Genomic DNA, 56,071 nt, shown 5'->3' on the forward strand with positions numbered 1-56,071 from the left:
AGGACGGGGCGCTCGTCACCGCGGGAGGCCGCGTGCTGACGGTGTGCGCGCGAGGAGAGGATCTGGCGCGGGCGCGTGAGCGGGCCTACGCCGCCATCTCGGGTCTCCGCTTCGAGGGCATGCACTTCCGCCGCGACATCGGCGCGCGAGGGCTGCGCGCTTCGCCGTGAAGCTGCTCGCGCGCTACCTGCTGAAGGAGCTGATCGTCCCCCTGGTGGTGTGGGTGGCGTTCCTGTTCCTGCTGCTGTTCGTCATGCAGTTCCTGCGCGGCACGGAGGTGCTGCTGGGCTCGGCGGTGACGCTCGTGGACATCGGGCGGCTCATCCTCTACCTGGCGCCGCACTTCCTGGTGATGGCGCTGCCCATCGCGTTCCTGCTGGCCATCCTGCTCGGGCTGGGGCGGCTGAACGAGGACCGCGAGCTCACCGCGCTCCAGGCGCTGGGCGTCAGCCCCACGCAGCTGCTGGCCGGGCCGCTCGCCATTGGCGTGTTTCTGGGCGGGCTCATGCTGCTGCTGTCCTTCACCGGCGAGCCCTGGGGGCTCACGGCCGTGAGGGACCTGGTCAACGACGTCATCAAGAAGAACGTGGCCGGCGATGTGAAGTCCGGCGTCTTCTACGAGGACCTGAGCGATCTGACGCTCTACGCGGAGCGCGTGTCCGGGCGGGGCGAGCGGTGGACGCACGTGCTGCTGCATGACGACCGCGAGCCCTCCTCGCCGCTGCTCGTGCTGGCCCAGACGGGGAGGATGAGCACCAGCGGAGGGGAGGAGGCGCTGCGCCTGGTGCTGCGCGATGGCGAGGTGCACCGCGCCAACCGCTCCACGTCGGACTACAGCCTCCTGCGCTTCGAGGAGGGAGAGATCTCCGTGGGCCTGGGCGGCTCGATGAACCGCAAGAACCGCTTCCGCTCTCCGAAGGAGGAGATGACGCCCGGCGAGCTGCTGCAGGTGGCGGAGGAGGCGGAGAAGAGCGGAGGCGATCCCCGTCCGTTCCTCATGGCGCTGCACAGCCGGATGGGCAACGCGGTGGCGCCGCTGTCCTTCGCGCTGCTCGGGACGCCGCTGGCGCTCGGGCGGCGGCAGTCGGGGCGCGCGTGGGGCTACCTGCTCACGCTGGGCGGCTACGTGCTCTTCTACCTGCTGAGCCGGGCGTTCGAGAACCTGGGCAACCAGGGCAAGCTGCCGGTGCTGGTGGCGGGACAGCTGGCCAACGTCATCTTCATCGCGCTGGGCGTGTTCGCGATGTGGCGCGTGAGCCGCTCGGGGACGACGCGGTGAGGAAGACCCTCTTCTTCTACGTGACGCGCGCGTACCTGCGCTCCGTGGTGGGCCTCTTCGCCGCGATCCTGACGGTGTTCCTGGTGGTGGACTTCGTGGACCGGGCGCGGGCCTACACGGGCGAGGGCTGGGTCCTGGCCGTGCTGGAGCTGTACGGGAACAAGGCGCTGGTGGCCGCCCAGCAGCTCGGGCCGGCGGCGCTGCTGCTGGCCGCGGGTGTCACGGTCTCCATGCTCCGCAAGCGGGGAGAGGTGACGGCGCTGCGCGCGCTGACGTTCGGGCCCGCGGCGCTCTATGTGCCCATCGGCCTGAGCGCGGTGGCCATCTGCGTGGGGCTCATGGCCTTCGATGAGCGGGTGGTGGTGAAGGCCAGCCGCCGGGTGGACGAGATCACCACGCAGCGCTTCAACCGCTGGGGGGACTGGCGCCTCTATTACACGCCCAAGCAGTGGTTCCGGCGCGGCGAGCACGTCTTCTTCCTCCGGGACGGCAGCGCGGAGGAGGGGTTCCGGGACGTGGCCATCCTCACGCTCACGCCCGAGTTCAAGCTCTCGCGCCGGCTGGATGCGGAGGGCATGTATCCCGTGGCCGGGACGCGCTGGCGGCTCACCGGGGTGGTGGAGCGCTCGTTCTCTCCGGACGGCCGCACCCAGGTGGAGGCCAGGGAGGCGGCGGAGTACGACCTGGGCGTTCCCACGAACTCGTTCCGCATCCGCCCCGGTCGCCCCGAGCAGATGCGCGTCGCGGAGCTTCGGGAGCAGATCGTCGCTCGCGCCGAGGTGGGGCTGGCCTCGCGCCAGTACGAGCTGGCGCTGCACAACCGGTTCGCCTATCCGGTGGCGGGCTTCCCCGCCGCGCTGCTGGCGGTGGGGCTGGCGCTGCGGCCGAACCGCAAGGGTCACCTGACGGTGGCCATCGTGGAAGGGCTGCTCATCACCGTGGCGATGTGGGGCTTGATGGTGGTGTCCCGGACGCTGGTGATGACGGAGCGGCTGGCGCCCTTCGTGGCGGCCTGGCTGCCGTCGATCATCCTGAGCATGGCCGCGGCACTGCTCTGGCTGCGCCGCGAGGGCCTGCTGTACATGCCCCGGTGGCGGGGTTGAACGGCTTCCGGTGGCTCTCGGGAGGGAGCCCTCCTGACAGGGCTCCCTCGGTTCGGGCGTGGAGCGAGGCTCCGGCTCACTGCGGGCGGCTGTTCTGCTGCTGGGTCGCCGCCGGATTCTGCACCTTGCCGGGGAGCTGGGCAGGCAGCTTGCCTTTCACCGTGTCCGGCACATTGGGCAGCCGGTTCATGGGCAGGTTCAGCGCCGAGCTGTGGTACTCGCGCAGCCTCACGGCCAGCTGGTACAGGTTGTCCTCTCCCGTGGGGCTGCTGTCGGCCACCGGGACGTTGACGTTGCCCGAGCAGCTCTGGTCCGACGCCTTCCCGCAGGGCAGGTGGACCGTGACGGTGACGTCAGCCAGGGGATCGGTGCCCGATGGAGGCGTCTCGGTGGGGCTGGGGATGATCTTCTTGGTGGTCAGGTCCACCGTCACCACTCGCACCGGCCTGGCCTCCTTGCCGATCCAGACGAACTTGACGTAGCGGATGGTCTGCACCGCCGACGTATCCGTGGATGAGCCCGAGCCGGCACCCTGGGCCAGCGCGGGGACAGCGGTGATCAGCATGCTGGCCGTCATGGCCAGCAACAGGGTCCTCATCTTCATGTCGTGCTTCTCCTTGTTGGGTCCTCACTGAAACAGGAGGACGTACTCCACCCAGGAAGTGCCCTGGCGCTCGAGCCAGGCCAGCCGCTCATCGCGCAGCACCACTGCCGGGGTCTCTCCCGCGCGGATCCGCGCGAGAACCTGATCGAAGAAGGCGTTCGCCTCCCGGTTGGGGATCTGCTCCGTGGTGGCGAGGACGCTCCGCGCGCCCGCCTGGATGAAGGCCGCGGGCAGGCCGAAGGACTCGTGCTGGTACGGCGCCGTCTGCGCCGAGTAGCACGCCGCCAGCAGCACCACGGGGTGCCCGGCGAGTCGCACGTCCTGCAGGTCCCTCGCCGTCAGCGTGAACCCGCCGTCGTCACCCTTCGAGAGCACCAGGAACGAGCCGTCCGACACTCCGAGATCGATGAGCCCGTGGGTGTGGATGGCGATCTCCGTGGCGCTCGCCATGGCCTCCCGGACCCGAGCGGGCGTCGCCGCGGAGCCTCTCAGCAGCTCCGTGTTGCTGGAGGTGCCCACCTCCAGCGGGACTTCGAGCCGGGGGAGGTTGCGGCGCAGCTCCGTGGGGATCTCGATGTCGGAGACGATCAGGCGCCGCTCGGGACGCGGAGGCGCCGCCGGGGAGCCCGGGCCCACCCGGTAGGCCCACGCCAGCTTCGCGGGCAGCAGGCCCGGCTGTCCCTGGATGGGCGGGCGGGCCAGGACGTCCACGCTCTCGCAGGCGCTCAGCGCCGTCACCATCGGCTCGGGCACCAGCCCCTTCACCGTGCTGAAGGGCTGCTTGCGGCTGACGTCGTAGTGCCCGCTCGTCCTTCCCTGCGCGTCGCGCGCGACGATCAGGGTGCGCTCGTCCTCGACCGTGAGCCCCAGGGCGCAGCGGGAGGGCGTTGGTAGCTGCTGCTCGTTGGCGAAGAGCGCCAGCGCCTCGTCGTACTCGCCGTGCTTGCCCGCGTCGAAGAGCAGCGAGGTGTAGCTGTAGGCGCGAGCCTTCCGGCCGTCCGTGTCCGTGTGGGGCAGGGGCTCCGCCAGGGCCAGCGAGCGCCGCAGCAGGCTCTGGCCGAGCGTGCGGCTGCGCTCGAGCTCGAAGCGTCCCTCGATGTGCATGGCGAGCGCGGCCTTGCCCGGGCCCAGGGGGTTCTCCGCGCGCGTGGCCTCCAGCGCCAGGCGGAGGATCTCCTCGTCCTTCGGCTGGGGGCGCAGGCGGGCCAGGTCCGCCACCGCGAAGGCCCGCGCCAGGGAGGGCGGCGGCTGGGTGCACCCGGCCAGCTTGTCCACCTGCTTCCGGGCGCCGTCGAAGTCGAGCAGCTTCTGGTGGGCCATGGCTAGCAGCGAGTAGACGGGCTCCTGCTCGAAGCACTTCGCCGGCTGTACCCTCGCCAGGGACTCCTCCAGGTAGCCGTGCGTCAGCGCGAGCCGGTCCTCCATGTGGGCCGCGATCTGGCCCAGCAGCTGGAGCATCGCCAGCTCCTTGCCCCAGGCCCGGCCCCGCACGTTGAGCTGGAGCGCGGCCAGTCCGTGGCGCCGCGCATCCTGCAGCCGGTGGAGGATGTCGTAGACCGTGGAGAGCCGCTGCTCCACCTGCGCGCAGCGGAAGTCGAAGCGGAAGGTGCCCTGGCAGCGCTGGCTCGCGCTCAGCAACCGGGCCTCGGCGCGCGCGTACTCGCCTCGGGCCATCTCCGCGGCGGCCCCTTGCTCCTCGGCGAGCAGCTCGAACCAGGGGTCTCCCGTCGCCAGCGCCAGCTTGCGGTACTCGTCTACGGACGCCAGCAGAGTCGGGCTGAAGAGGAGCGCGCCCAGCAGGATGTCCTGCTCCTGGGACTGGCGGAGCCGATCGAGGAAGCCCGCGCGCTCCGAGACGGGCAGGGTCCCCAGCGCCAGCTGGCCATACGTCTCCGCCAGGGGCCGGCGGCGCGTGAAGTCCCGCCTGGCGACGGAGCTCACGTACGCGACCAGGTGCGTGCCGGAGTCGATCTTGTCCAGCTGCTCGGCCACCCCGAGCAGTCCCATCACGCGCTCCGCCGTGGGGGCCGCGCGGACGGCGTCATAGAGGTAGAGGCGCGACAGGCCCGGTACCTCGGAGATGTGCCGGGGCGTCAGCGGTGTGCCGTCCGCCACCATCTTCCGGCCCGCCTGCAGCACGCCCTCCCAGGACTCCTTCCGGATCCGCACCTGCTCGCGCAGCGCGGACGCGAGCCGCGTGGCCTCCTGGGCCCAGCCGGGCTCCTTCCGGGCCGCCACCTGCTCGAAGGCCTCGGCGGCTTGTAGCTCCAGCCCCAGCTCTCGCAGGGCGAGCCCCCGGTTCCACTGCGCCTGGGTGTGGCCTGGCTGGTTCTGGAGGGCGCGATCCGCCAACGCGAGCGCATCCTCGGCCCGGCCCTCCGCCAGCGCAATCGCGGCCATGTCGCTGTCCACGTCCGGTCCCGCGGGCATCCGGGCGAGGAACTCCGCCGCGCGCTTGCCGTCTCCACGGACCAGCCACGCCGCCGCGATGCCTTGGAAGTCCTGCTGCCGCTCCAGGGCCGCGAGGTCCGCCAGGGACGGAGAGGCACCGGCCGAGCCTCCCGAGCGCGGGACATCGTAGGGCCGGTGCCGATCCGCGCGCGCGTCGCTCAAGCGCGCCTCGAGGCCTCGCGTGGGCGCCTGGGCGAGCCACACCTCCGCCGGGACGCTCCGGGGCCGGCTGACGTAGACGACGGCGACCAGCGAGGCGGCGAGCGCCAGTCCTCCACCGATCATGAAGGGGCTCGCGCGCCGCCACCCGGAGGCCGGGCGTGGGCGCGATAATGGGACGACCTCCGCTTCCTTCGGGGTCCCCAGGAGCCGGTCCGCCCGCAGCTCCATCTGCACGGCGTTGCTCAGTCCGACCTGGCAGCGCTCGCAGGAGAGCAGGTGCTCCTGGAAGCTCGCCGCCTCCTCCGGGCTCAGCTCTCCGTCCGCGAAGCGGGAGAGGTTCTCGCAGGGCGCGCTCATTGCCAGCCAGCCTCCTGCTCCTTGCCTTCGCCGGAGACCAGCGGCGTGAGCAGCTGCTTGAGCCTGCCTCGGGCCTGGTACAGCCACGTCGCCACGGTGCCCATGGGCACTCCGAGCTGGCGCGAGATGGCCTGGTACTTGTGCCCCTGGGCGTGGAGCACGTAGGCCGAGCGGTGCTTCTCGTCCAGCCGGTTGATGGCCTCCTGGAAGGCCGCGTCGGGCACGCGCTCCCAGGCCTCCCGCGCCGCGCCCTCGAGCGACGTCTCCTGCTCCTGTACCGCGCCGAGCGTCTGCTGCGCCCGTGCCTCGGTCTTCCGCCGCCGGCAGTGGTCGAGGAAGCGGTTCGTCAGCGTCGCACCCAGCCAGGCCTCTCGGGCTTCCACCCCTTTGTCCTCCAGCCGCTCGAAGTGGACCAGGGCGCGCTCGAGCGTCTCCTGCACCAGGTCCTCCGGATCCATGCCGCTGGTCCCGCAGAGCCTCCGCGCGATCTTCAGCAGCGCGGGCCGGTGCGCCTGGATGAGCGCTTCGGTGCGCCGCCGCTTCTCGTGCATGCTGTGCAGCGTGCTCTCGCTCAAGGAGGCCCCGGTCCCCCAGCGAGCATCTATCAAGTCGTCATTGCGAGGCGAGATCATCCGCATGCCGGCACGCCCGAGTGCGTGAGGAGGGTGGTTGCTACAGGCCGTCTGGAAGACGGGGAGCGGCGGATTTCTTTTGGGCGGGGATTTTTCGAGCCGTTTTTCGGCCCAGGGCCACGTTGACGCACACGCCGGGTCCTGGCGGTGCCGGCTGGACAGGAGCCCTTGCCTCTGGAAGAGGGGAGACGTGCGTCGCGCCGTCACCATCGTCCTGGCCGTGTGGGCCGTCGGGCTCGTCCTCGCGGAGGGCCTCCTGCAGATCTCCGCCGGAGCGGCCATGCTGCTGGCGCTGGTGCTCGCCGTGCGCAAGGCGCTGCGCCTCGAGCCCGATGTCCGGGCCTACGTGCGTGCCGCCCTGGCGCTGATGGCGTGGCAGCTCGTCTCTCCCGCGGTGGCGCTCGTGACGGGCGCGGCGGAGCGCTGGCCTCGCGGGGCTCGCTATGGGCAGGCGCTCGACACGGTGGCCACGGCGGCGGTGGCTTCGATCGGGACGGTGGGTGTGCCGTGGCTGCTGCTCGGTGGACTGGTGGCGGGCGGGTGGTTGCTCTCCTCGGCGCTGGGGCTATTCCAGCACTTCGTGCTCTGGGAGTGGGAGCCGCCGGCCTTCCTCAAGCTGAACCTGTCCCGGCTGCAGGAGAACTTCGGCACGGAGGAGAAGCCGCGCTACGCCGCCGGAGGCTTCCTGTTCCACCGGCTGCGCTTCTCTCATGGCGCCATCGCCGTCCTGGGGCCGGCGCTCGCCGTGCTGGCGCGGGGCAGGGTGGCGTGGCGCAGGGTGCTGGCCGGGGCGGTGGTGTGCGCGCTGCTGCTCGCGCCGTATGCGGCGTTTGCTCGCGCCGCGCTGCTGACCGGGTTCGCCGTGTGCGTGCTGGCGCTGCTGCTACTGAGCCGAGGCACGCCTCGCAAGGTGGGCCTCGCCGTCGCGGCGGCGCTGGTGGTGCTGGTGGCGGTGACGCCCGCCTGGCACGAGCGTCTGGGCAAGGCCGCGGAGAACCTCTTCGGCGGGGAGCGGTCGCTGGCGATGTCCGTGGGCTGGCGGCTCGTGAAGGCGCACCCGCTGGTGGGGGTGGGCTTCGGCAACCACAAGCCCGCCGCGCTCGCGACGCAGGCCGAGACGGGCATCACGGAGTTGCTGGCCACGGACGCGCACAACCTCTGGCTCACGACGTGGGCCGAGACGGGGCTGGTGGGGCTGGTGTTGCTGGCGACGGCCCACCTGCTGCTCGCCCGAGCGCTGGTGCGCAGGCACCGCGCGGGCTCCTTGCTGGCCACGGGCGCGCTGCTCTCCTTCGTGGGGTTCCACATCCTCTCGCTGGTGCACTACCTGCCGTTCCACCCCAGCGTGCACCTGTCCTTCTCGTTCATCTGGGGCCTGGGCCTGTGCCGGGGGAGTGAAGGGCTCGGCCTCCCTCGGGACGAGGGACAGCGCCGCCCGGACACGCCCTGACGGTGCGTCACCTGCCGGACCGGGGCTTCTCCAGCACCCGCCGGTAGACGGCGAGGGTGCGCCTGGCGCAGTCGTCCCAGGTGTAGCGCGAGGCTCGCTCCCGGCCCTTCTCCACCAGGCTCTTGCGCAGCCGGTCGTCTCTCAGGAGGCGGAGCACGGCCTCGGCCCAGGCCTGCGGATCCTCCGGAGGCACCAGGAGCGCCGCCTCGCCCGTGACTTCCGGAAGCGCCGAGACGTTCGAGGCCACCACCGGACACCCCGCCGCCATCGCCTCCAGGGCCGGCAGCCCGAAGCCCTCGTAGCGCGAGGGCAGCAGCAGCGCCTCCGCCGCGCCATAGAAGAGGGGCATCTCCTCCTCGGGCAGCTCCGCCAGCTCCACGGTGGAGTCGGGGAACCCCAGCTCCTTCGCCGCGCCCTTTCCCGCCAGCAGGACGATGGGCATGGACAGCCGCGGCGCGAGCTTCGCCAGCAGCCCCAGGTTCTTGTGCGCCTTGGGGTTGCCGACCGCCGCGAGGTAGCGCTCGGGCAGGCGGTGTCGCTGGATGAAGTCCCGGGCCTCGGAGGGCGCCGGAGGCTGGTAGCGCTCATCCACTCCCGGCGCGATGACCTGGAGCCGGTAGGGCGTCAGGCCCAGGTGTCTGGCCAGCTCGTCGCGAGAGAACTCGGACACGGTCAGCAGCGCCGAGGCGCGCTTCCCCCGAGGGCCGACGATGAGCCGATAGTAGAGCGAGTGGATGGGGCTGTAGTTCTCCGGCAGCGCCAGGTGGTTGGCATCGTGGAGCGTGGCCACGAGCCTTCCGTTCCACAGCCCCGGCAGCGAGAACGACGTGGCATGGAAGATGTCCGGGGCGAGCTCCAGGAGATCCGCCAGGAGCATGGGCTGCTCCAGGACGGGCGCCAGGAAGCCCGCGCGAGCACAGCGCAGCGGGATGGACGGCGTGAGCGCACCCAGGTCCCGGGGAAGGCCCTCGGGAGCCACGAGCCCCATGAAGGTCAGGTCCGGCGCGAGCGCGGGCAGCCGGCGCGCCAGCTCCAGCGCATAGCGTGCGATGCCGTGCATCCGGCCACGGACCATGCGCAGGTCGATGAGGATCCTTGCCACACCCTACGGACTAGCACACGCGGCGCCAAGGTGGGGTATGGCTCGTACGGCCCCCGGAGTCCCCAGGGGCCGGGGAGGGGAGGGCGCTCAGGGAATGCGCTTGAGGGTGAAGCGGGAGTTCACCTTCACGCCGCCCGCGCCACCGCCCATGCCTCCCATCGCCATCTCGGAGGCCAGGGTTCCGCCCATGTCCAGCAGCCGGCCGGCGGCCACGTCGAACCCGCAGGTGACGTCCACGTCCATCTTCACCCCGCCCATCGGCGCGTCGCCCGCGGCCATCGCATCGTCCGTCGGAGAGCCGCTGCCCATGTTCATGCCGCCCATGTTCATGCCGCCCATGTTCATGCCGCCCATGCTCGGCATGTTCATGCCGCCCATGTTCATGCCGCCCATCTCGGAGCCCTCGGCCTCGACGTCAGCGCCACCCAGCTCCTCGCTGTCGGACGGCGGCGGGGCGGCGGCGGCCTTCTTGCCCTTACCGCGCGGGGGAGTGGCCTTGGCGCCCTGCTCGGAGACCGTCACCTCGTTTCCGTCCATCCGGGTCCGGAGCTTCGCGACGGTACCCTCGAGCGAGGCCAGCTCCACGCGGATGGTGCCCTGCGGCATCGCCACGGTCGCGCTCTTGCCGGGCTCCATGCTGCCCTCGGGGAGCACCATCATCTCGAAGATCTGCTTGGGCAGCACGTCGACGCCCGGATCCTCCTGCTTGATGACCACCTTCTTGAGCGCGGGCGGGCGCTCGGTCGTCTTCATGGAGGCGGTGATCTTCCCCGTCTTCGGATCCACCGAGGCCACCAGGTCGACCTTCTGATCTCCCAGGGTGGTGGAGGTCGAGGCGCTGTTCGGCCCCAGGTGCGCCTTGTGGACGCCGACGAACATCTGCTCGTCGCGCATGTACACGGTGACCATCTGGAAGAACTTCGCGCGGCCCTTGCGGTCCACCTCGGCCTTCACCACGCGCGCGGCGGGAGGGATCTTGTCGAGGGTGGCGACCTTCGTGCCCTCCTGGAAGAAGTCCAGCTTCTCCACGGTGAGCTCGACATCGGCGGTGCCGTCCTTCCGGACCGCGAGCACCTTCTCGGTGAACGTCGTCTGGAGCTTCATCCGCATGGCTCCTCCGCCCATCGCCCCCATCCCGGGCATCCCCGGCATGCCGCCGCCCATGGCCATCTGGAACGTCGTGTCGTCCTCGTAGCTGAAGCGGTGCTTGTCGCCCTTCTTCCACTGGTAGTTCAGCTCCACCGCGAGCGCGGAGGTGGACACGAACAGGGAGAGACAGGCGGCGAGGACACGGGACATTCGAGGCATGAAGTGAAGCTCCAGGAGTAGGGAAGCGCGCGGGAGTCTGTCTGAGAGCGGAAGCCGATGCTAGAAGAGCCGCCGTGAAGGTCGCCCTCGTCCATGACTGGCTCGTCACCCTGCGCGGCGGTGAGCGCGTCCTCGAAGCCCTCTGCGAGCTGTTCCCCCAGGCTGACGTCTACACCCTCCTCCACCAGCCCGGGACGATGCCGCCCGCCATCGAGAACCGGCGCATCTACACCTCGTTCCTCCAGCGCATCCCCGGCATCCATACCCGCTACCGGCACTTCCTCCCGCTCTTCCCGCGCGCCATCGAGTCCTTCCACCTGCGGGACTACGAGCTCGTCCTCTCCTCCAGCCACTGCGTCGCCAAGGGCATCCGCAAGCCGCTGGGGGCAAAGCACCTCGGGTACATCCATGCGCCCATGCGGTACATGTGGGATCTCTTCGATGACTACTTCGGGCCGGGCCGCGCCTCACTGCCCGTGAGGACGGCCGCGCTGGCCGTGAGGCCCTGGCTCCAGCACTGGGATCGGAAGACGGCCGCCGGCGTCGATCGCTTCCTCGCCAACAGCCGCAACATCGCCACGAAGATCCACCGCTTCTGGGAGCGCGAGGCGGGCGTCGTCCACCCGCCCGTGGATCTCGAGCGCTTCTGCGCCGACTCCCTCGAGGGCACGGGCCGGGGAGGGTACTTCCTCTGGCTCGGCGCCTTCGCTCCGTACAAGCGGCTCGACATCGCCCTGGAGGCCTTCCGCACCCTGGACGCGCCGCTGTGGGTCGTCGGCTCCGGCCAGGAGGCCTCGAAGCTCACCTCCAGCCCGCTGCCGCCGCACATCCGCTTCCTGGGCAACGTGCCGGACGCGGAGGTGCCCGCCCTCTACCGCAACGCCCGCGCGCTCCTCTTCACCGGCGAGGAGGACTTTGGCCTCACCCCGCTGGAGTCCCAGGCCACCGGCCGCCCCGTCATCGCCTACGCCAAGGGCGGCGTGCTGGAGACGGTCACCCCGCGCACCGGCCTCTTCTTCTCCGAGCAGACCCCCGCCGCGCTCGCTGCCGCGGTGCGCCAGTTCGACGCCTGGGAGGCCGACTTCCGTCCCGAGGAGGCTCGCGCCCAGGCCCGCGGCTTCTCCAAGGCTGCCTTCCAGCGCGGCATCATGGCGGAGGTGGAGGCGCTCCTCCGCTCGCCTGCCTCGCCTCGCGCCGCTCAGCCCTGACAGCCCTGCCAGAGGGCCTCTGCTTTTCCGAACCGGCGAGTCCTCCCGAACCCCCCACCGCACTGGAGGGCATGTGGGCAAGCCCTTGGTTTCACGGGCCTTTCCGTGTTAGGAGGCCCCCGCGCCCCGGGGTGTCTGGCGGAGGACATCTCTTCCAGGCAAGGTGCGAGACTTGCAGCGACGGGGCCCCGTTCGGCAGGCCACAGGAGTCCAGGCGTGTTCAGTCGTCTCCAGCGCTTCTACACGTCCATCAAGGTCGCCACCGACATCGTCATGCTCACGGTGGCGTTCTGTCTCGCGTACGCCACGCGCTTCATCGGCCTGATCCCCGTCACCGATGGCATCCCGCCGCTGGATGAGACGCTCGCCTCGCTGCTGATGGCGCTCGTCATCTTCCCGCTCACCTTCCACCAGTCCAACCTCTACACCACCAACCGCTCGCGCACCCACATCGGAGAGCTGTTCGCGGTCTTCAAGGCCTCCATCACCGCGACGCTCATCCTCGTGGCGCTCACGTACTTCACTCGCGAGCGCTACTCGCGTCTCACCCTGGCGCTCTTCCTGGGCTATGCGCTGGTGCTCGTGTCGGTGACGCGCCTGGTGCTCCGCCTGGCGCTCTCCGAGGTCCGCCGCCGTGGCTACAACCTGAAGACCATCCTCGTCATCGGCGAGGGCGATCTCGGCCGGCGCGTCGTCGAGACGGTGCGCGATCACCGCGAGCTGGGCTTCCGCGTGGTGGGCGTGCTCGCGCAGGACCTGGAGAAGGCCCGCCGCAAGGTGCGTGGCGCTCCGGTGATCGGCCGGGTGGAGGACGTGGAGCGGGTGCTCGACGAGCAGCCCGTGGACCAGGTCATCATCGCGCTGCCGCTCGAGCAGCAGGCCGTGGTGAAGCAGCTCATGGAACTGCTCGCCCTGCGCACCGTGGACGTGAAGGTCGTCCCGGACCTCTACCAGTACATCACCCTCTACGGCGGGCTGGAGGAGTTCGGCGGCCTGCCCATCATCAGCCTCCAGGGCGATCCCATGGATGGCTGGAGCCGCATCGGCAAGCGCGCCTTCGACATCCTCTTCTCGCTGGTGGCCATCGTGTTGACGGCGCCCATGATGGTGGTGACGGCGCTGATGGTGAAGCTCACCAGCCGAGGCCCCATCCTCTACAAGCAGGAGCGCATGGGGATGGACGGCCGCACCTTCCACATCCTCAAGTTCCGCACCATGCGCATCGACGCCGAGGTGACGGGCGCGAAGATGGCCAGCGCGGATGATCCGCGGCGCACGCCCATCGGCACCTTCCTGCGCAAGTACTCCGTGGACGAGCTGCCCCAGTTCTTCAACGTGCTGGTGGGCGACATGAGCCTGGTGGGCCCGCGCCCCGAGCGCCCCGTCTTCATCGAGGAGTTCAAGCGGCAGATCCCTCGCTACCACCTGCGCCACAAGGTGAAGGCCGGCATCACCGGCTGGGCGCAGATCAACGGCCTGCGCGGACAGACGTCCATCCAGAAGCGCATCGAGTACGATCTCTATTACATCGAGAACTGGTCGCTCTTGATGGACCTGAAGATCCTGGTGCGCACCGCGCTCGGCGGCTTCCTCTCGAAGAACGCGTACTGAGCGGCCCTGTCATGCCTACACGCGGTTACCTGCTCGGGGACGGACGGCGTGTGAAGTCCAGCCTCTCCGCAGGTTTCAGCTCGGGCTGAAGCGCTCAGGGCCCGAAGGAGTGCCGCGCATCGTCATGGAAGCCGTCTAGAATCGCGCTCCTCATGGCGGAAAAGCTCGGTGCGATCCTGGTCCGGAAGGGCCTCATCAATGCCGGTCAGCTCGACGAGGCCCTCAAGGCCCAGATGATCTATGGCGGTCGACTGGGGACCAACCTCGTCGAGATGGACTACCTGGACATCGAGACGCTGGGCAACGTGCTCTCGGAGCAGTGCCGCAGCCCCCAGGCCACGATCGCGGAGTTCGAGGCCGTCACGGTGGCCACGCTCAGCGTCATCCCCGCGGCGCTGGCCGAGAAGCACTTCGTGTTCCCGCTCGCGGTGGACGGCCGCAAGCTGAAGCTGGCGATGGCCAGCCCCTCGGACATGGCGGCGGTGGATGAGATCTCGTTCACCACGGGCCTGCGCGTCATCCCCTGCGTCGTCCCGGAGCTGCGGCTGTACCTGTACCTGGAGAAGCGCTACGGCATCGTCCGGCCCGAGCGGTACATCAAGCTGGATGGGGACGCTACCCGGACTGGAGCTGGAGCCCGGCTCCCAGGAGGAACTCCCGTCACGGCGTCCGCGGGGGCGGCGGCGCCTCCTCGTCCCGCGCCTCCTCCGGCGGCGGCCAAGCCCGGAGGCATGTTCGGCGGGCTCGAGCCCGGTCAGTTCCTGAGTGACGAGTCGGGGGGCAACGAGCTCGCCCTGGAGATGCCCTCGCTGGATCAGGTCCAGGTTCCCACTCCGACGGAGGCCGAGGCCTCCGAGCGGGACTCGCTGGGAGGGCTCGCGCCGGGGCAGTTCCTGAGCGGGGACGATGACGATGGGAGCATCGACGCGGGGAACATCTCCCTGGGCAGCTTCAAGCCCTCCGCGGCTCCTCCCGCGCCTCCGGCTCCCGCGGCTCCTCCGGTGGCGCCAGGGCGGCCAGGAGCTCCCGCGGCGCCTCAGGGGGCCGCGGCTCCGCCCGCAGCGGGGGCTGCCCGTCCCGCCGGGGCTCCGTTGCCTCCCGCTGCCTGGAACTCCATGGCGGGCTCGGGTGCTCCGCAGGGGGCTCCGGGTGCTCCGGCCCTGGATCCTCGGATGCAGGCGCCTCAGGGGCCGGCCACGCGGCCCGGGATTCCGCAGCAGCCGGGCACTCCGATCGGCACGCCCGTGATTCCGGCCGCGGCGCCTCCCGGGGGGGCACCCTGCGGCAGCGGCTCATCCTCCGGCGGCGGCTCATCCCGCCGGGCCTCCGCAGCCAGGCGCGCCGATGGCGGGTCCGGGCGCCGTTGCCCATGCGGCCCAGCAGGCCCAGCAGGGGCGTCCAGGGCCCGCGACGATGGCGGGAGTTCCGCCCGCGGCGCAGCCTGGGGCTCCCGGGGCTCCGCCTCAGCGTCCTCCCGCGCCGGCTATGCCTCAGCAGCCTCCCGCGGCGGCCATGCCTCAGCAGCCTCCCGCGGCGGCTCTCAGGCCGCCGACCCTTGCACCTACTCCGGGGCAGCCGTTGCCGGCAGGGGCCGTTCCGCCCGCGGCTCGGCCTTCCGTTCCGGGCCCTGCCACCCAGGTCCCGCTGCCCGCCCGTCCGACCCTGGCGGGAGTGCCGCCCGGTGCTCCACCGACACAGCATGGGGTGCCGCACGCGCAGGTGCCGGCTCCGCAGGGTGCCGCTGGAGCGCATCCCGCTTCCCCGGGCGCGCATCCGATGCCCACTGGAGCGCATCCCGCGTCCGGGCATCCGGGTGGACAGCCCGTGCCGCCGGGCGCTCACCCCCCGCACGCGGCACCGGGGGGTGCTCCGCAGCTACAGCCGGTCCCTCATGCCGCGCAGGTTCCTCCGAGCATTCAGCACCTGCCGCCCGGCATGACCCATGCGCCGATGCCGCCGGGCGCGCAGCAGATGCCCGTGGCGGGAGGACAGGTTCCGCAGGTACCGCCGGGAGCTGCTCGACCACAGATTCTCGGGGCCGCGCCCGTGCCTCAGTCCGTTCCGACGGGAGCCGCTCCGGGGGCCGTTCCTGGAGCCCTGCCTCGGGCACCTCAGGTCGCCGCGCAGCCGAATGCGGGAATGCCGCAGAGGCCCGCGACGATTGCGCCGATGCCCCCGCAGCCCGCTGCCGCGCCGGTGCCTCCCGCACGGCAGACCTCCGCGGGCATTCCGGTGGTGCCTGCTCAGTCGGGGACGCCTGGAGCCCCTGGCGCGCCCGTCACGCAGGTCCCTCCAGGTGCGATGGCGAGGCCCACCGCGCCGGGAGTGGCGGGGCCCCCGGGTGCTCCCGCACCCCAGATGCCGGCCGGGGCCACCCGACCGCCGATCCCCGCCACGTTGCCAGGAGTGGCCGCCCCCGCTGGACAGGCTCCCGTGGGAGCTCACTCGCCGGGAGCGCCTCCGCCGGGCCTTGCCGCGCGTCAGTCACCCCAGAGCCGGAGCGGTCTGCCGGCCGTGGGCGCGCCGCCCGTGGCGCACCCGTCCGCGTCGCCCGTGCTGGCACCGCCTGGAGCGCCCACCCAGGCCCAGGCGGTTCCTCCCGCGATGCAGACTCGCCCCCCGGTTCCTGTACCCACGGGGCCGGCCGCGGGCCAGCGCCCGACCATGGCTCCGGTGCCGCAGGTTCCCGCGCAGCCTCCGGTTCCGGTTCCTCCTGGGATGGCTCCGGTGGGAACTCCGGCGCAGCGTGCCGGTTCTCTGACGCCCGCGGCGATGCCTGCCATCCCGAGCGTTCCGGCGGTTGCGAGCATGGCGCCTCCGCAGATCGCTCCCGCAGCTGCGTCCGCGATGCCGCGAACCGCGCCTCCCATTCCTCCCGTCTCCGGGACGCCCGCTCCGATGGCCCAGCCCGCGCCTCCTGCCGCCCGGCCGTTCCCGGCGGCGGGCCCGGCTGGAGACATGGCGGCTCGCGCTGGAGCACAGGCGGGCCCACCCGCCGCGGCGAGGCCACCCGCGCGAGTTCCTCCCGCGCCGAGCAACCCCGTCCCCGTGGCGCTCTCCATGGACCAGTCCAGCCCGCTGGATGTGCTGACTCCGGCCAAGGCAGGGGCGGCGCTCGACGTCGATGACGTGTTCGAGCCCGATGCGGAGCTCGAGGCGGTCGAGGAGTCTCAGTCCTCCGCACCGTCGCTCTCGGTGCCCTGGGACACGTCTCCGCCCGTACCCGAGAAGGCGGAGAAGCACGCGGCACCGAAGCCGGGCGTCGCGGCCTTGGAGAGCCCCAAGCCGCCATCGGTCAAGCCGGTGGAGGCTCCGGTCCTCGCGGCGGAAGAGCTGCCTGCCGAAGAGCTCACGCTCGAGTCGGGCGAAGAGCTGGCCGAGGAGCTGCCGGTCGATCTGTCTGAAGCGGCGCTTGCGAAGCCCGCGGTGAATCCGTTCGACGAGGTCGCCCCGGGGGCCCCGGAGCTGCCGGTCGAGGAAGTCTCCGCGGAAGAGGCCCCCGAGCTGTCGGCCGAGCCCGTGTCGGCGGAGGCCCCGGTGCTGTCCCCTGAGCCGGTGTCCGGGGAGGCCCCGCTGCTGACCGCCGAGCCGGTGTCCGGGGAGGCTCCGCTGCTGAGCGCCGAGCCGATGTCCGCGGAGCTCCCGGTGCTGACCTTGGAGCCAGCGCCTGCGGAGGCGCCGGTGTTGTCGGCCGAGCCGGTGTCCGGGGAGGCTCCGCTGCTGACCGCCGAGCCGGTGTCCGCGGAAGCTCCGCTGCTGACCGCCGAGCCGGTGTCCGCGGAGCTTCCTGCGGTGTCGCTCGAGGAAGTATCCGAGGAAGCCCCCGAGCTCTCCGCCGAAGCGGCGTCCGAGGAGGCCGCCCCGGAGCTGTCTGCCGAGCCGGTCTCGGTGGAGGCACCGGTGCTGACCGCCGAGCCAGTATCCGCGGAGGCTCCGCTGCTGACCGCCGAGCCGGTGTCCGCGGAGCTCCCTGCGGCGGTAATCGAAGAGGTGCCCGAGGAAGCACCGGAGCTGGGGGCCGAGGCGGAGCCCGCGGAAGCCGCCATCGCCTCGAGCGAGGAGGTCGTGGCGGAGGCGCAGGTCGCGAAGGTCGGAGAGCCGGTCCCCGAGGCCTCGAGGCCGGCGCTGGACCTGGCCGAGCTGCCGCCTGCTCCCGAGGAGCCGATGCAGCTGGCGGCGACCTGGGAGTTCATGGGGATGGCCGAGTCCCAGGCGAGCACCCACGCGAGCACCCACGCGGCGAAGGTCGAGGAGCGAGGGCTGGAGCTGGATACCGCGGTTCCGCCGATGCCCGACTACACCGGCACGCCCCAGGACGAGGTGGCGCTGGCGCCGACCTGGGACTTCGTGCCGCAGTGGCAGCCTCCGGAGGAGGCTCCAAAGGCCGAGCCGACCGCTCCGGCCGAGCCTGCTCCCGAGCTCGCTGCCGAGGAGCCCGAGTCCGCCGCGATTCCGGCCGCCAGCGCGAGCGAGGACGTCACGGCCACGGGCAAGTACGGCATCTCCAGCGCGCAGCCCGCGATGACAGGCAAGTACGGCATCGCGACCGCGGAGCCCGAGCACGAGCCCGAGCCCGAGCCCGCCAGCGAGCTCGGGATCGAACGGGGCGACAGGACCGGCCTCTTCGGAGTGTTGAGCGAGGAGCCGGAGGAGCCACCCGCCGCCGAGGTGCAGCCAGCCGCGAGCCCGGCGATCACCACGACCAGCAAGTACGGGATCGGCACGGGTGAGCCCGCCAGGACGGGGAAGTACGGCACGGTGAGCGCTGACGTCGTGTCGACGGGCAAGTACGGCATCGGGCTCGCGGACCCGTCGGGCACGGCGAAGCCCGGGAGTGGAGCGGCCGCCCCCGCCGCGCCTGTGGCCGCGCAGCCAGGCCCCTTCGACGATCAGAGCTGGGATCAGCTCATCGGCTCGGCGGAGCCGGAGCTCCCCGCGGAGCAGGCTCCCGCCGAGCCCCAGGAGGCGGATCCCTTCGCGGAGTTCGCGGCCGAGGCCGCCCGGGCCAAGGCCCCTCCAGCTCCGGCGCCCGCGCCAGCAGCTCCCGCGGCGCCCCGGCCTGCCCGGCCCCTGGGCCCGCAAGGCGGAGGCTCCAAGGAGTAGTCCTCCGCCCGGCGCGCTCCGGGCCCTGAAACGACGAAGGGCCCCGGAGCCAGGCTCCGGAGCCCTCGCGTCACCCGCTCACGGGTGGCTCAGCTGCAGCCGCTGGTGGCGCCGCAGTTGGAGCACTTGTAGCAGGCACCGCTGCGCACCATGATCGCGCCGCAGGTGTGGCAGGGCGGGGCGTCCGCCTGGTTGAGCCAGGTGCTCTTCGCGGTGGACACCACCGGCAGCTGCAGGGCCGCCTGCGCGGGCTTCGCCGGAGCCTCCTTCGCCTCGAGCGCCACCTCGGCCTCCTCCGCCTGCTGCTTGGGCAGGAACTTCAGCTCCAGCCACCGGAAGATGTAGTCCGTGATGGACTTGGCGATCGGGATCGCCGGGTTGCCGGTGAAGCCGCTCGGCTCGAAGCGGGTGTGGCAGAACTTGTCCGTCAGCACGTGCAGCGGCACGCCGTACTGGAGCGCTAGCGACACGGAGGTGGCGAAGCTGTCCATCAGCCCGCTCACCACCGAGCCCTCCTTCGCCATGACGATGAAGAGCTCGCCCGGCGTGCCGTCCTCGTACATGCCCACCGTCAGGTAGCCCTCGTGGCCGCCGATGGAGAACTTGTGCGTGATGGACTGCCGCTCGTCCGGCAGGCGCCGGCGCACGGCCTTGGGCTCCGGCTTCACCGCCGGCTCGGGCTCCACCGCCGCCACCTTCGTGTCCTTCACCTTGTCCTTCGAGGTGTTCAGCGGCTGCGTCCGCTTGCACCCGTCGCGGTACACGGCGATGGCCTTCAGCCCGCGCTTCCAGGCCTCCAGGTACGCCTTCTCGATGTCCTCCACCGTGGCGTTGGACGGCATGTTCACCGTCTTCGAGATGGCTCCCGAGAGGAACGGCTGGCACGCCTCCATCATCTGGATGTGGCCCATCCAGCCGATGCTCCGCTGGCCCTTGGCCGGCTTGAAGGCGCAGTCGAACACCGGCAGGTGCTCGGGCTTGAGGTGCGGCGCGCCCTCGATGGTGTCGTGCTTGTCCAGGTACCCGATGATGTCCTGCGCCTGCGTCTGCGGGTAGCCCAGCTTCTCGAGCGCCAGCGGCACCGTCTGGTTGACGATCTTCAGCATGCCGCCGCCCACCAGCTTCTTGTACTTGATGAGCGCGATGTCCGGCTCGATGCCCGTGGTGTCGCAGTCCATCATGAAGCCGATAGTCCCCGTGGGCGCCAGCACCGTCACCTGGCTGTTGCGGAAGCCGTGCTCGGTGCCCTGCGCCAGCGCCTCGTCCCAGGCCGCCTTCTGCGCCGCGTACAGCTCCTGGCTCACGCCCTCGGGCGCGATCTGGTAGGCCGCCTTGCGGTGCTTGCGGATGACGCCCAGCATCGGCTCGGCGTTCTTCGCGTAGCCGGCGAAGGCGCCCTGGCGCTCGGCGATGCGCGCGCTCGCGGCGTACGCCTGCCCGCACATCAGCGAGGTGATGGCGCCCGCGTAGTTGCGGCCCTCCGTCGAGTCATACGGCAGGCCCGTGGCCATCAGCAGCGCGCCCAGGTTGGCGAACCCCAGCCCCAGCGGCCGGTAGTCGTGGCTGTTCCTGGTGATCTTCTCGGTGGGGTACTTGGAGAAGCCGACGATGATCTCCATCGAGAGCAGCACCACGTCCACCGCGTGCCGGAAGGCGGTGACGTCGAACTCGCCGTCGATGGTGCGGAAGTGCATCAGGTTCAGCGACGCCAGGTTGCACGCCGAGTCATCCAGGAACATGTACTCGGAGCAGGGGTTGGACGCGTTGATGCGCGCGGTGTTCGCGCACGTGTGCCAGGCGTTCACCGTGCTGTCGAACTGCAGGCCCGGATCGCCACACAGGTGCGCCGCCTCGGCGATCTCGCGGAACAGCTCGCGCGCCCGGAACGTGTCCATGGGCCGCCCGTCGCGCACCGCGCGCGTCGTCCACGCCCCGTCGTCCACCACCGCCTTCATGAACTCGTCGGTGACGCGCACCGAGTTGTTCGAGTTCTGGAAGAAGACGGAGGAGTACGCCTCGCCGTTGAAGGACGGATCGTACCCGGCCTCGATGAGCGCCCAGGCCTTCTTCTCCTCCTGCGCCTTGCAGCGGATGAAGTCCAGGATGTCCGGGTGCTCGGCGTTGAGGATGACCATCTTCGCCGCGCGGCGCGTCTTGCCGCCGCTCTTGATGACGCCGGCGAACGCGTCGAAGCCCTTCATGAAGGACACCGGGCCGGACGCGGTGCCACCGCCGGCCAGCAGCTCGCGGCTGGCGCGCAGGCTGGACAGGTTGCTGCCGGTGCCCGAGCCGTACTTGAAGAGCATGCCCTCCGTCTTGGCCAGCGTGAGGATGGACTCCATGGAGTCATCCACCGAGTTGATGAAGCACGCCGAGCACTGCGGATGCGCCTCCACGCCCACGTTGAACCAGACGGGCGAGTTGAAGGACGCCTTCTGGCGCAGCAGCAGGTGCGTCAGCTCCGCGTGGAACGTCTCCCGGTCCGCCTCCGAGGCGAAGTAGCCGCCCTCCACGCCCCAGGCCGTCACCGTGTCCACCACGCGGGCCACCAGCTTGCGCACGCTGCTCTCGCGCTCGGGCGTGCCCGGGGTGCCGCGGAAGTACTTGGACGCCACGACGTTCGTCGCCAGCATGGACCAGGACTTCGGCACCTCGATCTGCTTCTGCTCGAAGACGACGCGCCCGTCCTCACCGGTGATTCCCGCCGAGCGGTACTCCCAGGCCAGCTCGTCCGCCGGATCCACCCCGGGCGTCGTGAAGAAGCGCTTCACCGTCAGCCCGCCGGAGGCGCTCTTCGCCTTCTTGGCCGCCTTCTTCCCATTGATTGCCGGCTTCGAAACCAGATCCTTCTCCATGGACCGACCTCCGGTGCTGCTCGGGCGTTTCACTCAAAGTGTGGATGCAAAATTTTGCAGAACCCCTCAACCCCGCGAGATCCCTAGGGGACCTGCTGATCGGCCTCGGACAGCGCCGAGCGAACGGACAGGGGACTGCTGGACCGGGACAGCAGCTGCCAGGCGCTCGAACGGAAGCCAGTGAGGGGAGCCCACCCGGTACAGAAGCTGAACCCCATATCCTGTGTCCCTCACTGTCCTGCCCCCAATATGTAGGGGTGTTGCCTGGGCCGCTACCACCTGCTGCTCGCCGGGACCGCGACCGGCCAGGGCAGCTGGGGGGCGCGTTTCTAGTGCCGTTTCCCGGCCGAAATCAAGGTGCGTCGCGTGGAAAGTATTCATGTGGCAAGCCATGTATGGTCACACTGCGGAGCTGAGTCTGATCACAAGCGGATATTTGCTGTGAGTCTGCTCACGGATCCCACCTGTGCCTAGTCCCCCGCCGGCGAGCGGGGAGGGGGCAGGAGCGGGCGGTGGTCGCTTTCGGACAGGGTGTGCGTTAGGAGGAGAACGCCATGCCTCCTCCATTCCAGCGCCATGTCTTCGTGTGTACGAACCGCCGCCCCGATGGGCACCCCAAGGGGTGCTGCGCCACCAAGGGCAGCGAGGAAATCCGAGCCGCCTTCAAGACGGAGCTGGAGAAGCGCGGCATCAAGGGGCAGATGCGCGCCAACGCGGCCGGCTGCCTGGACACGTGCGCCTTCGGCCCCTCCGTCGTCGTCTATCCGGAGGGTGTCTGGTACGGGAACGTGAAGCTGGAGGACGTGCCCACCATCGTCGAGGAGCACCTCATCGGCGGGCGTCCGGTGGAGCGGCTGCTGATGAAGTTCCAGGCCTCGAAGAAGGAGCCGAAGCTGGTGGAGCTGCAGACGCCGGAAACGACGAAGGCGGGGAGCTGACGCCGAGCGCCAGTCTCCACCGCCTCCGGTACCGCGAGGGCTTCAGCCCTCTTCTTCCGTGAGACTAGCGGCGGCGGCCGAACAGCCGCAGCAGCGCGAGGAAGAGGTTGATGAAGTCCAGGTACAGCGTGAGCGCGCCCACGATGCTCAGCGAGGCGACGGAGCCGTAGCCGCTGGCGGCGTGCATCTGCCGCAGCTTCTGCGTGTCATAGGCCGTCAGGCCCGCGAAGACGACGACGCAGGCGCAGGAGGTGACGAAGGACATCATGTCGCTGCGCAGGAAGATGTTCACCACGCCGGCGACGATGACTCCCACCAGGCCCATGAAGAGGAAGGCGCCCCAGCCGCTCAGGTCCTTCTTGGTCACCGTGCCGTAGATGCTCATCGCGCCGAAGACGCCACCCGTCAGCAGGAAGGCCTCGCCGATGGAGCCCGCGGTGTAGATGAGGAAGTAGATGGACAGTGTCATCCCGGTGAGCGCCGCGTAGCCGATGAACATCAGCCCGGCCACCGCGCCGGACAGTCGGGGCGCCAGGAACGAGAGCGCGAAGACCAGGCCCAGCTCCGCCAGCAGCAGCGGGATGCGCCAGGTGAGGGCCACGTTCAGCAGCGCCTCGTTGCTGACGGTGACCACCGCCATCACGCCGGTGATCCACAGGCCGGCGAACATCCAGCCATACACGCGCGACATGAACGCGCGGCGAGACTCCTGAACGAGGACGGAGTTGGCCTCCTCCGAGGAGGTCGTCTGCCATCCATTGGTTTCCCACGCCATGTGTGCTTCGTCCTTTCCGGCGCCGGGAAGGCCCCGGCGATGCCCCCCCCTTATAACGTGAAGCGGGGGGGCCGCGCGCCATCCACTGGCGCACGGGCGCCAGCCGGGCTGTCGCGCTGCTCGTGGATTCCGTGGCTCAGATGGCCTTCCAGGCCATGAGCAGCTTGTGGGCGACCTCGGTGGTGATGAGCGGCAGCACGCCGCCTCCGCCCATGATGTTGACGATCTCTCCCATGGAGCCCCGGCACACGCCGCCCCAGGCCGGCTGCTTGGAGAGCCCCACCGAGGCATACGCGGAGTAGTCCACGTAGAAGGACGTGGGCAGCGCGCCGGACTCGGTGCAGACGAAGTGGTCCTCGGGCGTCGTCTGGACGAGCTCCTGCACCACGAAGCCGCCGCCGGTGGTGTCCGTGGCGGCGCGCTCGCACAGCTCCGGCCACGTCAGCGGGCCGCCGTAGAGCGCCTGGGTGCGCTCGTTGTACGGGACGCTGCCCACGGAGCGTCCGAGGAAGACGGCCTTCCCGCCGTAGTCCCAGGCGCGCTTGAGGACGAAGCGGCTCGGCTCGGCGGCCACGGCGGCCACCAGATCGTCCAGCGCCTCGCCTCCGGGACCCACGCCGGGGCCTCGGCGGAAGCGCCGTGTCCAGGGCACGCAGTCGCGGATGGCCGCCAGCTCCTCGGGGCTCAGGCCCGCGCCCTGCGCCAGCTCCGGATCAGCCGCGGCCTGCGAGAGCAGGGCGAACGTCGTCTTCACCTCCATGTGCGTCGAGGGCGGGTTGAGGAAGACGGCCTTCCTGCCCGGCACCGTCGCCAGGAAGTCCTCCAGCCAGGGCGAGGGCGTCTCCTCCAGCCGCCGCACGAAGAGGTGGCGGTAGACCAGATCGTACTTCTTGCCGTTCACGATGAAGGCGTCGTCTCCGGACACCTCGTCCGGGTGGACGACGTCCGCGTCCGCGCCGAACTCCCGGAAGCGCTCGGCCAGGTAGCGCAGCTCGGTGATCTGCGCGTCGTTGCGGCGGCAGAGCAGGGCGATGGTGTCCGGCAGCTTCCCGCGACGCTCAAGGGCGTACCCGTCCAGCAGCGCGCGGTAGAGGGCCAGGGCGTTGCTGCCGTTGAGCGTCAGCAGCGCGTGGATGGCCTTCTCGGGGTAGCCGAAGTGGCGGGCCACCACCTCGAGGAAGGTGCGCGCCGCGATGTCCGAGTAGCCCTGCATCGCGGGGATGGTGGTGTTGATCTCCAGCGCGCGGGGCTGGTTCGCCGTGTTGACGAAGAAGTCCACGCGCGTGTTGGGCAGCCGGGCGAGCTGCTTCCAGGTGCGCTCGGCGATGGAGCGCTCGAGCGGAGACAGCGCCCCGAGCAGCACCTCGCTGGAGGCGCCGTTGAGCACCGCGTCGCCCATCTTCAGGGTGGCCGAGCCCAGCCGGGCGGCCAGCTCGGAGCGGCGGCGGATCTCCGCGGCGTCCAGGATGACGGGGGTGGCGGTGACGGGAATGGGGATCGTGGTCCCATCCTTCTGGGTCACTGCCAGGCCTCGCTGGTAGGCGGTTTTCGCCAGCTCGGCGCCGAACTTGGGAGCCTGGAACCGCAGCACTTCTAAAAGTTCATTCACGGGGATAGATCCTCTTCACACCCCTGGACCCCACGAGGGCCAGAAGGAGCACGACAGATGGCCAGGACGCTCGAGTTCTTCTTCGACTATGCCAGCCCCTATTCCTACCTGGCCTCCGCGCAGGTGGAGGCGCTGGCGAAGCGTACCGGAGCCGAGCTTCGCTGGCGCCCCTTTCTCCTGGGGGCCGTCTTCAAGGCCACCGGCAACGTGCCACCCATCAGCACCGCGAGCAAGGCCGCCTATCTGGCCAAGGATCTCCTGGACTGGACGCGCTACCTGGGCCTGCCGCCGTTCCAGATGCCGGGCACCTTCCCCATCAACTCGCTGAAGGCCAACCGCCTGGGGCTGGTGGCCGCCGAGCAGGGGCGCATCGCCGCGTTCTCCCACGCCGCCTACCGGGCCGCGTTCGTCGACGGCAAGGACCTGAACGAGCCGGGCGTGCTCGCGGAGCTGGCGCGCGCGGCGGAGCTGGAGCCGCAGCAGGCGCTGGCCAAGGCCGAGTCCCAGGACATCAAGGACGCGCTGCGCCGCAACACCGACGAGGCCATCGCTCGCGGCGCCTTTGGAGCCCCGACGTTCTTCGTGGGGGAGGAGATGTTCTTCGGCAACGATCGGATGCAGTTCGTGGAGCGTGCGCTGGGCGGGGGGTGAGACGCACCTTGCACCGCGCTTGGACCTGGCTTACAAACACAATCGCAGTTCATCTTGGAATTCGTGGACGTGAGCCTTTCTGCCCATCATCCGGAGTGGAGCCCCCGGCGCAGGCGCGTGTTGGCGCTGCCGTTCGTGGTGCTCTGCGCCGTGGTGTACCTGGGCAGCGCGATGCACTTCGCCTTCGTCCAGCACTCCACGTGCTTGGAGCATGGCGAGTCCATCCACGTCGATGAAGACCAGGGGGCCGTGCAGCCTCGGCCGGTGGAGGTCTCCTTCGCCGACGAGCGCGTCACCCAGTCCAGCCAGAGCGTCGCGGCCTCCCACGGCGCCGACGCCCACTGCGCCCACACCTTCTTCCGCCGGGAAGGGCTGGCCCCCACGGCCAGCGTGCCGTTCGAGGCGGAGGTCGCGATCGAGCCTGGAAGGGCTCTCGCCCCGCGGCAGATCCACCCGGAGCCCGTCGCCCGGCTCCGTCTGGCGCCCAAGTCGTCTCCTCCGCTGTCCTGAGCCACTCGGAGCACGTCCGCCGTGCGGCACCCGTGTGCCGTACGGGGGGGATCCGGCCATCGCCGTCACACGTCCCTGGGCCCGCTCAGCGCGTGAGCCTCGCGGCGTGTGTCCCCCTCGGCTGACGTGAGGCTCCGCCGCGCGTGGGCTTCGTCCGCGCGCCAGCGCTCCGTCCCCAGCTCTCCATCTCCCCGCTGTCGCCCGTCGTGCGCCGATGCTCCTGCCCGAGCAACGCGGTGCGCGGGGGGCGTGCTGATGCCGTACCGCCGTACCAACCCGTGGAGTCACACACACATGAAGATGAAGCTTCTTTCCGCTGTCTTGCTGTCCGCCGCGCTGGTCGCCGGTTGCGGCGACGATGAGGAGAGCGTCGATGCCGACGCTTGCGAGCACCTCCAGGAGGGGCCCTCTTCCTCCCTCACGGCTTCCACCGACAACACCGGCGCGCCCGCGGTGAGCAACGATCATCGCCGCTATGACATCGCGCTCATCGACGCGGTGAGCGGCAAGGGCGGGATCGTCTCGTTCGCCGTGTCGGAGGCCGCCGACTACACCGTGTACCTCAACGGCGCGGTGCCGGTGACCGTCAAGACCGCGAACGGTCAGACGATCGAGCCCGAGGTCAGCGGCACGGGCTCCTCCGAGTGCGACGAGATCAAGCGTCGCCACACGTTCGCGCTGCAGGTGGGCACGCACACCCTCAGCTTCGGTCCCACCACGGAGACCTCCGTCGGGCTGGTCATCGTCGAGGCGAACCATGAGCACGACCATGAGGACTGAGCGCATGAAGACGACGATCCTGCTGCTCGGGCTGCTGGGGCTGGTGGCCTGCGCGAAGTCTCCGTCCGCGGCCCACCCGGAGCTGGTCTCGGCCCACGAGAAGATGGAGGCCGAGCACCAGGCCATGGAGGCCGCCCACGAGAAGATGGAGGCGGACCACAAGGCCTGGAGCGACGAGCACGACAAGGCGAAGGGCTCCGCGGCGGACGCCGAGCACGACGCGCTCGAGGCGAAGCACCAGCAGCTCCTCGAGCGGCATGGCGCGGTGATGGAGAGCCACAAGCAGCTCGTCGAGCAGCACGGTCAGCTCGAGACCACGCACGGGGGTGACACCTCGGCGGCGTCGAGCGAGCACGAGCGCATGCAGACCGAGCACGAGCGGATGCGCGCGGAGCACGAGGCCATGGTCCGCGAGCACGAGCAGATGCGCGAGGACCACCAGCGGATGCTGGGCGGTCACTGAGACCTGGTTGTAGCCGGGGGGAGGTGCTCGCGCCTCCCTCCCGGATTCCCGAGGCGGGCTCGTGCCTGCCTCTTCTCGCGGTTCTTCCTGGAGATGACGCATGGGTAGCTTCCAGCAGTTCCTGAACGACAAGCAGATCGACACCAAGGTCCTCAAGCGCCTGTCGGCGCAGCTCGAGGCCCACTCCGAGGACGACGTCGCCCTGGAGCGCAAGCGCTGGGCGAAGCGGCACGACAAGGACACCCAGGGCAAGTCCTACGCGGAGCTCGGCATCGCCAAGCCGAAGAGCGGGCGGGGCGTGAGCGAGCAGCAGCTCCGGGCCGCGATCGCGGATCAGCCGCTGCCTCCCCGGGTGCGCGGGAAGATCGTTCGCGCGGTGAACGCGCTGCTCACCAAGAAGGGCGGGGAGCAGGTGACGCACGCCGCCCTCTTCGGGGACACGAAGCCTCGCAAGGGCGTGAAGCCCAAGGCGAGCTGAGGCTCCGGCGATGACACCGACCCTGCCTCTCACGCTTCCCCTGGAGCTTCGCCGGGATGGGGAGCGCCTGTTCGAGATCTCCATGTGGTGCCTCGGGCGGGATGTGAACCACCCGGAGGGCAACCTGCTGCTGCGGCGCGGGCTGTCGCGCGAGCGCCCGCCCGAAGGACAGAAGGGCGGCAGCGTGTACACCGGCTCGCTGCCGGGAGGCGGGGTCCTCAAGCTGTGGGCCTTCGGCGCGCTGTGCGGCGACAGCGACGAGTCCATCTACATCCGGCGGGATGGCTTCACGCCGCTTCGGGTGGACAGGGCCCTCGTGAGGTGGCCCGTCTTCGAGGCGGAGGCGCTGGGCTCCGCGCAGGCTCCCAGCACGCCCGAAGAGCAGCGGCTGTGCCGCGCCGCCGTGGTGACGCTGTCGGAGTGGATGGGCGGGTATGAGGCGTGGGTGGCGCGGGAGGTGGGGCTGTCGTGGCGCTCCGCGTGCTTCGCGGAGCGTCGGAAGGCGCCCCCCGTGCAGGTGGGGGAGCTGGCCGATGCGTGGTGGCGGATCGCCGCGCGTGCCCGCTCCCTGGATTCCGTTGTGAACGACTTCACCGCCCCTGCCGTTGGGGGCATGAGAGGACCGCATGCTGGCGCGACTGCTGCGAACCGATGAGTCTCCCTTGTTCTCCCGGGGTGCCTGGGACGAGCTCCCGGACGCCGAGCTGCCCACGCCGCCACTTCGCGAGGGGCTGGGGAGCGCCCACCTCCCGGTGACGACGAAGGTCCCGCTGGCGCAGGCGTACTTCGATCAGGGGCTCCGCCTGCTGCACATGGGGTGGGGCGCCGAGGCGCGCCGGGCCTTCGCCGAGGCATCGCGGCAGGATCCGAGCCTCGCCATGGCGTGGTGGGGGCTGGCCCTCGCGCGTGGTGCCGGGGGACGGTTCGCCGCCGATCGCGCCGAGGCCATCCGCAAGGCGCTCGCGCTGTGCGAGGGCGCCACGGATCTGGAGCAGCGCTACATCGTCGCGGCGAGCCTGCTGGCCGACAAGGGGCCCTCCAACGGGCGCCATGCCTTCGTGCGGGAGATGGAGAGCCTCATCGACTGTCACCCGGAGGATCCGGAGGCGCGACTGCTCCTCGCGGGGTTCCTGATGGACGGGTACGAGGCGGATGGCCGGCCCTGCGCGGGGCAGCCTTACGCGCAGGTGCTCTTGAGGGAGCTGCTTCGCACGCATCCGCACCATGAAGGGGTCCACCTGGCCTGGGTCACCTCCATGCTGGGCAGCCGACGTCCCAAGGAGGCCTTGGACAGCGCGCTGCGGCTGCTCTCGCTCGGCGCTCGGGTGAGCCCGTACCTGGTGGGGGCTGGCCGGCTGCTGATGCGGCTGGGGCACACGGAGCAGGCGCGCACGGCGCTCCAGCTGGCGATCGAGGCGGATGACGCGTGGGTGGCCGAGCAGTCGCTGCCCGTGAATGCGGCGCCGCTCGCCGCGGAGGCGATGCGGCTCCTCGTCTCCGTCTGCGCCGAGGCCGGACAGTACCGGGAGGGGCAGATCTGGGCACGTCGTCTCCGCAACCGGGTGGAGGTTGCGGGGGACAGCCAGGCGATGCTGCTGGCGACGTGCACCCTGGCCAGCCTGCACCTGCGCTTCGGCTTCTGGCGGGCCGCGGCGGAGCTGCACGCGGAGCCGTCCGCGGACGCTCCTCCCGCGGAGCGCGGGCTGCTCGAGGGGCTGCGCCGCTACACCCGCGGGCTGAGCGCCCTGGAGGCGGGTCGGCTCGTGGAGGCGGAGCGCGCGTGCGAGTCGCTCGATGCGATGCACGGGCCGCTGAACGAGGAGCGACGGGCGGAGAGTCACCTGCTCTGTCCTCGCGATGTGGCGCGGCTGGTGGAGGTGGCGGCGGACGAGCTGCGCGGCGCCCTGGACGCCCGTCGAGGAGATCCCGCCCGAGCGGAGGCCACCCTCATCCGGGCCGTCCGTCTGGAGCGCCGCCTGCGAGCGGCCGGGCCCGCGCCGTTCTCCCGGCCCGCCAGGGAGACGCTGGCCCGGGTGCGCATGCGCTTCGGCCGGGAGGAGAAGGCGCTGGAGCTGGCCGAGGAGTTCGCGGCGGAGCGGCCGGGCAGTGGCCACGCGCGCTTCCTGGTCGCCGAGGCCCGGGTGGCGCTGGGGCGCTTGCCGGAGGCCGTCTCGGACTTCACCGCCTTCCTCGAGTGCTGGCGGGAGGCGGATCCGCACCTGCCCGAGCTGCAGCGGGCCCGGGCGTTCATGGCGGGGCGGGGGCGCCACCTGCGCGTCGTGAGCTCCGAGATGGCGGTGGATGAGGGGCCGATGCTGCTCCGCGCCCGAAAGCGGGTGTCCGGTTGAGCTCCGCGCGTTTCGCATGGGACTGGGACCGGGCGGGGCAGGCGCTCTCCGCGCTGTGCATCGTGCACTGCGTGGCGCTCCCGCTGGTGCTGGGCTTCCTGCCTTCCGCCGCCGCCGAGCTGCTGGAGGGGGAAGCGGTCCATCGCGGGCTGCTGGCGTTCGTCGCGGCAACCGCGCTCGCCGCCTTCGTGCCGGGAGTCCGCAGGCACCGCCGCGGCTCCGTGCTGGTGCTCGCGGCGGTGGCGCTCGGGCTGCTGGCGAGCGCGGGCTTCCTGCTGCCCGAGGACGGGAGCGGGCTCACGGAGGTGCTCGAGACCGGCCTGACGCTGGGCGGGGGCGTGCTGCTGGCGTCGGCTCACTGGCGCAACCGGACCTTGTGCAGGGCCTGCTGTGAGCCCGCTGCGAGGCCCGCCCCCGCTGCCTGAGGCTCAGCGCTGGGGGCGCTCGGGCGGGGTGGGGACGCCCGAGGAGGGCGGCAGCTCGTGGCCTTCCAGGGCCGTGGCGGGCAGCGCCGGGGAGAGCGCGCCCACGTAGAGCAGCCCGTGGTAGCCCTCGTCGGTGGGCTGGGAGAAGAGCGTGACGTACGGCGTCTGCCCGGGAGGCGCGGCCACGCGCTCGGTCGGCGCGGCGGCCACCACGGTGCACACCAGCTTCGCAGCCCGGTTCAGATCGCAGCCCCAGCGCTTGCCTCGGGCATAGCTCAGGTCCAGCACCAGCAGGTTCGGCTCGCTGCTCACCAGCCGCTTCGCCATGGGGACGAAGTCGCGGTCCCACGGAGTGCCCTGGACCACGCGCGTGTGCGTGTTGCCCGCCAGGACGATGAAGAGCTCGTCCGGATGCGCCTTGCGGCGTGCGGCCCACAGCTCGGCCAGCCTCGCGTCACGCTCGGTGCCGGTGGCCTCCTCCGTGTCGTAGGCCACCACGGTGACGAACAGGCCATAGGTGCGCAGCGAGCGCATGCGGTCGATGAGATCCATGATGGCGCGGCTGCTGCGTCCATCCTGGTAGGGCCGGCGCCAGAACAGGCCGCGCAGCAGCTCGTCCTGGTCGGACGGAGAGCCGGGGCTGGCCAGGTAGCGGTTGATGCGCCCCTGCTCGGTGCGGGGGATGGACAGGCCCAGGACCACGGACAGGCCGGTGCTGGCGGACTGGCACGCCACGTCACCCACGACGGCGGGCGCCTCCCGGCTGCCGAGCTGCTCGCCGATCAGGATCGTCCGCCCGGGCTGGAGGAGCTGCGTCAGGCCACGCACCTGCTGGGGGCAGGGTGACACCTCCGTGTTCCGCGGCTCCCCCTCGGTCCTCCAGCGGTCGAGGTAGAAGTCCATGGAGCGGAGCTGGGCACGGTCGGGCTCGGGCGTCACGTCGCGAGCAACCACCTCGATGCCGGCGCTGGCCTCCAGGCGCGCGGTCAGCTCCTTCTCGATGACCAGGTCGCGCGTGCCCATCATCGTGCCCCGGTCCTGGTTCTGCTTCTCGATCGGGTTGCGCTCCTGGGACGCGAAGTCGGTGTGCTGGTACTGCATGAACTTGTAGAGCTGGGGCCGCTGCTCGCTGTTGTTGCTGATGTTCGTCCGGATCATCTTGAAGACGCGGACCACGGACTGCCGGGGACCGACCTGGAGCCCGTTCACCATGTAGCGGTACTGGATGTCGTTGCCCCACTGATTGCTCGCGAGCCTCGGCGCCGACCAGGTGGTGAGCAGCATGTGCGGATCCTCGGTCTGCTCGAAGGAGTAGCCCTTCTCCGCCAGCAGCTTGCGCGTCTCTTCCAGGGCCTCGCCCACCGGCTTGAGGAAGACGTGCTCGTACTTGGGTGCCGCGGGCCCCGACACCGAGTCGGGCACGGTGTTCCGAGCACAGGCGACCGTGAGCGCAAGGATGCAGGTCAGCAGGACTCGCTGCGGCAAGATCGCTCCAGGGGATGGGGGCATACCCCTGGAACGCTCCGTGAGCGGGCGCATATCGGCTCACTCGGGAGGCCGCCAGCGAAACGGCCGTGGGGCTCAGAGCCTGGGACTGACGAGGACGCGCAGGCCGCGGATGCTCACGGTGAGGAGCACCAGGGCGCTCGAGAGCACCGTCTGGGAGCCGCCGACGGGGAAGTCATAGAAGAAAGCGAAGAGATAGCCCCCCACGCCCGCGATGATGCCGCCGAGCGTGGCCAGCAGGAACGTCCACCCCAGCTTCAGGTCCAGCACCAGCGCGGCGATGGCCGACAGCGTGGAGAAGGCAAACACGGGCAGCGCGCCGAGCGCCCGGGCCGACACGCCCACCATGACGCCGATGGAGACCATCACCACCGCGTCCAGCAGCCGCACCGGCAGGCCCTGCACGCTGGCGCCAATCCGGTCGAAGCTGGCGAAGGTGATGCCGCGGAACCACCACAGGTGGATGACGAGCACGAGGACGCCCACCACCGACACGCCGGTGAGCTGCTCCGGCGTCACCAGCACCGCGGTGCCGAAGAGGATGCCCTGGATGTCATGGGCCTCCTGGGCGATGCGGTCTCCCACGAGCACGGCCGCGCCGCCGGCGAACGCGAAGGCCAGGCCGAGCAGGCTCTCGCGGGTGAGCTTCAGCTTCGCGGGCTCCATCATCAGGAGCAGCGTCGCCAGCAGGGACAGCCCGGTGGCCCCCAGCGTCGGGTTGATGGAGATGCCCAGGTGGATCTCCGCGAAGAAGGCGAGCGCCACGCCCAGGCCCGCCGCGTGGGTGGTGGCGGCGCTGACGAACACCATGCGCCGCAGCACCACGTAGACGCTCAGGAAGCCGAGCACGCCTCCGGCGATCAGGGCGCAGAGGATGGGGTCGCGGAACAGCTCGAAGCTGGCCTGGAACTGCTCCCACTTCGAGGGCTCAACCATGGACGTGTCCAAGGTGGCCTCCCGTGGTGGCGCGAGTGCAGTACTCGTCACCGTACTGGTGACGGAAGGCGGGGTGGCAGAAGACCGTCTTCGCGTCGCCGGCGATGACGGCGGGAGTCTCCCGATCCAGGAAGACCATGGTGTTCGCGTGCTCGGCGGCCAGGGTGAGATCATGGCTGACCACCACCACGGCCATGTTCCGCTCGCGCGCCATCCAGACCAGGCGCTTCATGGTCTCCTTCTCGGCCACGGCGTCCATGGCGGCGGTGGGCTCGTCCAGCAGGACGAGGTCCGCCTCGCTGGCGATCACCCGGGCGAGCAGTGAGCGCTGCTTCTGCCCCTCGGACAGATCGCGGTAGGGGCGGTTGGCGAACTCGCGCGCGCCGGCGGTGTCGAGCGCGGCCTCCGCGAGCTTGCGGTCCTGCCGCGAGGCGAAGGGGTTGAGGAAGTTCCAGCCCGTCAGCCGGCCCCAGAGGACCATCTCCCGGGGGCGCATGGGCAGCACGGAGTCGATGCCCACCGTCTGCGGCATGTAGGAGCACTTCAGCAGAGGCTTGTTCTTCACGACGCGGCCCGAGACGGGCGGCAGCATGCCCAGCAGCGTCTTGAACCAGGTGCTCTTGCCCGAGCCGTTGCGGCCCACCACGGAGATGAAGCTGCCGCGCCGGATCTGCAGGTTGAACGGGGGCAGCAGGGGCGTCTCTCCGAAGCCGACCGCCAGCTCCTCGCACGACAGCAGCAGCTCGGAGCTCGGAGCCGGGGCGGCCGGCTTGGAGGGATCATCGGCCTTCACGCTCTACCTCCACCTTGGGGGCCAGCTCCGAGAAGCTCTCGAGGAGCCGGGTACGCGTCGCGGCATTCTCCGAAGCGTTCAGGTCCACCGTGCCGTTCGGGCCTGGCGTGGCCGCCGCCCAGTTCACGGGATCGAAGACGGTGGGCGTCAGCTCGAGCCCCAGCGCCATGACGACTCGCGGGGCGTTCGCTCGGTCCGAGGGAACGTCGAGCTCCGCCGTGAGCACCGCGACCGGCTCGGCGGAGGGGTTGGCCTGGGTGAGCTCGAGCCGGAAGGGGCGCTCGCCCTCGAAGCGGGGCGGGGCGCGCCCATCGCGCACGGTGCCCTCGAGCCGCAGCGCCGTGAGCGTCCACCGGCCGCTGGACACGGTGATGCGGGGCAGCTCGCAGTCTGGCTGGCACTCCAGCTCGCGCGTCTCCGGGGCCAGCAGATCCAGCTCGCCCACGGGCAGGGTGGCGACCGTCGTGGCCGCGGCGCCTCCTCCGGCCAGCTCGGCGGCGACCTGGTCATAGGGAATGAGCGCGCCGTCCTCCCGGTCGCAGTGCCCGTTGTGGCAGATGGTGTAGCCCGGCGGAGGGTTGGACGGATCGAAGGTGGTGGGGCCGCTGGCGCCAGCGTTGCCGAGCAGCTCGATGCGCTCCAGCCGCATCCGCGCGGTCATCACGCGCACCTGGAAGTCGGAGCTGAGGCGCTGGTAGCCGTCTCCGGCGTCGCGGCCGGCGATCGGTGTGTACGCGGCGCGCAGGGAGGGCTGGAGCACGGCGAAGCCCTCTCCGGCCTCCCAGGCACAGGCGGTGGACAGCAGCAGCGGCAGGAGGAGATGGGCGCGCACGCTCAGCCCCCCTTCGGCGCGAGGGCCTGCTCGATGGACTTCACCAGCCGCTCCATGCGCTGGACGTACGTCTCGCCCTCGCGGAAGTTCGAGCCGCTGGGGAGGGTGGCGAGGCCGGCGGGGATCTTCGCGGCCAGGAGCTTGGAGGTGGCATCCGGGTAGTACTCCTCCTGGACGATGAGCCGCGCCTTCTGCTGGCGGCCCTGGGCGAGCACCCTGGCCACGTGGCCGGGATTGGGCGGGATGCCGGGCTTGGGCTCCAGGTACGCGACGGTGGTGAACCCCAGCCAGGAGCTCAGGTAGGCCGTCGTGGGGTGGTACGCGATGACTGGCATGCCGCGCAGCGCGCTCAGGCGCTTCTCCCAGCCGGCCCGGGCCGCATCCACCTCGGCGATCAACTTGTCCAGGTTCGCCTTGTAGAGGGCGGCGTTCCCCGGATCGAGCCGCGCCATCTGCGCCTGGATGCCGCGCGCCACCGCCACGGCCGAGCGGGGATCATGGAGGTAATGAGGGTTGCCGCCTGGGTGGATGTCGCCCTGGCTGCGGTCGACGCGGACGGTGGGCACCTCGAGCAGCTGCACGAACTGGGAGGCATCCAGGAAGCCCGGGTTGCCCGTGAGGATCTTCGGGTTGCGCGCGCCGAGCTGGAGCGTGGGCAGCCAACCGATCTCCAGATCCAGGCCCACGGTGATGAGGAGGTCGGCCTTGTTGAGCGCCAGGGCGAGGCTGGGCCTGGCGTCGACGAAGTGGGGATCCTGCGAGGGCAGGACCAGCGCCGTCACCGTGGCCTTGTCGCCACCCACGGCCTTGGTCAGGGCGGCCAGGTCCGGCACGGTGGTGACGATGTTGAGGTCCGCGCGAGCGGGCAGGGCGAGGAGGCAGACGAGGGCGGCGCACAGGGCCGAGAGACGCAAGGAGTTCATCGGAAGGTCTCCAATGGAAGGGGATCAGAAGGTGTGAGCGCCATGCGCGCCCACGACGGCTTCGAGGGTGAGGAAGACGGAGTAGTCCGGCCCGTCCCGCCAGCCGGCGCGATCGGTGGCCGCCTGCAGCCGCAGCCGGGAGAACTCGGTGGGCCAGAAGGTGAGGTTGGCGGAGAGGCGGTGGCGGTTGGACAGCCAGTCCGGATCGAGTGGATCGTTGGAGAGGGCGCCGTCCTGGCCGCGCGCGGGCGAGCCGAACTCGTAGCGCGCGGCGGTGGCCCAGCGCTGGGTGAAGCGCCAGAGGACCTGGGCGTAGCCGTTGACGTCGCCGAGCACGTCGTTGGGAACCTGCCGGCGGCGGTAGAGCAGCTCCGCCTGCAGGGAGACGACGGTGTTGCTGGCCACGGTGGTGGGCCGGTACTTGAGGTAGAGGTCCGTGCCGAAGACGTTGGTGTAGTTGCGATAGCCCGTGGCGTTGGGGCCCGCCGCGGAGGACAGCCCCCACAGCAGCGACAGATCGTCCGAGAGCTCGAAGAACTGCTTCACCGCTCCGGTGAACGCGAAGTCCAGGGGCGACACGACGCGGCCGCCACCACCGCCCAGGAAGCTGCGCGCGGTGGCCTCGCCGCTGGCGTCCGTGGCCGAGCCCACCAGCTCCACGTACCAGGGCAGCGGCGTGAGCCAGGACACTTCCAGGCCCAGGCCCGCGCCGCCCTCGGCGCCGAAGACGCGCCCGATGGCGAAGGGCTGATCGGCGAAGTCCCACGAGTGGGGGTGCGTGGGGTTGATGCGGCCGAAGCGCGTGAGGAACTGGCCGGCGCGCACCTGCAGGTTGGCGGGCAGATCCAGCGTGGTGACGTACACCTCCTCGATCTCCACGCCCGCCGGAGCGAAGACGATGTTGCTGTCGAAGCGGAAGTAGGGGTCCACCACGCTGCGCACGCTCAGCTCGAGCTGCTGGAAGTTGAACCCGTTGGTGTTCGGGTCATGCCCGCCCTGCTGCAGGGGCTCCTCGGCGGTGAAGGCCGCCAGCGCCATGTCCACGATGAAGCTCAGGTCGAGCCACTGGTTGTTGGTCCCCACCCGGACCGAGCCAGGCGAGACCTGCACGCCGGAGGTCGCGGGGGCCGGCGTCGGGGTGGCGGCGGCGGCATCCCCCTTGTCCTTGCCCAGGGCGGCCTCGATCTCGGCCATCTCCTCCGCGCTCAGCTCCTCGCCGGTGGAGGTGCCCTCGGCGGCGGGCGGGCTCGCGTCGGCTGGAGGAGGGGACGCAGCCGGAGGAGGACTCGCGGCGGGAGGCGCCTGCTGGGCCGTGGCGGGCAGGGCACACAGCCAGAGCAGACAGGGAGCGATGCGGATGAAGCCGGAGGTCCGGCGTGAAGCGGATGGCACTCTGAGACTCCTCGAAACCGGACGCTCGTGACACGAGCGTCAACCCAGAACTGGCGCGCTACGGGACGCTAGGCGCGCGCCGGCGGCGACAGCTTGGGAGCGGTGGCGAGGATGGGGACGGAGGAGAGGGACCTGGGCGGCGCGGTGGCCAGAACGCTCGTGCCCACGCACGCCGCAAGCACCAGCATCGTCTCGGGGGCCTGGGCATCACTGCGCGTGCTGGCCGTCTGCAGCGGGCACGTGTCGTGCGTGGAGCGCAGCGAGTCGACGTCCGCCTCGGCGCGAAGGGCGGAGAGCACCGGCGCGCTGCTCGAGCCGTGAGTCTGCCACTGCCCCGAGCCGCGCGCCGTCTCCTCGAAGGTCTGGTGCTCCGGGCAGAAGCGGTGCGCGTGCTCCCGGGAGTGGAGGACCGTCACCAGCGGCTGCACGATCCACAGCGCGACGAGCATCGTCGCGAGGAGGCTTCGGGGTGCAGGGGTGGGAGCGATCATCGAGGATGATGAGGTAGCTTGACTGCTCTACTGACGGACTCCAGAGGTGTCAAGGCAGGGACGGGCAGGGGCCAGCCCCCATTCAACCAGCCTCCCATCGTGTTTCTCGATGGGATGGTCATCGCGGACCCGGTGTTGGAGATCCACTCGTGGAGAGACAACCTTCGCAGCAATACATTCCGGTGGCCCGGCTCGCGGAGCTCGACTCGCGGGGCCGGACCGTGGTGCAGGTGGAGGGGGCTCGGGTGGCCATCGTCCGTGTGGAGGGCGAGCTGTTCGCCTTCCAGGATGCCTGCCCCCACCGGGAGGGCTCGCTCTCCGAGGGAGACCTCGAGGGGTACGTGATGCACTGCCCCCTGCACGCCTGGCCCTTCGATGTGCGGACGGGCCTGTGTCCGATCATCCGAGGCGCCCGGATCCGCACCTATCCGCTGCGCGTGGTGGGTGAGGAGATTCAGGTCGCGCCGTTCTCGGGTAGCGTGTCGCCCCCCTGATGCCGTCACCGAACGAAGGAGCACCATCCGTGGCCAACTCCCGAGCCTCTCGCCGCCAGCCGCGAGCCACTCCGTCCGCCGCCCCCGACGTGGCCGCCATGGCCACCGCGGTGAGGGACTTCCTGCTCGCCGCGGGCCTGTCGCTCGCGGACGAGAACCTCGCTGGAACGCCGGAGCGGGTGGCCGAGGCGTGGGCGAAGGAGTTCCTCGACGGCTACGCGCGCACGCCCGAGCAGGCGCTCGGGGAGACCTTTCCGGGCCCCGAGGACTCCTCGGGCGAGCTGGTGGTGGTGACGAACCTGCGCTTCCGCTCCATGTGTCCGCACCACCTGCTGCCCTTCGAGGGCCGGGCGCACGTGGCGTATGTCCCCGGCAAGCAGGTGGTGGGCTTCGGGCGGCTCGCCGCGCTGGTGGACTGCTATGCCCACCGCCTCATCCTCCAGGAGGAGCTCGCCCGGCAGGTGGCTGGCTCGCTCGCCCGGGTGCTGGGCAGCCCCGCCACCGCGTGCATCATCGAGGCGAAGCAGGCCTGCCTGCGCCTCCGAGGCGACCAGCAGTCGGACGCCATCACGCACGCGGAGGCCTACGAGGGGCGCCTGCGCAAGGATGGAGCCCTGCGCCGCGAGCTCTGGACGCGGCTGGGGATGCCGCGATGAGCATGCCCTCCGAGAAGACCTTCCCGCGCGTGGAGCTCGAGCGGCTCGAGCGAGCGTGGACGGCGCTCCTCGAGGTGCTCTCCCCCGCGCAGGTGCGCCGCGACGACGACACCCGCGCGCAATACTCCCGCGACGAGTCCGACAGCGGCGTCTACCCGCCGGACATCGTCGTCTTCCCCGAGAGCGCGGCGCAGGTCTCGGCGGTCTTCAAGACGTGCCAGGCGCTGGGCGTGCCCTTCACCCCTTGCGGCGCGCGCAGCGGCAAGAGCGGAGGCTCGCTGCCCCTGCGAGGCGGCGTGTCGGTGAGCCTGGAGCGCATGAACCGCATCCGCTCCGTCTCCGTGGAGGATCTCACCGCCGTGGTGGAGCCCGGTGTCCTCACGGGCGACCTCATGAAGGCGGTGGAGGAGGCAGGGCTCTTCTACCCGCCCGATCCGAACTCGTGGGAGTTCTGCACGATGGGCGGCAACGTCGCGGAGAACGCGGGCGGCCCCCGAGCGCTCAAGTACGGCGTCACGCGCGACTACGTCGTCGGCCTGGAGTGGGTGCTCCCCAGCGGCGACATTGTCCAGGTGGGCCGGCGCACCATCAAGGGCGTGGCCGGCTACGATCTCGTGGGCCTCTTCGTGGGCTCCGAGGGCACGCTCGGCGTGGCCACCGAGATCACCCTCCAGCTCATCCCCAAGCCCCGGCACGTGATGACGGCGCTCGTCATCTTCGACTCGGTGCTCACCGCGGCGCGTGCCGTGACGGCGGTGCTCGCCGCGGGCATCCTGCCGCGCACGCTGGAGCTCATCGACGACGTGGCCCTGAAGGCCGTGGACGGCCGGGGCTTCCACTTCCCGCCGGGCGCCGGCTCCGCCGTCATCCTCGAGGTGGACGGCAACGTGGAGGAGGGCCTGCTGGCCGAGCTGGCCCAGGCCGGAGAGCTCTGCGAGCGCCTGGGCGCCACGCAGACGCTCGTGGCCCAGAACGAGGAGCAGCGCGAGAAGCTCTGGGCTGCCCGACGGAGCGTGTCCAGGGCCCTGCGCGCGCTCAAGCCTCACAAGATCTCGGAGGACATCGCGGTTCCGCGCTCCCGTATTCCCGAAATCATCGAGAAACTCAAAGCCATGGGTGCCGAGCTCGGCCTCATGGTCGCCACCTACGGGCACGCTGGAGATGGCAATCTTCACGCCAACATCCTCTACGAGGGGCCCCACCAGCGCCCACTCGTAGAGACGGCTATCCGACGCATGCTCGAAATGACGGTGCAGCTAGGTGGCACGATCACCGGCGAGCATGGGGTAGGACACGCCAAGCGGGAGTACCTGGCCCTGGAACAGCCCCCGGCCGTGCTCGAGCTCCAGCGTCGGCTCAAGGCCTTCTTCGACCCATCAGGCCTGCTCAATCCCGAGAAAATGTTTCCCGATCCCAAGCGTTTCTAGAGACGCGGCAGCACTGGAAACGCGCGCCGGGCCCCCCACGTCTCAGGTGTCCCCAGGTCCCATGGAACACCCAAACGTGACGGCCCTGTCACACCCGCTAACAGGCGAAAAAATTCCCGCACTGGAATGAGAAACCCTTTCGCTCGTTGCGCGTCTTAGTAGCAAGTCGGCGCGTTCGGGAGTGACAGCGCGTCGAGAGCATCTCGGAACGGAGGTCGGGAATCATGGCCAACACGACAAAGTATGCGGCAGAGGGCCTGTCGCACTATCTGCGTCACCTCGGTGGGCACCAGCAGCTCACCCGTGAGCAGGAATACGAACTGGCGAGAAGGGCGCGCAAAGGTGAGGAGTCGGCTCGGCAGACCCTGGCGACCTCCAACCTGGCGTTCGTGGTCGCCGTCGCCAAGAAGTTCGCCAACCGAGGCGCCCGGCTGGATGACCTCATCCAGGAGGGCAATGTCGGTCTGATGAAGGCGATCGAGCACTTCGATCCCAAGAAGAACGTGCGCTTCGCCACCTACGCGGTGTGGTGGATTCGCGCCTACATCACCCGCTACCTGAAGGACAACCGCAGCCAGGTACGCGGAGGTGAGTCCGAGCGCGGCAGCATGGTGGACTTCTCCCTGGACGCCTCGATCGACGAGGAGGGAGAGACGACGTTCCTGGACCGGCTGGAGGACGCCGGCCCGTCGCCGCAGGACGTGTTCCTGTCGCGCGAGCAGAACGTGGAGGTGCAGGAGGCCCTGGCCAAGGTGCGCAAGCGCATTGGCGATCTGGGGTGGGACATCCTCCAGGAGCGGCTCACCCAGGACAAGCCGCTGACGCTGGAGGAGCTGGGTCAGCGCTGGGGCGTGTCGCGTGAGCGCGTGCGCCAGGTGGAGCTGAAGACGAAGAGCTTCCTCGAGCGCTACCTCTCCGCCTTCAACCAGGACGAGGAGAACGAGGACGCCGAGAATCTGGCCGCCGACGCGGCCTGAGTTCCTTCCCTCCCCCTCCTTCCGCGAGCAGGGCGGTTCCCCGGACATGGCTTCCGGGGGCCGCCCTTCTTGTTTTTCTGGGCTTCCCTCTTCTCCGACGCGACCCGACATGGCAGGTCGGGTTGCTGGCGGACGAGAGCGCGTGTTAACACCGCCGCCCATGCGCTTGATTTTCCTTGCCCTTTCCCTGCTCGTGGCCGTCCCGGCCCACGCGGCGGCTCCCGAGCTGCTGGCCAGCCTGGACGCGCTGCTCGTGAAGCGGGGGGAGCCGGCCGCCCTCAAGGAGCTGGAGGAGTCGCTCAAGAAGGAGCTGCAGGCGGCTCCCGAGGACTACGAGCTGCTGTGGCGCTCGGCGCGCCTGCTGGTGTGGCAGGCGGATGGGGCGGGCGAGAAGCTGAAGAAGGTGCTCGGCAAGCAGGCGTGGGACGCCTGCGAGAAGGGCGTGAAGCTGGCCCCCCAGCGTGTGGAGTGCCAGTACTACGCGGCCGCGGGCATCGGCGTGTACTCGCAGGCGGTGGGCATCATGCGGGCGCTCAAGGACGGCCTGGAGGGCAAGTTCAACGAGCGGCTCGACGCGGCCATCCAGATCGATCCCGGCTTCGAGAGCGGCGGGCCCTGGCTGGCGAAGGGTCGCTACCACTACGAGCTGCCCTGGCCGAAGCGGGACCTGGCTGAGTCCGCGAAGTTGTACGAGAAGGTGATCGCGAAGTATCCGGGCAACCTGCGCGCCTATTATTACCTGGCCGAGACGCTGCTGGCGGACGACAAGGCGCAGAAGGCCCAGGAGGCGATCCAGAAGGTGAAGCAGGGCAGTATTGCGTACGACCCGCCGGAGGGCCGGCGGGTTCAAGAGTGGGCCAAGTCGGTGGAAGCGAAGATCGCGAAGGAGCTGGAATGAGAGCGGAGAGTCATATGCCGATGTCAGCCCCTGCCACTGGGGCTGCGGCGAAGAACCTGGTCGAGCTGCTGATCCAGCGTGCCCAGGAGTCCTCGAAGGTTTCCGTCACCCACAAGAAGGACGGGAAGTGGCAGGACACCTCCTGGGGAGAGGTGCTCCAGCAGGTGAAGACGCTGTCGGAGGGCCTGCTGGCGCACGGCGTGAAGCCCGGCGACCGGGTGGCCATCTTCGCCGGCACCTCGCTGCAGTGGCTGGTGTGCGATCTGGCCGTCTCCGCCGCGCAGGCCGTCACCGTGCCCATCTACTCGTCCAACACTCCGGACGAGTGCAAGTACATCCTCAACCACTCGGAGGCCACGCTGCTCTTCGTGGACAGCGACGAGAAGGACGCCAAGCAGGCCGGGCGACTTTCGCGCATCCGCCAGCGGCTGGCGGACTGTCCCACGGTGAAGAGCGTCGTCGTCTTCGAGGGCGATGTCTCCGGCGACCGGGAGATGAAGCTCTCGGAGCTGATGGCCAAGGGCCAGGAGGCGCTGAAGGCGCGTCCGGGGGCCTTCGAGGAGCGCGCCCAGGCGGTGAAGCAGGATGACGTGTGGGGCTTCGTGTACACCTCGGGCACCACGGGCGATCCGAAGGGTGTGATCCTCACGCACGGCAACTGGGCCTACCACGCCGAGGCGGCGCGGAAGATCGGCCTGATGGAGCCGAATGACTCGGTGATGCTGTTCCTGCCGCTGGCGCACGTGTTCGCGCAGGTGGTGAAGGCGGCGTGGCTGGGCATGGCCTACCGGCTGGTGATCGCCGAGTCGGTGGACAAGCTGCTGGCCAACCTGGCCGAGACGCGGCCGTCGGTGCTGCCGGCGGTGCCGCGCGTCTTCGAGAAGGTCTACAACAACGTGGTGGCCAACGGCTCGGCGGCGCCGGGCCTGAAGGGCAAGCTGTTCCGCTGGGCCTTCTCGCTCTTCGACGAGTACGCCGAGGCGCGCATGCAGGGCCGCGAGTACAGCTCGCTGGGCTTCTCGCTGGCCAAGGCGCTGGTGTTCAACAAGGTGCGCGCCACGCTGGACGAGAAGCTGGGCGGCAACATGCGCCTGTTCGTCTCGGGCGGCGCGCCGCTGTCGCGCAAGATCGCCTACTTCTTCGATCTGCTCGGCTTCAAGGTGCTCGAGGGCTACGGCCTCACCGAGACGTCCGCGCCCTGCAACTGCAACCGGCCGGAGAAGATCAAGATCGGCACGGTGGGGCCGGCGCTGCCCGGCACCGAGATCAAGATCGCCTCGGACGGGGAGATCCTCGTGCGCGGCCCATGCGTGATGAAGGGCTACTACAAGAACCCCACCGCCACCGCCGAGGTGATGGAGCCGGACGGCTGGTTCCACACCGGCGACATCGGCGAGCTGGACGCGGATGGCTGCCTGCGCATCACCGACCGCAAGAAGGACATCATCGTCACCGCGGGCGGCAAGAACGTGGCGCCGCAGAACCTGGAGAACACGCTCAAGACGTTCCCGCTCATCAGTCAGGCCATGGTCTACGGCGACCAGCGCCCGTTCCTGGTGGTGCTCATCACCGTGGCGGAGGATCCGGCGCGCAAGCTGCTCAAGGACAAGGGCATCGAGCCGGGCGCCTACGCGGACCTGGGCAAGCGGCCGGAAGTCCGCGCCGCCGTGCAGGAGATCATCGCCAAGGTCAACGAGGAGCAGCCGCCCTACAGCACCCTCAAGAAGTTCGAGATCATGGACAGCGACTTCACCCAGGAGAGCGGTGAGCTGACGCCGACGCTCAAGGTGAAGCGGAAGTTCTGCAGCCAGAAGTACGCGGCCACCATCTCCAAGCTGTACGAGGGCAAGAGCGCCGACTGAGCCGCTCCGGGCCCGGGGAGCTCCCCCGGGCCCACGGCCTGCCGCTTCCTGAAACGACGACGCCCGGCCTCACCTCGGAGTACGAGGTGGGTCGGGCGTTCACGCCTGCGGCGAGGGTGGGAAGCTCAGCTCTGCGGGGTGGCCGACTTGGCCTGAGCGCTCTGGTCCACCGTGGTGGCGCTGGCGAGCGTCCCATTCTGGGGCTTCTTCTCCTCGGGAGGCGGATCGTTGTCGCTGCTGAAGCCGCGCTTGAAGTTCTTGATCGCGCTGCCCAGCGAAGCGCCCAGCTGCGGCAGCTTCGTGCCGCCGAACAGCAGCAGCAGCACCGCGAAGATGATCAACAGCTCTGGCATCCTGAGACCGCCCATTCGACCGCTCCTGGAAGTAAGCCCGACCAGCATACCGGTCAGAGGGGCGGCTCGCCAGTGACTCGGAAGGGGATTCAGGGCTGGGCGGCTGCTGGAGGGGCAAGTTCCCGGGAAACCCCGCCCGGGAGCGTCAGGAAGAGGGTGGTCCCCGTCGCATCCGTCTCCACTCCGACACTTCCCCCGTGCACCTCCACCTCCTGGCGGGCCAGGTGCAGGCGCAGCGGGTCCTCCAGCTTCTTCTCCCGGAAGGCGCGCTCCTCGTGCTGGAACACCAGCGCGGAGTCCTCCTCGGACAGGGGCAGGCCCTCGCGCCGCACCTCGATGCGGATCCCCGTGGCCTCCGGCACGGCGCGCACATGGATGTACTCGTCGGGCTGGGCGCGGCTCAGCTGGTGCAGCACGAACGCCTCCACCGCGTGCTGGATGCGGCCCCCGTCGATGTCCACCAGCGGCAGGGGCGCGTGTCCGTCCAGCACCACCGCCACCCCCGCCGTCTTCGCCGCCGTCTGGTGGCGCTCCACCGAAGCGGCGAGCAGGGGCTCGAGCGGCTGCCGCTCCCGCTCGAAGGACAGCGAGCCAAGCTCCGCGCGGCTGGAGTCGAAGAAGTCCTGCGAGAAGGAGAGCGCCCTGTCCGCGTTGCGCAGGATGGTCTCCAGCCCGCGCTGCGCCTTGGGCTCCAGCGGAATGCGGCCGCTGAGGAGCATGGCGGCATACGAGCGGATGTTGGCCAGCGCGCCCCGCAGATCATGCGAGGCCAGGCCCAGGTAGCGCACCCGGTGCTTCGTGGACTCCTCGGTCTGCTCACTCAGTGTCCAGGTCCACAGCAGCCGCGCGCCATCCTCCAGGGGCACCTCGCCCACGCGCAGGGCCGTGCCGCCGCGCTCCCAGACGTCATCCGTGCCGGCCCGGGGACGGAACCCGGCCAGCTCCAGCAGATCCCCCGCCGACTCGATGAAGGGCGGGAACGCCTCGAGCCCCAGGTGCTCGAGCAGCCAGGGGCTGAGCAGGCGAGGGGGCCCCTGCCTTGGCAGCAGGACGAGCCCGGGAGCTTCCATGGTACCGCCTGCTCCTCGCTCCCTCTGGCCCATCTCGCCACCCTCCAGGTTCCGACGGATCACGGGAAAGGGTGGGGCGGGACTGTCGGTTTTGCAACGGGCCCCCGCTCGCGGGGGAGCGCCACCACTTTCTTGCGCCGCAGGTGGCTGAAATCATGGAGAATCCTCCGTCGCATTCTCGGGAGAAGACTTTCTGGCTCCGTCCAACACACAGCCCAGTGGTTCGACCGTGATCCTGGTCGTCGACGATGATCCGGACATCCTGGAGGCCCTCTCGGAGATTCTGGAAGCCGAGGGCTTCGAGATCCGCCGCGCTCGCAACGGGAAGGAGGCGCTGGAGCGGCTCGAGCCGGATCCTCCGCAGCTCATCCTCCTGGACCTGATGATGCCGGTGATGGATGGCTGGGAGTTCGCCCAGCGCATGCGCCAGAAGCCGCCCGCCATCTCCAGCATCCCGCTCATCGTCCTGAGCGCGGACCGCAACGTGGGCAGCAAGGCGCTGGACATCGGCGCGGTGGGCCACCTGGCCAAGCCCTTCGAGCTCAATGATCTGCTCGAGATGGTGCGCCGCGCGCTCAAGGGCTCGCCGTCCACGCCCCAGGCCACGAAGGAACCGCCACGGGCTTGACCTGCCAGGGCACGGACACTACGGTCCGCCCGTCGTTGATTCGTCAATCAAAACCAGGAGGGACCCATGACGGCGAAGGACATTCTCGAGACTGAGATTCCCGGCGTGCTCAAGCAGAAGCCGGAGCTGGCCAAGGACATCAACGCGATCATCCACTTCAACATCACCGGGGACACCGGTGGTACCTGGACGCTGGACCTGACCAAGGACTCCGACTGGGTCTCCACCGGCGCCAACGGCACCGCGAAGATGGCCATCACCTGCAGCGGCGAGGACTTCGTGAAGATCCGCCAGAAGCAGCTCAACCCGCAGATGGCGGCCATGCAGGGCAAGCTCAAGTTCAAGCCCATGGACATGGGCCTGGCGATGAAGCTGGCCAAGCTGCTGTCGTAGTCCCCGCTCCTGTTCGCGGCACCCCAGCGGGTGCCTTCACCGCGGCGCGACCTCCCACCGGGGGCCGCGCCGCTGTCGTGTGGACCCCCCCCTGTCACCATGAACTCGCTCCCTCTGTCCGGCCTCAAGGTGCTGGATCTCTCCCGGCTGCTGCCCGGGCCGTACGCCACGCTCGTCCTCGCGGACCTGGGCGCCACCGTGGACAAGGTGGAGGACCCCGACGGCGGCGACTACATCCGCCAGATGCCCCCCCTGCGCGACGACGAGAGCGCGCTCTTCTACGGGCTCAACCGCAACAAGCGCTCGCTGACGCTCAACCTCAAGACGCCCCAGGGCCGCGACGCGCTCAAGCGCCTGGTGCGCGGCTATGACGTGCTGGTGGAGAGCTTCCGGCCCGGCGTCATGGACAAGCTCGGGCTGGGCGAGGCCGCCCTGCGCGCGGAGAACCCGCGCCTCATCTACTGCGCCATCTCCGGGTACGGGCAGACGGGGCCGGACCGGCTCAAGGCGGGGCATGACATCAACTACGTCGCCCGCGCCGGGGTGCTCGGGTACGGCGGCGCGGCGGGCGGCGCACCGGCCTTCCCGGGCGTGCAGATCGGCGACATCGGCGGCGGCAGCCTCTTCGCGCTGGTGGGCATCCTCGCGGCGCTGCACGAGCGCGAGCGCACCGGCCAGGGCCGCTTCGTGGACGTGTCCATGACGGAGGGCTCCATGGCCTTCCTGCACATGCACCTGGCCGCGCGGCTCGTCATGGGCGAGCAGGGCCAGCCGCTCCAGCGAGGGCGCGAGGGGCTCAACGGCGGCTACGCCTGCTACGGCCTCTACCGCACGAAGGATGACCGGTGGCTGGCCGTGGGCTCGCTGGAGCCCAAGTTCTTCGCCGGCCTGTGTGAGCGGCTGGGGCGCATGGATCTGCTCGAGTCCGGCTACGAGCTGGGGCAGGGCGCGGAGCGGGCCAAGGCCGAGCTGGCGCGCCTCTTCGCCGAGCACCCCCTGGCCCACTGGCAGCAGCTGCTGGCCGGCACCGACCTGTGCATCGAGCCCGTGCTGGAAGGCGACGAGGTGCTCGCCGATCCCCAGCACCGCGCCCGAGGCCTCTTCGTCGAGGCGGAGGATCCGCAGCGGGGGCGCAAGGTGACCCACCTGCTCACACCTCTGCGCATGGGCGACACGCCGCTGCGCCCACCCCCGGCCCTGGGACAGCACTCGCGGGAAATCCTCTCCCAGGCCGGCTTTACCGCCGAAGAGCTGGCCCAGCTGGGACTCTGAGTTCGGCCAGGGGTGGCATTTCCCCACTGACGTGTCGGGGCGGGCATCCACCGGTGAACCCATCAGGTGGGGAGTTTCTTGGCATTCTTCTCAAACTATTGGAAACTACATGCATGTAGCTGACGTTTCCGGGAGGAAGCCATGGCTGAGATCGACGAGCTGAAGAACTTCATTTGCCGGAAGTTCTCTGAAAACGTGGGTTTGGAGCCTGAGGAACTCTTCGGGCGGGATCTGTCCCTGGCGGAGGTGATCACCCGCTCGGAGCGGCTGAAGAACAGCGTGGACCTGATGGAGGTGTTCGCGAAGTGTTCGAACACCCTGCGCAAGCAGTACGGCATCCGGGTCCGGCTGCCGGCGCTCTCGCTGGACACGCCCATCTCCCGCGTCGTCGAGCTGTTCGTGCAGGAGTGTCAGCACGGGAGGGCTGCGTGATGGGTACCGCCTTCCTGCACCAGGTGTCCAACGTCGGCGCGCACGAGCGGCGCCTCTTCGAATTGAGCGGGCTGTCCGAGGGGCGCTCCGGCTCGAGCCGCAGGCCGGTGGTGATCGCGGAGCTGTACCGCGCCTTCCGGGAGGAGGGCCGCACGCTGGTGGAGATCCTGTGGGAGCAGCACCGCTTCCACGAGGCGCGCCGGTGGAACGCCGTGGAGCTGGTGGAGTCGGTGCGCCCCGAGCACCTCACCGAGCTGGATCGGCTCGTCGTCTGGAGCGCGGGGCAGGCGGAGATGACGGCCAAGCCCAGCGCGGATCGGATGACGCGCCTGGCGGACGCGGAGTGCCGGCGCTGGCAGGGCAAGGACGACGCGCTGGCCTCCGTCATCCAGGCGCTCGGCTCGTGGAGCCGCTACTGGAACGAGGAGGAGTCCCACCACGAGATGGGCTTCACGCAGCTGTCGCTCCAGCTGGGCTTCCCTCCGCCCAGCGACGCCACCGTCATCGACTATCGCAAAATCTTCCCGGATGACGATCTGCTGCGGACGGTGGCGATGCTCTCCTTCTCCGAGGGCATCGCCGCGGTGAACTACGGCCAGTACGCGCGGCATGTGAGGGAGCCGGCCCTCAAGGCCCTGCTCAAGAACGTGGGCGCCGACGAGGTGCAGCACATGCAGTACTTCATCTCGTTCTCCAAGGCGCTCGTCGACAGCGGGGCGTATCCCGCCAAGGAGGCCTTCGCCGTGGCCCACCTCTTCCTGCGGGAGGGGGGAGAGCTCTACGGCAGCGCCCGCGAGCATGTGGAGTCACGAAATACCCATACCAACTGGTGGGACCACCTCGGGGACGGGGCCGGCGAGGCGGCGGTGACTCCCGAGGCGCTCGAGCGCAAGCGGTCCCTCATCCTGCACGCGCTCAAGCGCATCACCGGGATCTCCTGCGCCACACCCCAGGAGGTTGAGGATCTCTGGATGGACCTGGTGGGAGAGTGATCTTTGGTGCAGACCTGTATTGAAATGGCGCGTCATTGATTGTTAGCTGCCGAGCGAGCAGGGGGAAGGGTTGGGTACACGCTGTCCTGGTCGCGCCTGGCTGGCGGCCGGACAGTCACGCCTCTCCTCTCGTCACGTGGGGAGACTCCCTTCTCTGTGATGGATGAAAGCCCGTGCCGGTGGGGAGGACCCGACTCCACCGGCCTGGGCTCGATCAACGCGAGGAGCCGATGGCTGACACCGGTGAGCTGAAGGCGTACATCCAGAAGAAGTTCTGTGAGAATGTGGGACTGCCCGCGGAGGAGGTCTTCGGACCCGATCTGACGCTGGCGGCGATCATCTCCCGCTCCGAGCGGATGACCAACAGCGTGGACCTGATGGAGTCGTTCGCGCGCACGGCCAATGCCCTGCGCAAGGATCACGGCATCCGGATCCGCCTGCCGGCGCTCGCGCTGGACACGCCCATCTCCAAGGTGCTCGAGGTGTTCCTGCAGGAAGTCGAGCGCAGCCAGGGGAGGGCGGCATGAAGACGCCCACCGTGATCATCGACGGGAGCAGCGAAGGGGCGCTGCAGCAGCCGCCGCTGCCCGTGGCGCGGCAGCAGCTGGAGATGTCGGGGCTGGCGGACGAGGGCCTGCGCGAGGAAGGCAAGCCGGTGATCGTCGCGGACCTCTACCGGGCCTTCAAGGAGGAGAAGCGCACGCTCGTGGACATCGCCTGGGAGCAGCAGCGCCTGCACGAGTCTCGGCGCTGGAGCGTCATGGAGATGCTGGCGGCGATCGACGTGGAGCGGGTGAGCCAGTCGGATCGGCTGCTGGTGTGGAACGCGGGCCGGGCGGAGCTGACCACCAAGCCGGGCGCGGATCGGCTCGCGCGGCTGTCGGACACCGAGTGCCGAAGGTGGCAGGAGAAGAACCCCGTCGTCGCCTCCATCATGCAGGCGTGCGGCACGTGGAGCCGCTACTGGAACGAGGAGGAGGCGCACCACGAGACCAGCTTCAACCGGCTGGCCACCCTGTTCGCGATGGATCGCGTCACCGACGAGACGTTCATCGAGTTCCGCAAGGTGTTCCCGGATGACGACATGCTGCGGACGCTGACGCTGCTGGCGATCTCGGAGATCGTCGCCGCGGTCAACTACGCGAACTGCGCGCGCGTCATCCAGGAGCCCGGCCTCAAGGCGCTGTTCAAGCAGGTGGGCGCCGACGAGATCCAGCACATGAACTACTTCATCGCCTTCGCCAAGGGGCTGGTGGACAGCGCCGAGTACGCGCCCAAGGAGGCGTTCTCGGTGGCCCACTTCTTCCTGCGCGACGGCGGCGAGGTGTACGGCAGCAAGCGCCAGCACGTGGAGCAGCGCGGCACGCACGTCAACTGGTGGGATCACCTCGAGTACCGCGAGGGGATGTACTCGCCGGACGCCATCGACAAGAAGGAGACGCTCATCTTCAACGCGCTCAAGCGCATCACCGGCATCACCGTCTCCTCGGCCGAAGAGGTCGAGGACAAGTGGATGGAGCTGGTGGGGTGCTGATCGGCCTCGGCCACGATCTGCAGGTCCTCCATGAGCTGAAGGCGCTGGAGGGCCTGTGGGAGCCCGGGGTGTTCTTCACCGAGGCGGAGACGGACCGCTTTCGCGCCAGCCCCTCGCCGGTGGAGAGCCTGGCGGCGGGCTTCTCGATGAAGGAGGCCCTGTTCAAGGCGCTGCCTCGGGTGGAGGGCTGGTTCTGGACCGACGCCGAGGTCCACCATGACGAGCGGCACGCGCCGCGCTTCCGCTTCCACGGGGCGCTGCGCGAGCACATGGAGCGCCACGGCTGGGAGACCCTGCTCTCCATCTCACACAGTGGTGGGTTCGTCTCGACGGTGGTCATCGTCGCGGCCGCGGCCCGCCCTTGAACCTTCCTCGCCTGGAGTCCCCTGCCTTGCGCTTCGAAGAATCGTCGCTCACGCTGCGCGTGCGGCCCAATGATCTGGACAGCCTGGGCCACGTGAACAACGCCACGGCCCTGGAGTACCTGGAGGCGGGTCGCTGGGCGTGGATGGAGCACAACGCCCTGCGCCGCGGCGGAGGCGTCATCGCCGTCACCATGCGCATCGAGGTGGACTACCGCAAGGAGATCGCCCCGCAGGAGGTGGTGGTCCGCACGCTCCTGCAGGAGCCCTCGTGGGAGGACCTGCGGGACGAGGATGCGGTCCACTACCGGGTGCGGTTCCACCAGCAGATCCTCGTGGACTCCGGGCGCGTCGTCGCGGTGGATGCGCTGGTGCAGGCGGCCTTCGTCAGCGCGGCCGATCGCTCGCTGTGCTCGGTGCAGGACTTCCTCGCGTTCGCGCGCCAACCGACTTCCTGAACAGAGGTCTCGACATGATGTCCCAAGCCACTACCGACAGTGCTGCTCCCTCCACGTCCCTGGTTCGGGAGGAGTGGTGGGTCCCCACCAGCGGAGGCCACCAGCTCCGCGTCCTGCAGGTGCGCACCGAGGCCACGGGCGCCGGAGCACCGGGCGTCCTGTGCCTGCACGGGCTGTTCTCCGACGGGCGCTTCTTCCTGGGCTCGAATGGAGAGGGGCCGGCGCGCTACTTCATCGATCAAGGGTGCACGGTCTACATCGCGGAGCTGCGGGGGCACGGCGGGAGCCGGTGGCCCGAGAAGCGGGCGTGGGACTGGAGCTTCGACACGTATGCGCAGCATGACATCCCGGACCTGGTGCGGGCCGTGCGTGCGCGGCACACGGGGCCGCTCTTCCTGCTGGCCCACAGCATGGCGGGCTACGCGGCGCTCGCGGGGCTGGGGCTCCAGCCGGATGCCCAGCGGATGCTGAGCGGGGTGTGCACGCTGTCCTCGGCGGTGAACGACTACAGCGACGGAGGGCTGAAGAAGGCGGTGATGGTGCGCTTCTCCAGCGTGCTGGCCGGGCTGCTCGGCCGGTTCCCCGCCAAGGCGCTCAAGCAGGGCCCGGCGGACGAGCCCGCCGCGCTCATGAAGCAGTTCGCCGAGTGGGCTGCCACGGGCGCGTTCCGCAGCGTGGACGGGACGACGGACTACTGGCAGGCGCTGGGGAAGGTGACGGTCCCGGTGTTCGCCGGGGTAGGGGAGGGTGATGTCTTCCATGCCTCTCCGCGTCGGGCCGAGAAGCTGGTGGGGAAGCTGGGCAGCGGGGACAAGACGTTCGTCATCTGCGGGCGCTCGCACGGGTTTGGGAGCGACTTCGGCCACTTCGACATCCTCCGCGGGAGCCGGGCCCAGAAGGAGGTCCTCCCGCGGGTCCATGAGTGGATGCGCGCCCACGCGGCGACGGCTTGAGGAGGACGACGATGCTCGACGTCATCCAGCGGTTGGGGGAGATGGAGGGCCAGCGCGGCCTGAACCTGGTGGAGGACTTCCTCAGCCCGCCCACGCTGCTGCCCTATGCCGAGTTCCCGGCGCGGGTGGCGGCGTACGCGGAGCACTTCCGGGCGCAAGGCATCCAGCGCGGCGAGCACGTCATCCTCCCGTTCGAGACCGCGGAGGGGGCGTTCTTCTCCCTCTTCGGGCTGATGGAGGTGGGGGCGATCCCGCTCTCGGTGAAGCCCTACATCTTCAGCACGCCCCGGCAGAGCTACCGCGAGTTCCTGGGGCGGATCTCCGAGCGGTACCAGGCGCACCGGGTGGTGGACGTTCCGAGCCTGAGCGGGCTGGAGCTGCCGCTGCGCCGGGTGCCGTTGCCGCCGGCCGGGGCGAAGCGGGAGGGTGTGCGCCTGCGGGAGGTGGGCCCGGAGGAGCTGGCCTTCGTGCAGTTCTCGTCGGGCTCGACGTCGTTCCCCAAGGGGGTGCCGATCACCCAGCGCAACCTGAGCGCGAACCTGAGGATGATCACCCAGCACGACGGCCGGAAGCCCGAGGACTGCGGGGCGATGTGGCTGCCGCTCTACCATGACATGGGGCTGATCGGCCTGCTGACCTGCCTGTACACGGGTGTGGATGTCTACGTGACGCAGCCAGCCACCTTCCTCATGGATCCGCTGGGCTTCCTGGAGTTCATGTCCGAGCGTCGGGCCACCCTCTCCGTCATCCCCAACTTCGCGATCGACTACGCGCTGAAGACGATGCGCGAGCTGGAGCCCGAGGATCTCGAGCGGCTGGACCTGTCGGCGCTGCGGACCATCTATCTGGGCAGCGAGCCCATCAACATCCCGAACCTGGAGCGCTTCACCGAGCTGCTCGTGCCTCGGGGGCTGAAGCGCACGGTCATCAAGCCCTGCTACGGCATGGCCGAGGCGGTGCTGATGGTCTCCTGCGTGGGGCAGGAAGAGGCGTGGCGTGTCGTCACCGCGCCCAGCGGACAGCCGGCGATCTCGGTGGGACGGCCCCTGCGGGAGTTCGAGGTGCGGCTGCGAACCGAGGACGGCCGTCTCTGTGGGGAGCGGGAGCTGGGGGAGATCGAGATCCGAGGGGGCAGCCTCGCGGCGTCGTACTACCAGGATGAGCGCCCGCTGCGGAACGCGGAGGGCTACTACCCCTCGGGCGATCTGGGCTTCATGCAGGACGGCGAGCTGTTCATCACCGGCCGCATCAACGATCGCATCAAGATCAACGGGCAGAGCTACTTCTCCAGTGACTTCGAGCAGGCCGTCGAGCGGCTCCCCTTCGTCCGCCCCGGCAGGTCCGTGGTCATCCAGGCCGAGGGGCGGGTGGTGGTGCTGGCCGAGGTCAGCCACGCGGGCGTGCTGGAGCAGCGGGCTCAGAGCCAGCGTCAGGTGTGCGAGAAGATCCTGGAGGCCGTGGGCGTCACGGTGGCGCAGGAGGACGTGCTCTTCATCCGCTACGGGCAGATCCAGAAGACGAGCAGCGGGAAGCTCCAGCGCCGCGCCATCACCGAGGCGTACCAGCAGGGACGCGTCCGCATCGCCACTCCGATGGAGCTGCGCGCGGACCTGCTGCGGATGCGCGCCCAGCGGCTCTTCTACGGCTCACTGTTCGAGGCTCGGAAGCGCGGCGGCCGGTGGATCCAGTCGGGCCGCGAGGTGCTGCGGCGGTTCTCGGCACGGTCCTGATCACCTCCACTCCGCCAGCCCGTGCGCCGCATGGCACGCGTCGCCGATGAGGTCCAGGTAGAGCTGGGGGTGCTGTTTCGCGAGCGTCTCCGTGTCTCGGAAGGCTCCGGCCTCGCCCAGCCGGCGGACCGTGGCCTCGAGCAGCTGGTGGGCCCGCGTCACGGCCTGCTGCTGTCTCACCGTGGGACTCCAGCCGCTCTCTCTCCGGTACCTCCCCAGAGTCTCCAGGAAGTGGCCGTAGAACTTCAGGGACTGGGAGAGCAGCGACATTCGGTAGCGCGGTGCGTCCATGAGCGCTGCCTCATACTGGCGCGCCTCCGAGCCCAGCCGATAGATGAGCACGTCCACCTGGACGCCCAGTCGCTCGCCCCAGGCCTTGCGCACCGCCGGGTGCCGCGCCCAGCCCGCCACCGCCTGGAAGAAGTGGAGCCCTCCACAGGGGTGCGCGTAGATGCCCTGCTTCTGCTTGGGCACCTGGGGCAGTCCGGCCTTCATGCCCGCGGACAGGTCCGCGTGCGCACGCTCCAGCGTCCCCAGCGCCTCCTCCATCACCGCATCGAAGCGCACCTGCTCGCCCGCGCCGTTGCGGAAGGTCGCCCCGGGCTCGAGCACCTGGCTGAGTGCATCCAGCGCCCAGGCCCCCTCCGGCGAGCGGGCCAGCTCCGGGCGGAAGTCTCGCTGGAGCTCCTCCACGAGCGCTCCCAGCGTCACTGTCCCCCAGGCGGTCTGGAACTTCCGGCTCCGCGGAAAGCCCGCAAGCACCAGCGTCTTCACCTGCAGCGCCGGATGCGGCTCCACGGGCGTGCCGTCCGCCGTGAAGGGCTCGAAGTACAGCCCACGTCCCGTGGGGCCTTCCTCCCGCCGCAGGAAGTCCGAGACGATCACCTCCGCCGCCAGCCGCCCGTCTCGTGCTCGGAAGCCTCGGCCCTCCAGCGTCACGCCATGAGCCAGCGCCCAGGGATTGCGGGGGTTGGCTCCCTGGGTGCGGCACAGCGCGCGGAGCTGCTCGGCAGTGGCGGACGGCGCCGCCGGCGTGGCGGTGGCCAGGCCGAGCAGCAGGAGAGAGGCTGGAAGGAGCATGGCGGGGCGGGGAAGGATGCTTGTTCACTCGCGACTCGCCTGCTATTGACTGGCGAATCAATCTTTTTCCAGGAGCGACCATGGTCAACCCCTTCACCGAGGAGCATGAGGCCTTTCGCAAGACGGTGCGAGCCTGGGTCGAGAAGGAACTGACGCCCCATGCCCTGGAGTGGGATCGGGCAGGCATCTTCCCCCGCGAGGTCTTCAAGCAGGCGGGCGATCTCGGCTTCCTGGGCATCAACCACGATCCGAAGTTCGGCGGCAGCGGCCTGGACTACTGGTTCGTCACCGCGTTCTGCGAGGAGCTGACCTACACCCGCAACGCCGGCGTCAACATGGCCCTCATGGTCCAGAGCCAGATGGCCACCCCCATCATCAACGAGATCGGCACGGACGAGCAGAAGCGCGAGTTCCTCGAGCCCGCGCTCAAGGGCGAGAAGATCGCCGCCCTCGGCATCAGCGAGCCTGGGGTCGGCTCGGACGTGGCCAACATGAAGACGACGGCGCGCATCGACGGCGACGACTACGTCATCAACGGCTCGAAGATGTGGATCACCAACGGCACCCGCGCCGACTTCATTACCCTGGGTGTGCGCACGGGCGAGGCCGGCTACGGCGGCATCTCGCTGGTGACGTTCCCCACCGACGTGAAGGGCTTCTCGGTGTCCAAGAAGCTCGACAAGGTGGGCAACCTGTCCTCCGACACCGCCATCCTCTACTTCGAGGACTGCCGCATCCCTCGGCGCTACGTGCTGGGCGAGGAGAACGAGGGCTTCTACAGCATCATGACCAACTTCCAGGGCGAGCGCCTGGTGGGGGCCATCAGCACGGTGGCCGGCATGGAGCGCATGGTCGAGGACTCGCTGCGCTACGGCACCGAGCGCGAGGCCTTCGGCAGGCCCCTCATCAAGTTCCAGGTGTGGCGCCACAAGTTCGTCGAGCACCTCACCGCCATCGAGGCCGCCAAGCGCCTGACGTACCACGCGGTGGCGCTCTTCGATCAGAAGGAGAACCCCGTGAAGGAGATCTCCATGGCGAAGCTGTTCGCCGGAGATCTCGCCCAGAAGGTGGCCTACGACTGCCAGCAGTTCTTCGGCGGCATGGGCTACATCGAGGAGACGCACATCGCCCGGGCCTGGCGCGACGTGCGGCTCATCACCATCGGCGGTGGCACCTCGGAGATCATGAAGGAGATCATCTCCAAGCTGTACGGCTTCTGAGCTGCTCCCGCTCCTACGGGAACGAAGGTGTCGCGGGGGCGGGAGAGTTGCCCGACGTCCCATCCCCGATCTGGCTTCGCCGGTTGTCACCCCACGCTCGGGGAGTGCCGTCACTCCTCACCGCCAGCGAGTGGGTGCCGCCCGCGGAGATGGCCGTCACCCCGCTCAGCTCGGGCACCTGGATGGGGCTGAGGCGCGAGGTGAG

The 56,071-nt window shown here is 69.9% G+C and carries 53 protein-coding genes and 1 pseudogene (2 of these 54 cut by a window edge); 35 read left to right on the forward strand and 19 right to left on the reverse strand.

What is annotated here, in order from left to right; all coding sequences use genetic code 11:
• The 3 genes in view from purD to KY572_RS23380 are tightly spaced (each overlapping or abutting the next) and all read left to right on the forward strand, a layout consistent with a single transcriptional unit that may run on beyond the window.
• A protein-coding gene (gene purD / locus KY572_RS23370; protein ID WP_224245157.1) for a phosphoribosylamine--glycine ligase crosses the window boundary here: on the forward strand, positions 1-170 show its 3' portion. It extends 1,090 nt beyond the left edge of the window; 170 of the gene's 1,260 nt are visible here — the last part of the coding sequence; its start codon lies off the left edge, out of view; it ends in the stop codon at positions 168-170.
• Complete coding sequence (locus tag KY572_RS23375; RefSeq protein WP_224245158.1) at positions 167-1,279, forward strand: LptF/LptG family permease; 1,113 nt, start codon at positions 167-169, stop codon at positions 1,277-1,279. Before purD ends, KY572_RS23375 begins: the two co-directional genes overlap by 4 nt.
• Positions 1,276-2,382: an LptF/LptG family permease gene (locus tag KY572_RS23380; RefSeq protein WP_224245159.1), complete on the forward strand. Its 1,107-nt coding sequence runs from the start codon at positions 1,276-1,278 to the stop codon at positions 2,380-2,382. The genes KY572_RS23375 and KY572_RS23380 overlap by 4 nt, the downstream gene beginning before the upstream one ends.
• 76 nt (positions 2,383-2,458) lie before the next feature.
• Here KY572_RS23380 and KY572_RS23385 read toward each other — a convergent pair whose 3' ends face one another.
• Genes KY572_RS23385 through KY572_RS23395 form a run of 3 tightly spaced genes read right to left on the reverse strand, consistent with a single transcriptional unit; the run spans position 2,459 to position 6,531 of the window.
• Positions 2,459-2,986 carry a hypothetical protein gene (locus KY572_RS23385; RefSeq protein WP_224245160.1) on the reverse strand — a complete coding sequence of 176 codons (528 nt, stop codon included), beginning with the start codon at positions 2,984-2,986 and terminating at the stop codon, positions 2,459-2,461.
• Between the two features lie 24 nt (positions 2,987-3,010).
• A complete protein-coding gene (locus KY572_RS23390) occupies positions 3,011-5,956 on the reverse strand; it encodes a CHAT domain-containing protein (RefSeq protein WP_224245161.1) in 2,946 nt (981 codons plus the stop codon).
• The gene (locus tag KY572_RS23395) at positions 5,953-6,531 is read right to left on the reverse strand and encodes an RNA polymerase sigma factor (RefSeq protein WP_224245162.1); all 579 of its coding nucleotides are present in this window, start codon (positions 6,529-6,531) and stop codon (positions 5,953-5,955) included. Before KY572_RS23395 ends, KY572_RS23390 begins: the two co-directional genes overlap by 4 nt.
• A gap of 247 nt (positions 6,532-6,778) precedes the next feature.
• On the opposite strand from KY572_RS23395, the gene KY572_RS23400 reads away from it, so the two are divergent.
• Complete coding sequence (locus tag KY572_RS23400) at positions 6,779-8,038, forward strand: O-antigen ligase family protein (RefSeq protein ID WP_224245163.1); 1,260 nt, start codon at positions 6,779-6,781, stop codon at positions 8,036-8,038.
• Between the two features lie 7 nt (positions 8,039-8,045).
• On the opposite strand, the gene KY572_RS23405 is transcribed toward KY572_RS23400, so the two are convergent.
• Both KY572_RS23405 and KY572_RS23410 read right to left on the reverse strand, forming a co-directional pair.
• Positions 8,046-9,113, reverse strand: coding sequence for a glycosyltransferase family 4 protein (locus KY572_RS23405; RefSeq protein ID WP_224245301.1), 1,068 nt, complete (start codon positions 9,111-9,113; stop codon positions 8,046-8,048).
• 114 nt (positions 9,114-9,227) lie between these two features.
• On the reverse strand, positions 9,228-10,448 hold the full coding sequence (locus KY572_RS23410; protein ID WP_224245164.1) for a hypothetical protein: 1,221 nt from the start codon (positions 10,446-10,448) through the stop codon (positions 9,228-9,230).
• A 74-nt stretch (positions 10,449-10,522) separates the two neighbouring features.
• Between KY572_RS23410 and KY572_RS23415 the strand changes: the two genes are divergently transcribed.
• The 4 genes and pseudogenes from KY572_RS23415 to KY572_RS23430 all read left to right on the forward strand — a co-directional run bounded on the left by KY572_RS23415 (position 10,523) and on the right by KY572_RS23430 (position 18,370).
• The gene (locus KY572_RS23415; RefSeq protein ID WP_224245165.1) at positions 10,523-11,656 is read left to right on the forward strand and encodes a glycosyltransferase; all 1,134 of its coding nucleotides are present in this window, start codon (positions 10,523-10,525) and stop codon (positions 11,654-11,656) included.
• Between the two features lie 216 nt (positions 11,657-11,872).
• Complete coding sequence (locus tag KY572_RS23420) at positions 11,873-13,267, forward strand: undecaprenyl-phosphate glucose phosphotransferase (protein ID WP_224245166.1); 1,395 nt, start codon at positions 11,873-11,875, stop codon at positions 13,265-13,267.
• Between the two features lie 272 nt (positions 13,268-13,539).
• Positions 13,540-13,782 (forward strand): annotated as a pseudogene (locus KY572_RS48170) (GspE/PulE/PilB domain-containing protein); the annotation flags it as partial.
• A 2,332-nt stretch (positions 13,783-16,114) separates the two neighbouring features.
• On the forward strand, positions 16,115-18,370 hold the full coding sequence (locus tag KY572_RS23430) for a ribonuclease E domain-containing protein (RefSeq protein WP_224245167.1): 2,256 nt from the start codon (positions 16,115-16,117) through the stop codon (positions 18,368-18,370).
• 89 nt (positions 18,371-18,459) lie between these two features.
• Here KY572_RS23430 and KY572_RS23435 read toward each other — a convergent pair whose 3' ends face one another.
• Positions 18,460-21,225 carry a vitamin B12-dependent ribonucleotide reductase gene (locus tag KY572_RS23435; protein WP_224245168.1) on the reverse strand — a complete coding sequence of 922 codons (2,766 nt, stop codon included), beginning with the start codon at positions 21,223-21,225 and terminating at the stop codon, positions 18,460-18,462.
• Between the two features lie 554 nt (positions 21,226-21,779).
• Here KY572_RS23435 and KY572_RS23440 point away from each other — a divergent pair.
• Positions 21,780-22,163 carry a (2Fe-2S) ferredoxin domain-containing protein gene (locus tag KY572_RS23440; RefSeq protein ID WP_224245169.1) on the forward strand — a complete coding sequence of 128 codons (384 nt, stop codon included), beginning with the start codon at positions 21,780-21,782 and terminating at the stop codon, positions 22,161-22,163.
• A 64-nt stretch (positions 22,164-22,227) separates the two neighbouring features.
• Here the strand turns inward: KY572_RS23440 and KY572_RS23445 are convergent, their stop codons facing one another.
• A complete protein-coding gene (locus KY572_RS23445) occupies positions 22,228-22,938 on the reverse strand; it encodes a Bax inhibitor-1/YccA family protein (protein ID WP_224245170.1) in 711 nt (236 codons plus the stop codon).
• A gap of 136 nt (positions 22,939-23,074) precedes the next feature.
• Positions 23,075-24,547: a hypothetical protein gene (locus KY572_RS23450; protein WP_224245171.1), complete on the reverse strand. Its 1,473-nt coding sequence runs from the start codon at positions 24,545-24,547 to the stop codon at positions 23,075-23,077.
• A 57-nt stretch (positions 24,548-24,604) separates the two neighbouring features.
• Here KY572_RS23450 and KY572_RS23455 point away from each other — a divergent pair, with 57 nt between their 5' ends.
• From KY572_RS23455 to KY572_RS23490, 8 genes are all read left to right on the forward strand, one after another.
• Positions 24,605-25,198: a 2-hydroxychromene-2-carboxylate isomerase gene (locus KY572_RS23455; RefSeq protein WP_224245172.1), complete on the forward strand. Its 594-nt coding sequence runs from the start codon at positions 24,605-24,607 to the stop codon at positions 25,196-25,198.
• A gap of 69 nt (positions 25,199-25,267) precedes the next feature.
• Complete coding sequence (locus KY572_RS23460; RefSeq protein ID WP_224245173.1) at positions 25,268-25,708, forward strand: hypothetical protein; 441 nt, start codon at positions 25,268-25,270, stop codon at positions 25,706-25,708.
• Between the two features lie 294 nt (positions 25,709-26,002).
• On the forward strand, positions 26,003-26,488 hold the full coding sequence (locus tag KY572_RS23465; RefSeq protein ID WP_224245174.1) for a hypothetical protein: 486 nt from the start codon (positions 26,003-26,005) through the stop codon (positions 26,486-26,488).
• 4 nt (positions 26,489-26,492) lie between these two features.
• Positions 26,493-26,951, forward strand: a complete 459-nt coding sequence (locus KY572_RS23470) for a hypothetical protein (protein ID WP_224245175.1) — start codon at positions 26,493-26,495, stop codon at positions 26,949-26,951.
• A gap of 100 nt (positions 26,952-27,051) precedes the next feature.
• On the forward strand, positions 27,052-27,429 hold the full coding sequence (locus tag KY572_RS23475; RefSeq protein ID WP_224245176.1) for a hypothetical protein: 378 nt from the start codon (positions 27,052-27,054) through the stop codon (positions 27,427-27,429).
• Between the two features lie 10 nt (positions 27,430-27,439).
• Positions 27,440-28,084: a hypothetical protein gene (locus KY572_RS23480; protein ID WP_224245177.1), complete on the forward strand. Its 645-nt coding sequence runs from the start codon at positions 27,440-27,442 to the stop codon at positions 28,082-28,084.
• Entirely contained in the window at positions 28,056-29,777 is a 1,722-nt protein-coding gene (locus tag KY572_RS23485) for a tetratricopeptide repeat protein (RefSeq protein ID WP_224245178.1), read from the forward strand. Before KY572_RS23480 ends, KY572_RS23485 begins: the two co-directional genes overlap by 29 nt.
• The gene (locus tag KY572_RS23490; RefSeq protein WP_224245179.1) at positions 29,774-30,202 is read left to right on the forward strand and encodes a MerC domain-containing protein; all 429 of its coding nucleotides are present in this window, start codon (positions 29,774-29,776) and stop codon (positions 30,200-30,202) included. Before KY572_RS23485 ends, KY572_RS23490 begins: the two co-directional genes overlap by 4 nt.
• Before the next feature lie 3 nt (positions 30,203-30,205).
• Here the strand turns inward: KY572_RS23490 and KY572_RS23495 are convergent, their stop codons facing one another.
• The 7 genes from KY572_RS23495 to KY572_RS23525 all read right to left on the reverse strand — a co-directional run bounded on the left by KY572_RS23495 (position 30,206) and on the right by KY572_RS23525 (position 37,033).
• Entirely contained in the window at positions 30,206-31,687 is a 1,482-nt protein-coding gene (locus KY572_RS23495) for a hypothetical protein (protein ID WP_224245180.1), read from the reverse strand.
• A gap of 96 nt (positions 31,688-31,783) precedes the next feature.
• The gene (locus KY572_RS23500; protein WP_407659989.1) at positions 31,784-32,644 is read right to left on the reverse strand and encodes a metal ABC transporter permease; all 861 of its coding nucleotides are present in this window, start codon (positions 32,642-32,644) and stop codon (positions 31,784-31,786) included.
• Positions 32,637-33,437 carry a metal ABC transporter ATP-binding protein gene (locus KY572_RS23505; RefSeq protein ID WP_224245182.1) on the reverse strand — a complete coding sequence of 267 codons (801 nt, stop codon included), beginning with the start codon at positions 33,435-33,437 and terminating at the stop codon, positions 32,637-32,639. The genes KY572_RS23500 and KY572_RS23505 overlap by 8 nt, the downstream gene beginning before the upstream one ends.
• Positions 33,424-34,269, reverse strand: a complete 846-nt coding sequence (locus KY572_RS23510; protein WP_224245183.1) for a hypothetical protein — start codon at positions 34,267-34,269, stop codon at positions 33,424-33,426. Before KY572_RS23510 ends, KY572_RS23505 begins: the two co-directional genes overlap by 14 nt.
• Before the next feature lie 2 nt (positions 34,270-34,271).
• Positions 34,272-35,192 carry a metal ABC transporter substrate-binding protein gene (locus KY572_RS23515; RefSeq protein ID WP_224245184.1) on the reverse strand — a complete coding sequence of 307 codons (921 nt, stop codon included), beginning with the start codon at positions 35,190-35,192 and terminating at the stop codon, positions 34,272-34,274.
• A gap of 24 nt (positions 35,193-35,216) precedes the next feature.
• Positions 35,217-36,584: a zinc-regulated TonB-dependent outer membrane receptor gene (locus tag KY572_RS23520; protein ID WP_224245185.1), complete on the reverse strand. Its 1,368-nt coding sequence runs from the start codon at positions 36,582-36,584 to the stop codon at positions 35,217-35,219.
• A 68-nt stretch (positions 36,585-36,652) separates the two neighbouring features.
• A complete protein-coding gene (locus KY572_RS23525; RefSeq protein WP_224245186.1) occupies positions 36,653-37,033 on the reverse strand; it encodes a hypothetical protein in 381 nt (126 codons plus the stop codon).
• Between the two features lie 191 nt (positions 37,034-37,224).
• On the opposite strand from KY572_RS23525, the gene KY572_RS23530 reads away from it, so the two are divergent.
• The 6 genes from KY572_RS23530 to KY572_RS23555 all read left to right on the forward strand — a co-directional run bounded on the left by KY572_RS23530 (position 37,225) and on the right by KY572_RS23555 (position 43,389).
• Entirely contained in the window at positions 37,225-37,569 is a 345-nt protein-coding gene (locus KY572_RS23530) for a Rieske (2Fe-2S) protein (RefSeq protein ID WP_224245187.1), read from the forward strand.
• 98 nt (positions 37,570-37,667) lie between these two features.
• Positions 37,668-38,225 carry a GTP cyclohydrolase I gene (folE, locus tag KY572_RS23535; RefSeq protein ID WP_263451944.1) on the forward strand — a complete coding sequence of 186 codons (558 nt, stop codon included), beginning with the start codon at positions 37,668-37,670 and terminating at the stop codon, positions 38,223-38,225.
• A complete protein-coding gene (locus KY572_RS23540) occupies positions 38,222-39,652 on the forward strand; it encodes an FAD-binding oxidoreductase (RefSeq protein ID WP_224245189.1) in 1,431 nt (476 codons plus the stop codon). Before folE ends, KY572_RS23540 begins: the two co-directional genes overlap by 4 nt.
• A 224-nt stretch (positions 39,653-39,876) precedes the next feature.
• On the forward strand, positions 39,877-40,629 hold the full coding sequence (locus tag KY572_RS23545; RefSeq protein ID WP_224245190.1) for a sigma-70 family RNA polymerase sigma factor: 753 nt from the start codon (positions 39,877-39,879) through the stop codon (positions 40,627-40,629).
• A 160-nt stretch (positions 40,630-40,789) separates the two neighbouring features.
• Positions 40,790-41,527: a tetratricopeptide repeat protein gene (locus KY572_RS23550; protein WP_224245191.1), complete on the forward strand. Its 738-nt coding sequence runs from the start codon at positions 40,790-40,792 to the stop codon at positions 41,525-41,527.
• Positions 41,524-43,389, forward strand: a complete 1,866-nt coding sequence (locus KY572_RS23555; RefSeq protein ID WP_224245192.1) for an AMP-dependent synthetase/ligase — start codon at positions 41,524-41,526, stop codon at positions 43,387-43,389. Before KY572_RS23550 ends, KY572_RS23555 begins: the two co-directional genes overlap by 4 nt.
• A 125-nt stretch (positions 43,390-43,514) precedes the next feature.
• Here the strand turns inward: KY572_RS23555 and KY572_RS23560 are convergent, their stop codons facing one another.
• Entirely contained in the window at positions 43,515-43,757 is a 243-nt protein-coding gene (locus KY572_RS23560; RefSeq protein WP_224245193.1) for a twin-arginine translocase TatA/TatE family subunit, read from the reverse strand.
• Positions 43,758-43,831: 74 nt separating this feature from the next.
• The gene (locus KY572_RS23565) at positions 43,832-44,812 is read right to left on the reverse strand and encodes a sensor histidine kinase (protein WP_224245194.1); all 981 of its coding nucleotides are present in this window, start codon (positions 44,810-44,812) and stop codon (positions 43,832-43,834) included.
• Positions 44,813-45,041: 229 nt separating this feature from the next.
• Here KY572_RS23565 and KY572_RS23570 point away from each other — a divergent pair, with 229 nt between their 5' ends.
• The 11 genes from KY572_RS23570 to KY572_RS23620 all read left to right on the forward strand — a co-directional run bounded on the left by KY572_RS23570 (position 45,042) and on the right by KY572_RS23620 (position 53,566).
• Positions 45,042-45,440, forward strand: a complete 399-nt coding sequence (locus tag KY572_RS23570) for a response regulator (RefSeq protein ID WP_224245195.1) — start codon at positions 45,042-45,044, stop codon at positions 45,438-45,440.
• Positions 45,441-45,506: 66 nt separating this feature from the next.
• A complete protein-coding gene (locus tag KY572_RS23575; protein WP_224245196.1) occupies positions 45,507-45,833 on the forward strand; it encodes an SCP2 sterol-binding domain-containing protein in 327 nt (108 codons plus the stop codon).
• Positions 45,834-45,932: 99 nt separating this feature from the next.
• Positions 45,933-47,105: a CaiB/BaiF CoA transferase family protein gene (locus tag KY572_RS23580; RefSeq protein WP_224245197.1), complete on the forward strand. Its 1,173-nt coding sequence runs from the start codon at positions 45,933-45,935 to the stop codon at positions 47,103-47,105.
• Between the two features lie 141 nt (positions 47,106-47,246).
• Positions 47,247-47,537 carry a hypothetical protein gene (locus KY572_RS23585; RefSeq protein WP_224245198.1) on the forward strand — a complete coding sequence of 97 codons (291 nt, stop codon included), beginning with the start codon at positions 47,247-47,249 and terminating at the stop codon, positions 47,535-47,537.
• Entirely contained in the window at positions 47,537-48,529 is a 993-nt protein-coding gene (locus KY572_RS23590; protein ID WP_224245199.1) for a ferritin-like domain-containing protein, read from the forward strand. Before KY572_RS23585 ends, KY572_RS23590 begins: the two co-directional genes overlap by 1 nt.
• Before the next feature lie 230 nt (positions 48,530-48,759).
• Entirely contained in the window at positions 48,760-49,056 is a 297-nt protein-coding gene (locus KY572_RS23595; protein WP_224245200.1) for a hypothetical protein, read from the forward strand.
• Positions 49,053-50,063, forward strand: a complete 1,011-nt coding sequence (locus tag KY572_RS23600; protein ID WP_224245201.1) for a ferritin-like domain-containing protein — start codon at positions 49,053-49,055, stop codon at positions 50,061-50,063. The genes KY572_RS23595 and KY572_RS23600 overlap by 4 nt, the downstream gene beginning before the upstream one ends.
• Entirely contained in the window at positions 50,057-50,428 is a 372-nt protein-coding gene (locus KY572_RS23605; protein ID WP_224245202.1) for a holo-ACP synthase, read from the forward strand. The genes KY572_RS23600 and KY572_RS23605 overlap by 7 nt, the downstream gene beginning before the upstream one ends.
• Before the next feature lie 26 nt (positions 50,429-50,454).
• Positions 50,455-50,883 (forward strand): acyl-CoA thioesterase, encoded by a 429-nt coding sequence (locus KY572_RS23610; RefSeq protein ID WP_224245203.1) that lies wholly within the window; start codon positions 50,455-50,457, stop codon positions 50,881-50,883.
• 14 nt (positions 50,884-50,897) lie between these two features.
• Positions 50,898-51,836 (forward strand): alpha/beta fold hydrolase, encoded by a 939-nt coding sequence (locus KY572_RS23615; RefSeq protein ID WP_224245204.1) that lies wholly within the window; start codon positions 50,898-50,900, stop codon positions 51,834-51,836.
• An 11-nt stretch (positions 51,837-51,847) separates the two neighbouring features.
• The gene (locus KY572_RS23620; protein ID WP_224245205.1) at positions 51,848-53,566 is read left to right on the forward strand and encodes an AMP-binding protein; all 1,719 of its coding nucleotides are present in this window, start codon (positions 51,848-51,850) and stop codon (positions 53,564-53,566) included.
• Here the strand turns inward: KY572_RS23620 and KY572_RS23625 are convergent, their stop codons facing one another.
• Positions 53,567-54,646 (reverse strand): hypothetical protein, encoded by a 1,080-nt coding sequence (locus tag KY572_RS23625; protein WP_224245206.1) that lies wholly within the window; start codon positions 54,644-54,646, stop codon positions 53,567-53,569.
• Positions 54,647-54,726: 80 nt separating this feature from the next.
• On the opposite strand from KY572_RS23625, the gene KY572_RS23630 reads away from it, so the two are divergent.
• Entirely contained in the window at positions 54,727-55,866 is a 1,140-nt protein-coding gene (locus KY572_RS23630) for an acyl-CoA dehydrogenase family protein (RefSeq protein ID WP_224245207.1), read from the forward strand.
• A 13-nt stretch (positions 55,867-55,879) separates the two neighbouring features.
• Here the strand turns inward: KY572_RS23630 and KY572_RS23635 are convergent, their stop codons facing one another.
• Positions 55,880-56,071 carry the end of an RCC1-like domain-containing protein gene (locus tag KY572_RS23635; protein WP_224245208.1) on the reverse strand. It continues 2,271 nt past the right edge of the window, so 192 of the gene's 2,463 nt are visible here — the last part of the coding sequence; its start codon lies beyond the right edge, outside the window — the gene reads right to left on this strand; the stop codon is at positions 55,880-55,882.

Source organism: Hyalangium gracile, from assembly GCF_020103725.1.
Lineage (GTDB): Bacteria > Myxococcota > Myxococcia > Myxococcales > Myxococcaceae > Hyalangium > Hyalangium gracile.

What these genes read in the sequence shown, in the direction of transcription:
- KY572_RS23385 (WP_224245160.1), bottom strand. Translation starts at nt 2,986, where the DNA reads ATGAAGATGAGGACCCTGTTGCTGGCCATGACGGCCAGCATGCTGATC.
- KY572_RS23390 (WP_224245161.1), bottom strand. Translation starts at nt 5,956, where the DNA reads ATGAGCGCGCCCTGCGAGAACCTCTCCCGCTTCGCGGACGGAGAGCTG.
- KY572_RS23405 (WP_224245301.1), bottom strand. Translation starts at nt 9,113, where the DNA reads ATGGTCCGTGGCCGGATGCACGGCATCGCACGCTATGCGCTGGAGCTG.
- KY572_RS23410 (WP_224245164.1), bottom strand. Translation starts at nt 10,448, where the DNA reads ATGCCTCGAATGTCCCGTGTCCTCGCCGCCTGTCTCTCCCTGTTCGTG.
- KY572_RS23430 (WP_224245167.1), top strand. Translation starts at nt 16,115, where the DNA reads ATGCCGCGAACCGCGCCTCCCATTCCTCCCGTCTCCGGGACGCCCGCT.
- KY572_RS23435 (WP_224245168.1), bottom strand. Translation starts at nt 21,225, where the DNA reads ATGGAGAAGGATCTGGTTTCGAAGCCGGCAATCAATGGGAAGAAGGCG.
- KY572_RS23440 (WP_224245169.1), top strand. Translation starts at nt 21,780, where the DNA reads ATGCCTCCTCCATTCCAGCGCCATGTCTTCGTGTGTACGAACCGCCGC.
- KY572_RS23445 (WP_224245170.1), bottom strand. Translation starts at nt 22,938, where the DNA reads ATGGCGTGGGAAACCAATGGATGGCAGACGACCTCCTCGGAGGAGGCC.
- KY572_RS23455 (WP_224245172.1), top strand. Translation starts at nt 24,605, where the DNA reads ATGGCCAGGACGCTCGAGTTCTTCTTCGACTATGCCAGCCCCTATTCC.
- KY572_RS23465 (WP_224245174.1), top strand. Translation starts at nt 26,003, where the DNA reads ATGAAGATGAAGCTTCTTTCCGCTGTCTTGCTGTCCGCCGCGCTGGTC.
- KY572_RS23470 (WP_224245175.1), top strand. Translation starts at nt 26,493, where the DNA reads ATGAAGACGACGATCCTGCTGCTCGGGCTGCTGGGGCTGGTGGCCTGC.
- KY572_RS23475 (WP_224245176.1), top strand. Translation starts at nt 27,052, where the DNA reads ATGGGTAGCTTCCAGCAGTTCCTGAACGACAAGCAGATCGACACCAAG.
- KY572_RS23480 (WP_224245177.1), top strand. Translation starts at nt 27,440, where the DNA reads ATGACACCGACCCTGCCTCTCACGCTTCCCCTGGAGCTTCGCCGGGAT.
- KY572_RS23485 (WP_224245178.1), top strand. Translation starts at nt 28,056, where the DNA reads ATGCTGGCGCGACTGCTGCGAACCGATGAGTCTCCCTTGTTCTCCCGG.
- KY572_RS23500 (WP_407659989.1), bottom strand. Translation starts at nt 32,644, where the DNA reads ATGGTTGAGCCCTCGAAGTGGGAGCAGTTCCAGGCCAGCTTCGAGCTG.
- KY572_RS23515 (WP_224245184.1), bottom strand. Translation starts at nt 35,192, where the DNA reads ATGAACTCCTTGCGTCTCTCGGCCCTGTGCGCCGCCCTCGTCTGCCTC.
- KY572_RS23525 (WP_224245186.1), bottom strand. Translation starts at nt 37,033, where the DNA reads ATGCTCGTCGCGCTGTGGATCGTGCAGCCGCTGGTGACGGTCCTCCAC.
- folE (WP_263451944.1), top strand. Translation starts at nt 37,668, where the DNA reads ATGGCCACCGCGGTGAGGGACTTCCTGCTCGCCGCGGGCCTGTCGCTC.
- KY572_RS23540 (WP_224245189.1), top strand. Translation starts at nt 38,222, where the DNA reads ATGAGCATGCCCTCCGAGAAGACCTTCCCGCGCGTGGAGCTCGAGCGG.
- KY572_RS23545 (WP_224245190.1), top strand. Translation starts at nt 39,877, where the DNA reads ATGGCCAACACGACAAAGTATGCGGCAGAGGGCCTGTCGCACTATCTG.
- KY572_RS23550 (WP_224245191.1), top strand. Translation starts at nt 40,790, where the DNA reads ATGCGCTTGATTTTCCTTGCCCTTTCCCTGCTCGTGGCCGTCCCGGCC.
- KY572_RS23555 (WP_224245192.1), top strand. Translation starts at nt 41,524, where the DNA reads ATGAGAGCGGAGAGTCATATGCCGATGTCAGCCCCTGCCACTGGGGCT.
- KY572_RS23560 (WP_224245193.1), bottom strand. Translation starts at nt 43,757, where the DNA reads ATGGGCGGTCTCAGGATGCCAGAGCTGTTGATCATCTTCGCGGTGCTG.
- KY572_RS23565 (WP_224245194.1), bottom strand. Translation starts at nt 44,812, where the DNA reads ATGGAAGCTCCCGGGCTCGTCCTGCTGCCAAGGCAGGGGCCCCCTCGC.
- KY572_RS23575 (WP_224245196.1), top strand. Translation starts at nt 45,507, where the DNA reads ATGACGGCGAAGGACATTCTCGAGACTGAGATTCCCGGCGTGCTCAAG.
- KY572_RS23580 (WP_224245197.1), top strand. Translation starts at nt 45,933, where the DNA reads ATGAACTCGCTCCCTCTGTCCGGCCTCAAGGTGCTGGATCTCTCCCGG.
- KY572_RS23585 (WP_224245198.1), top strand. Translation starts at nt 47,247, where the DNA reads ATGGCTGAGATCGACGAGCTGAAGAACTTCATTTGCCGGAAGTTCTCT.
- KY572_RS23590 (WP_224245199.1), top strand. Translation starts at nt 47,537, where the DNA reads ATGGGTACCGCCTTCCTGCACCAGGTGTCCAACGTCGGCGCGCACGAG.
- KY572_RS23595 (WP_224245200.1), top strand. Translation starts at nt 48,760, where the DNA reads ATGGCTGACACCGGTGAGCTGAAGGCGTACATCCAGAAGAAGTTCTGT.
- KY572_RS23600 (WP_224245201.1), top strand. Translation starts at nt 49,053, where the DNA reads ATGAAGACGCCCACCGTGATCATCGACGGGAGCAGCGAAGGGGCGCTG.
- KY572_RS23615 (WP_224245204.1), top strand. Translation starts at nt 50,898, where the DNA reads ATGATGTCCCAAGCCACTACCGACAGTGCTGCTCCCTCCACGTCCCTG.
- KY572_RS23620 (WP_224245205.1), top strand. Translation starts at nt 51,848, where the DNA reads ATGCTCGACGTCATCCAGCGGTTGGGGGAGATGGAGGGCCAGCGCGGC.
- KY572_RS23625 (WP_224245206.1), bottom strand. Translation starts at nt 54,646, where the DNA reads ATGCTCCTTCCAGCCTCTCTCCTGCTGCTCGGCCTGGCCACCGCCACG.
- KY572_RS23630 (WP_224245207.1), top strand. Translation starts at nt 54,727, where the DNA reads ATGGTCAACCCCTTCACCGAGGAGCATGAGGCCTTTCGCAAGACGGTG.